The sequence below is a fragment of the Aliirhizobium wenxiniae genome (assembly GCF_019511445.1).
Classification (GTDB): domain Bacteria; phylum Pseudomonadota; class Alphaproteobacteria; order Rhizobiales; family Rhizobiaceae; genus Neorhizobium; species Neorhizobium wenxiniae_A.
This window is the reverse complement of sequence record NZ_JAEUAN010000001.1, coordinates 392,090-449,760: the sequence shown is the minus strand read 5'-3', so window position 1 is coordinate 449,760 and position 57,671 is coordinate 392,090. Positions and strand designations below refer to the sequence as shown.

Below are 57,671 nucleotides of genomic sequence, written 5' to 3'. Positions count from 1 at the left end.
GATGAAGTCGACGCCGTAATTGTTGTGCTCCTCGATACCGGTCGCGACAGCAAACACGTTCGGGTCGAATATGATGTCTTCCGGCGGGAACCCGGCCTGCTCGGTCAGGATCTTGTAGGCGCGGGTGCAGATCTCGACCTTGCGCTCATAGCTGTCCGCCTGCCCTGTCTCGTCGAAGGCCATGACGACGACGGCTGCACCGTAGTTGCGCACGATTTTGGCATGCGCCAAAAACTTCTCCTCGCCTTCCTTCAGCGAGATCGAGTTGACGATCGCCTTGCCCTGCACGCATTTGAGGCCCGCTTCGATGATCTCGAACTTCGAACTATCGATCATCACCGGTACGCGGGCGATATCCGGCTCCGCGGCGATCAGGTTGAGGAACTCGACCATCGCCTTTTCACTATCGATCAGGCCTTCATCCATATTGATGTCGATGACCTGAGCGCCGTTCTCCACCTGGTCGCGGGCGACAGCCAGCGCTGCCGTATAATCGGCATTGGTGATCAGCTTGCGGAATTTCGCTGAACCGGTGACGTTGGTGCGCTCGCCCACATTGACGAAGGGAATGTCTTTGGTCAGCACGAAAGGCTCAAGACCCGACAGCGACATGAACGGCACATGTTCGGGAAGCGCGCGTGGCGGATATTTGGCGACCACCTCCGCCAAAGCCCTGATATGCTCCGGCGTCGAGCCGCAGCAGCCGCCGACCACATTGACGAGGCCTTCGCGGGCAAACTCTTCCACCTGACGCGCCATCATCTCCGGCGTTTCGTCATACTGGCCGAATTCGTTCGGCAGGCCGGCATTCGGATAGGCGCAGATGAACGTATCGGAAACGGCAGACAGTTCCTGCAGATGCGGCCGCATCGCGTCAGCGCCGAGCGCGCAGTTCAGGCCGATGGTGAACGGATGGGCGTGGCTCACCGAATTCCAGAAGGCAGACGGCGTCTGGCCTGACAGCGTGCGGCCGGAAAGGTCGGTGATCGTGCCGGAAATCATCACTGGCAGCTGTACGCCCTTGGCCTCGAACCGCTCTTCGCAGGCGAAGATCGCCGCCTTGGCGTTCAGCGTATCGAAGATCGTTTCGATCAGGATGATATCGGCGCCGCCATCGATCAGCCCGTCGATCTGCTCGCCATAGGCAATGCGGAGGTCGTCGAAGGAAACGGCACGGTAACCGGGATTGTTGACGTCAGGCGAGATCGAAGCGGTACGGTTGGTCGGGCCGATTGCGCCGGCGACGAAACGGCGGCGGCCGTCTTCCTTTTCCGCCCGGATCGCGGCACGACGCGCAAGCCGAGCGCCGTCGCGGTTGAGATCGTAGACCGCAGCCTCCATCTCGTAATCCGCCTGCGCGATACGGGTGGAGGAAAACGTGTTGGTTTCGAGAATATCGGCACCGGCCATCGCATAACGATAGTGGATGTCCTCGATCGCCTGCGGCTGGGTCAGGATCAGAAGGTCGTTATTGCCCTGCTGGTGGCAGGCACAGCCGATGAAGCGTTCACCGCGAAAGTGATCCTCGTTGAAGCCAAGTCCCTGGATCTGCGTACCCATCGCACCGTCGATGACAAGAATGCGCTCACTGGCGGCTTTTTTCAGAGCTTCCAGAATTTCCGCGCCATCGCGGCGAGCACCTTCGGGACCGAACAGTTCATCGAACAAGGCAGACACTCCTGATAGAGATCAAGGCAATATTCATAATCATATAAAGATGCCTTTATGTGATGTCCAGCACATACGTCGCAATCGCTGTCGGATTTGTCGCAATGGCCAGCGGTGCGATTTATGCCAGATTCGCCGATGACAGCTATGACCACAATGACTATAGCCTTTAAGTAAAGTGTTGAGGCACAAGGGAGAAGAAGCATGAGCGATACAGGTCAGACGTCTAAATTCTGGAGCGATCTAACCTATCATCGCCGCTGGCTGCTCGATCAGGCAGAGGGCCTGATGGACTTCTTCCAGTATCGCGCCATCAACCCCAAGGGCGGCTTCTACGATCTTGACGACGAAGGCCGTCCGCTTCCAAACTCCAATCCGGTCCGTGGTATTCACGCCTCGGCGCGCATGGTCCATTGCTATTCGATCGCCTATATGCTCGGGCGTCCGGGTGCCGGCGACCTGATCGACCACGGCATGAATTTTCTCTGGAACGGCCACCGGGATCGACAAAACGGCGGCTACGTCTGGTCGATGAACGATGACGGCCCTGCCGACACCAACAAGCAGGGCTACGGCCACGCCTTCGTCCTGCTTGCCGCCTCTTCCGCCAAGGTTGTCGGACATCCTCTCGCCGACAGAATGCTGGCCGATATTACCGAAGTGCTCGAAACCCGCTTCTGGGAAAAGCAGCATGGCGCCATCGCCGAGGAATTCACCGCAGACTGGGGGGCCATCGACGGCGGCACCTATCGCGGCCAGAACTCCAACATGCACCTCACCGAAGCGCTGATGGCAGCCTATGAGGCGACCGGCGAACAGCATTATCTCGACAAGGCGGAGAGTATCGCCGACCTGATCATCCGCCGTCTTGCCGGTGCGACGGGCTTCCGTGTCGGCGAACATTTCGACACGAACTGGAACCTCAACAAGGACTATTACCACCCGGACGAAATGTTCCGCCCCGCCGGCACCACGCCCGGCCACGCGCTGGAATGGGCACGCCTCACACTGCAGCTCTGGGTGCTCGGTAACAAGAAGCACACTTGGATGCCGGATGCAGCCAAGAACCTCTTCATTCAGGCTATGTCACTGGGATGGGACAAGCAGAAGGGCGGCTTCTTCTATACGCTCGACTGGGATGACAAGCCGGCCAAGACCAACAAGCTTTGGTGGCCGATGTGCGAGGCAGCAGGCGCCTCTCACTTCATCAACCAGCATCTGCCGCACGACCCCTTCTTCGAGGACAGCTATCGGCTGATCTGGAGCACCATCGCCAACCGCTTCATCGATCACAGACACGGCGGCTGGCATGAAGAACTGACGGAAGATCTCGTCCCGGCTCACACACTCTTCCCCGGCAAGGGCGATATCTACCACGCCTTCCAGGCCTGCCTCATCCCACTCTATCCGGCAGACGGCAGCCTGACGAAGATGATCGGCGAAACGAGCGGCGGCATTTCCGCTTAAACAGTTTTTGGGCGGCGCGCGTTCAAAGCGCCGCCAGCGCCTCGCGCATCTCTCCCACCACGACCGAGCTGGTCCGGTATTGCTGCCGGGCCGCAAAACCGAAGCCGACAAGCGCCTCATCGACAAAAGTCACCGGCAGGCGACATGAGGCATGAACTTCCGCAACACCGGTTCCGGCGACGATATGCGCTGCGTTGGCAGGCGTAACCCCGCCCCCGGCCATGATCGAAATCCGCCCAGCCGCTCGATCACCGAGATGGCGAAGCACGCCCATCCCATCCGGTGCCTTGACCGCCAGCCCTGAAGTTAGAATGCGCTCGAAGCCCAGGCCGATTGCCTGCTCCAGCGCCTCATCCGCATCCGGCACCAGATCGAAAGCACGGTGCAACGTCCGCCCCATGCCGCGCGACCGCTCCGCAAGCAAAGCCAACAGATCCGCATCCAGCCGACCATCGGAAAGGCTTGCGCCGAGCACGACGCCAGCCAACCCGCATTCCCGCGCCGCATCGATATCCGCCAGCATCACATCCCGCGAGGCGGCGTCGAAGATGAAATCCCCTGCCCTCGGCCGGATCATCGCATAGACCGGCACCGGTGCCGTCGCCGCCAGCGCCATCAGCCCCTTTGAAGGCGTCAGCCCGCCGACATCAAGCGCCGAACACAGTTCGATCCGCTGCGCCCCGCCGGCAACGGCTGCTTCCAGCCCTTCAGCATTATCGACACAGACTTCAAGCAGCACGGACATCATCCACTCCCTGCCGTGCCAACACGGCCGCGCCCATAAGCCCGCCATCCTCGCGGCGGATCGCCGGCACCAGCAGCGGCCGATCCAACCGGTTCAGGATGCGTGCCCGAACCGCCTCGTCCAGCGCCGCAATCAATGTCCCGGCCGAGGCAAGCCCGCCGCCAACCGGCACGATCGACGGCCCGACCGTATTGATCGCAACGGCCAGTGGATCGGCAACGAGCTGAAGATAGGCGTCGATCGTCTCGCCGGCCTTTGCTTCTCCCACCTGCCAGTCGTCGATGATCCGATGACTGCTGCGCTCTTCGCCGTGAAACAGCGTGTGCAATTTCTCGATCCCCCGCGCCCCGCCGATCGTATCGACGCAACCAGATTGTCCGCAGCCGCAGGAAAACCGGGGTACGTGAACCAGCCGGCCGCCGATCTCGACGCTCGTATTCAGCGCCGGCCCATGCCCCCATTCGCCGGTCACACCGCCGGCACCGCGCAATATGCGGCCATCGACGGCAATCCCGCCACCGATCCCCGTGCCGATGATGATGCAGAACACGATCGAATGACCGCGCCCGACACCGTCATTCGCCTCGGCCAGCGTCAGGCAATCCGCATCATTCGCGGCAAAGACCGAACGCCCGGTCGCCCGAGAGATCGTCTCGGCAATCGGCAGGCCCGTCAGGCACGGGATATTCGCCGAAAGCCCCCTGCCCGTCACCGGATCGACAAGCCCTGCCGCCGATATCCCGATTGGCATGACGCCGCTGCCATCCGCATCATTCGACAGACCTCGCAACGCCTCTGCAAGCGCGCGCCAATCGGATTTCGGCACAGGCACGCGCGCAAACTCCTCCACCTCTCCCGGCTTGCGGGAGAGGCCGAACTTGATGAACGACCCACCGATATCGGCACAGAGCACTGCGGCACCCTGCATCACGCCGTCCGTTCCTGCAGCCAGTCGCGAACGATCACCTCGTCTTCCGCTCCAAGCCCGTGATTGGCATCCAGCACCTTCGCCGTCAGCTGCGCGCCGGCAGATTTCAGCCTGTCCTCCAGTTCACCCGCAAGCGGACCATAGAAATCGTCGGTGGCGCTGAGCGACAGAACCTGCGTTCCAGACAGATCGACCACCGGCCGCTCCTCCAGCACATTCATCGAGCGCAGCAGCACCGCATTGCGGATCGCGTCCGGCCGAAGCTGCATCGTCGCGCCGAGCATGTTGCCGCCATTGGAGTAACCGAGGAACGTCAGCCGCTCTGGATCGACACCATAAGCCGGCCCGATATCCTCAATGAAGGCGACAAAAGCCTCGACCTCAGATGCGATCTCTTTCTGGTCGAATGTCGTCTGATCAAACCGGCGGAAGAACCGCGGAGACCCCTCATCCGTCGAGCGACCGCGCAGACCGATCAGCATCGCATTCGGCGCAACCTTTCGGCCGAGCGGCAGCATCGCCGTCTCGTTGGCGCCACTGCCATGCAGCAGCACCAGCGTCGAACCATCCCAACTTTCCGGCATGTGGATGCGATGCACGAAAGGCAGGTCGCGATAGATCACCCGCTCCTCGCCCGGCAGGCCGAATTGCGGCAGCATCACCTTCAATGCCTCGTGGTCCGCCTTGTAGTGTTTGGGAATAAAGAATCCCGTCCCGAGCGCCTCTACCGTCTCATCCGCAGTGAAGCCCGGTTCGTCGGTCGCAACCTCGATCAGAGTACCGCCCGGCTCGCGCACATAGAGCGAATAGAAATAATGCCGGTCATGCACATTGATATCGCCCGCATTCTCGGCTTGCAGCGCCTTGTGCAGATCGTCGACGGCCTGCTGGCTTTTCGCCCTCACCGCCACATGATCGATCGTCCCCGTTCCCGGCGCCGCCGTCCAGAACCCGCCGGCATTGCGCACATCGATGATCTGCCCGCTTTCCGATACCAGCCGCTGGATCGATCCCTCGACCGCTCCTGAAACAAATCCCGTATGCCGTTCAAGAAACGCCGCCGTCTCATCTGCCTTTTCAGACAGGATGGTCGCCCCGCGAATGCCGCGGATGGCGTCCGCTTCGGAAATGCCGCCATCCTTCCACCAGACCCAGTCGCCATAGTCATCGACGCCGACGAGCTTGACGATGATCCCGTCCGGATCGGTCAGCCTGAGCACCGGTTCGCCGAACTCCTGCGTCGGCCCGGTCATCTTCACATTGCATTGCAGCGCCCGTGTCAGCCAGAAACCGATCGCCTCGCGATCGATGGCGAAGCTGATCTCGCTCGGTGCGCCATGCCCGACGCGCCCGAGCGAACCGTCTTCCCAGGCCAGAAACGTGACCAGCGATCCCGGCGTTGCAGCACCGTCTCCATAAAAAAGGTGAAGCTGCTGCGCATCCTCGAAACCGGCCGTGCGCTTGACGAGGCGCAGGCCCATAAAGCCGACGTAGAAATCCACATTGTCCTGGATTTTCCGGGTGATGGCCGTCAGGTGATGAATACCGCTGGTCATGATCTTTTAGCCTTGGGTGTCCGGGCTTGTGCCCGATCGTGTTTCGACTATGGCTCCCGGCGCGCTGGCGCCGAAGCGGCTCACTTGGGTTCGAGCGACATCATCAGGTTGGCAAGCAGCGCCGTGCGCGGCGCAAGGCTGCTGACGAAAATATGCTCGTCGAATGTATGCGCGCCTGCCCCATCAGCTCCGAGACCGTCGAGCGTCGGCACACCGAGCGCTGCGGTGAAATTGCCATCCGAGCCACCGCCCGTCGTCACCCCTTCGAGCGTGATACCGAGCTTTGCCGCAATCTCGGCTGCGGTATCAAACAGCTTCACGCCTTCTGCGGATTGCGCAAAGGGCGGCCGGTTCATCTGGCCGACAATCTCGAAAGTGATATCCGGATCGACCGGCGTCATCGCCTCGATCTTGCCCGTAATCTCGGCTGCAGCCTTGTCGTCCGGCACGCGCACATCCACCTGCATCCGGCATTCCGCCGGAATGGTATTGCGGCCCGTGCCGCCCTGGATCGTGCCAACCGACACGGTGATACCGCGCTCGGTGTCATTCAGCGCCTCAAGATCGAGCACCAGCCGCGCCGCGGCCCGGATTGCGCTACGTCCGTCCTGCGGCCTTGTGCCGGCATGCGAAGCACGTCCCCGCACGGTGATATCGTACATGGCGACGCCCTTGCGGGCGATAACGATCTTGCCGCCGTCACGCGCCGGTTCGACAACCAGCGTATAACCGGCGCTTGCCGCCAGCTTTTCCATATAGGCGCGCGACGAAAGGCTGCCGATCTCCTCGTCCGGCACGAAGACCAGATCGACCGGCATGCGGCTACCCCTGGCGACCGCGATCTGCAACGCTTCGAGCGCCATCAGCGCTCCGGATTTCATGTCGTAGATGCCGGGACCGTAAAGCTTGTCGCCGTCCCGCTTCAGAGGCAATTGCTTGGCGATCACCCCATGCGCATGCACGGTGTCGAAATGCGCCAGAACCAGAACGCTCTTTTCATTGCTGCCTTCGGCCCGCGGCGAGCGCACCGTCAGGATATCGCCAAGTCCCAGCGTTCCGGGCAGACGCTCCACATCCAGCGAAGCGGATTTCGCCAATCCCTCCACCCGATCGACCAGTCGGTTGACGGCATTCGCATCATGAGACGGCGTTTCGATCTCCACCCATGCCACGAGTTCCTGCAATAGAGCCTTGTCGTCAATATCGGCGGCTGAAACGGAATTGGTCATTAAAATCCCCTTGCTATGTTCTGCGAGCGTGGGGACTATAACCACGATCCCGTCACGGGCAACGCCCCATGACGATGATCGGACTGTTCACCATTTTGACAACAATAAAATCTATTCGTTCACCAATCTGAGGATGAGCTGGTGAACATTACCGCCATTGTTCATCTCGAGCTTGTCATAGTCCCGGTGTCGCTCGCGATTGCGTTTCGAAATCTCGCCGAGCCTTGCGGTCAGGTCCTGCCTTATCTTCTGGCATTTCGGATCATCCGCAGCAGCAAGCCCTACGCTCACCGCCTCGATCTCCTTGACCATCTCCACGATCATGTCGCCATGCACCCGCTCATGGCGGCGCACGCCTTCAGCAAATGCATCCCATTTCGCCTTCAGAGCACCCGGCATCTTGCCGGCTTTCGGCAGCGTGTAGATCAGCGTCAGGCTTGGCCGCGCCGAGACCAGCTTGCATGAACCATCCGGCTGGGGCTGGTAGTTTCGAGACCAGAGCAGTTTGAAATCCGTATGCGCAATCGTCCGCATCTGGCCACCGACAAGCGGCCCCTTTTCGCCGATCTGGGAATAAAGCTCGATGCCGGTGGAACCGCTGACCGTATATGTCTTCACCTGTTCGACCGGCGCCCACTGCGCCATGGCCAAAGACGGCATGGAAAACAAAAGCCCGGCGGCCAAAACTTTTAAAAGCATAACTCTCACGGCAACACTCCAGCATCTGTCCACACTCGTGGTAGAGCCCCACGACGCCGTTTTCAACATCAGGCACGGCCGAGACAATCGGCCAGCCAACCGCGTCATTCCGGCTTATGTCGCCCGCTCACAGCCTGTGCGATAAATCCGGACCAAGACGCATCTCTATGAATGGGTGACAAACAGCTCCACTTGTCATACATGTTGGATTAGACAGCGATAAGCGATCGAACCCGGAAAATTTCGGGAATTATAATTTTCCAGGAAGGAAACGCATCCATGAGCGACGAACTCAACACGGATCTGATCGCCTCCCCAAAAACACGCGCCACGCAATTGAGCGACACATTGCGTCAGGCAATCGCCGAAGGTCAGTTTCCGCCAGGTTCCAAGCTTCCAAGCGAAGCACAACTGACGTTGGCGCATGGGGTCAGCAGGACGGTAGTCCGGGAAGCGCTTGCCGCCTTGCGGTCCGATCGGCTTGTGGAGGCCCGCCAGGGCGCCGGCGTCTTCGTCCTTCAGGCCACCCCCACGCCGCCGCCATTCAACCTCTCCCTCGGCCATATCGATCTCGCACGCGTTTCCTCGATGATCGAACTGCTGGAACTGAGGACTGCCGTTGAGGTCGAATCAGCTGGAATGGCGGCCCTGCGGCGCTCCCCGGCACAGGAAGAAGTGATATTCGAGCGTCATTATGCCGTGCGTGCCTGCCTGGAAGCGCATCAGCCGACAAGCGAGGCCGACTTCGCGCTTCACCTCTCTATAGCAGATGCGACCAACAACCCACGCTTCCGCGAGTTTCTGACGATGATCGGCAAGAACGTCATTCCTCGCGCCGCCCTGCGTGGCGACGAAACGGCGGAAGAGCAGATGGATTACATCAACCTGCTTGTCGATGAGCACCATGCGATCGTCACCGCCATTTCCGAAGGAAACGAGGAAAAGGCCCGCGAAGCGATGCGCAAGCACCTGCGTGGAAGCCAGTTGCGCTACAGGAACCTGCTTCGCGCACAGCGAGAAGATGTCAGATAACTTATTGACATAAATTCCGCCAACCTGTACGACAATTTCTGTCTGGAGGAGACATTCAAGAGGAAATTCCATTATGACGCCTGAAGAAATCAAGGCGGCGCTCGGCGCCGGCCTATTGTCCTTTCCTGTTACCCATTTCGATGACGAGGGTGAGTTCAAACAGGATAGTTATCAGCGCCATATCGAGTGGCTGTCCGGCTTCGAAGCGCCGGTCCTGTTTGCCGCCGGCGGCACTGGCGAGTTCTTCTCGCTTTCTCCCGATGAAGTTCCCACCATCGTCAAATCCGCCAAGGAAGCGGCCGGCAACAGCAATACCGCGATCGTTTCCGGCTGCGGTTTCGGCACCCGCGTCGGTGTCGACATGGCAAAGGCGGTCGAAAAGGCCGGTGCCGATGGCATCCTGCTTCTGCCGCATTACCTGATCGATGCGCCGCAGGAAGGCCTCTATCAGCACGTCAAGAAGATCTGCCAGTCGGTCGGGATCGGCGTCATGGTCTATAACCGTGACAACTCCGTCCTGCAGGTCGATACGCTGAAGCGCCTTTGCGACGAATGCCCGAACCTGATCGGCTTCAAGGACGGCACCGGCGATATCGGCCTCGTCCGCCAGGTTACCGCCACGATGGGCGATCGCCTGATGTATCTCGGCGGCATGCCGACGGCGGAACTCTTTGCTGAAGCCTATCTCGGCGCCGGTTTCACCACCTATTCGTCCGCCGTCTTCAATTTCGTTCCCGGTCTTGCGGTCGAGTTTTACAAGGAACTTCGTGCAGGCAACCGCGCCCGTTGTGAAGAAATCCTGAGGGACTTCTTCTATCCCTTCATGGCCCTTCGCGCCCGTCGCAAGGGTTATGCCGTCGCCGCCATTAAGGCCGGTGTGCGCCTGCAGGGTTTTGATGCCGGCAAGGTCCGTCCGCCGCTCGATGACCTGACGGCGGAAGAGGAACAGATGCTCCTGAAGCTCATCGGCAGCCACAAGAGGTAAGCCGGATGAAGATAGCGTCGGTTCGCACTCACCTTCTTGAACACCGGCTCGATGTGGCTTTCGAAAGCGCCTCCATGCGCTTCGATCGCCGGGCTCACATATTGGTTGAGATCGAGTGCGACGACGGCACGGTGGGCTGGGGCGAATGCCTTGGCCCTGCCCGGCCCAATGCTGCGGTCGTTCAGGCCTATGCCAACTGGCTAATCGGCGAAAATCCGCTTGAGACGGAAAAGATCTGGGCCAAGCTCTACAATGCGCTTCGTGACCAGGGCCAGCGCGGTCTGACCGTCACCGCCCTTTCCGGCATCGACATAGCGCTCTGGGATATCAAGGGCAAACATTTCAACGCCCCCATTTCCATCCTTCTCGGCGGGCGTTTCCGCGAGAGCATCCGAGCTTACGCAACGGGCAGCTTCAAGCGTGACGGCGTCGATCGCGTCGAGGACAATGCCACCGACGTCGCTCGCTACCGGGCGGAAGGTTTTCACGCCACCAAGATCAAGATCGGCTTCGGCGTCGAGGAAGACCTGCGCGTCATCCGTGCCGTCCGCGAGGCCGCCGGCCCCGACATGCGACTGATGATCGACGCCAACCACGGTTACGACGCTGTCGAGGCTATCCGCCTCGGCAACGCTGCCGCTGAGTATGGCATAGACTGGTTCGAGGAGCCTGTCGTTCCCGAACAGCTTGCTGCATATCGCGAAGTCCGCGCCAAACAGCCGATCCCGGTCGCCGGCGGCGAGACATGGCATACCCGCTGGGGCATGAAGGAGCCGATCGAAACCCGCGCCATCGACATCGTCCAGCCGGATCTCGCGGGCGTCGGCGGCTTTACCGAAGCCAAGCGTGTTGCCGATCTTGCAGCCCTCCACGGCATCCGCGTCGTTCCTCACGTCTGGGGCACCGCCGTCCATATCGCAGCCGCCCTGCAGTTCATGGCGGCGATGGTCCCGAGCCCTGTCCGCGTCAACCCGATCGAACCGATCCTCGAATTCGATCGCACGCACAATCCCTTCCGTCAGGCGATCGTCAAGACGCCGATCGAGCATAAGGGCGGCGTGGTGCAGATCCCGAACGGCCCCGGCCTCGGCATCGAGATCGACCGCGACGCGCTGAAGGAATTCCGCATGCCAGACGAAAAGGCGACAGCCTGATGCTCGTTCGCACCCTCACCGGCAGTTCTCCGAAGATTAAGCTGCCGCAGGGTGCGGTCGATACGCAGATGCACATGTATCTGCCGGACTATCCGTCGCTGCCCGGTGGCCCAGGCCTGCCCGCAGGCGCCCTGCCCGATCCCGATCAGTATCGGCAACTCATGCAATGGCTCGGCATCGACCGTGTCATCATCACGCAAGGCAATGCGCATCAGCGGGACAATTCCAATCTCATCGCCTGTCTCGACATCATGGGCAATGTCGCCCGTGGCGTCGGCATCATCGACGCCACAACGAGCGATGCCGAAATGGCGCGCCTCACCGAAGCAGGCATTGTCGGCGCCCGTATCATGGATCTGCCGGGCGGTGCCGTCAGCCTCTCGGAACTCGAAACGGTCGATGCGAAAGCCGCCGCCCACGGCTGGATGCTTGCCGTCCAGTTCGACGGCAGCAACATCCTCGATCACGAAGCGCGCCTGGCAAAGCTGAAATCCCGCTGGGTCTTCGACCACCACGGAAAATTCTTCTCCGGCGTCACACCCGACAGCGAAGAGATCGCTGCCGTCAAACGCCTGATCGATCAAGGAAACTGCTGGTTCAAATTCGCCGGCGTCTATGAATCATCGAAAACGGGCGGACCCGACTATGCCGATGTCGCAGCCGTTGCCCGTGATATCGCAAACTATGCCCCGGAACGGATTGTCTGGGGCACCAACTGGCCGCACAATCTGGCCCGCGAACAGGCGGACTACCCGGATGACGCGGCATTGACCGATACCGTGCTTGGCTGGCTGCCGGACGATAAGGCCCGGCATCTAGCCCTGATAGAGAACCCGCAGACGCTTTTCGCTCTGCAGGCATGGAGTGCATCAACGAGTTGATATTTTGAACAACCGGTGCGTGGAGGCACCGGTTTCTTTGGAGGAGGAAAACATGAAAATCACGAAAGCTCTCGGGCTGGCGCTGACGCTCGCACTCGCTGCGACGACGGCCGTCTCGATGGTCCCGACTGGCGCCCACGCTCAGGAAATCACCCTGCGCTCGGCCGACATCCACCCGGATGGCTACCCGACCGTCGACGCGGTCAAATATATGGGCGATCTCGTCAAGGAACGCACCGGCGGTCGCATCGGCATTCAGGTGATGAATAACTCTGTTCTCGGCGGCGAAAAGGACACGATCGAACAGACCCGTTTCGGCGTCATCGACATGAACCGCGTCAATGCGGCGCCGTTCAACAACCTGATCCCGGAAACTGTCGTCCTCGGCCTGCCCTTCCTGTTCCGCTCGACCGACCATATGCACAAGGTCGTTGACGGCCCGATCGGCGACAAGATCCTGGCCGCCTTCGAACCCCACGGCCTGATCGGCCTAGCCTATTATGATAGTGGCGCCCGCTCCTTCTACACTACCAAGAAGCCGGTCGAGAAACTCGCCGACCTCAAGGGCCTGAAAATCCGCGTCCAGCAGTCCGACCTCTGGATCGCCATGATGCAGGCCTTCGGCGCAAACCCGACGCCGATGCCGATGGGCGAAGTCTATTCCTCGCTGGAAACCGGCGTGGTCGACGGCGCGGAAAACAACTGGCCGTCCTACGAGTCCGCCCGCCATTATGAAGTGGCGAAGAACTACACGCTGACCCAGCATTCGATGAACCCGGAAATCCTCGTCATGTCCAAGGTCTCCTGGGACAAGCTGACCCCGGACGACCAGAAGATCGTCCGCCAGGCAGCCAAGGACTCGGTCGTGAAGATGCGCGAACTCTGGAGCGCCCGCGAAAAGACCTCGGAAGAAAAGGTCCGCGCCGGTGGCGTCAACGTCATCAACGTCGACAAGGAAGAGTTCTCCGCCGCGATGAAGCCGGTCTACGACAAGTTCGTCACTGACGCTTCGATGAAGGCGCTCTTGGAAGAGATCCAGGCGGTGCAGTGAAATAGGTACTGAACCGGCCCCCTTGTGGGGCCGGTTCTTGTTTGGGTGCGGGCACACCCTCACCCGTCATCCTCGGGCTTGTCCCGAGGATCTAATCACGTCGAAAACTGCGAGACGGCAACAGATCCTCGGGACAGGCCCGAGGAAGACGCAAGGCATAAGTGGCGACGACATAAGACCCACCGGCGTCGGGGAAAGCGCCGGATCGAGGAGGAACAGAACAATGCGAAAATTCATGCAGGCGATAAAACCCGTGCTGGGTGTGGTCAGCCGCTTATCACTCTGGATCGCCGGCATCGGCATGGTCGCCATGACGCTGATCGTCGGCTGGCAGGTCTTCAGCCGTTACGTCCTGAACGACAGCCCGAGCTGGTCGGAGCCGCTGTCGCTCTACCTGATGTCGTGGTTCATCATGCTGGGCGCCGCCGTCGGCGTGCGCGAAAGCGTGCATCTCGGTCTCGATATCGTCCGCTACGTCATGCCGGCGAACATCCAGAAGGCGATGGACCTCTTGAGCCTCGGCCTGATCGTGCTCTTCGGCATCGGCATGGCCTATTATTCGACCCTGCTTGCCGCCGGCACATGGACCGCCCGCATTCCAGTCCTCGGCTGGCCGGGCGGCACCGATTTCTTCCCGATGATCGGCGGCGGCGCGATGATCGCGATCTTTGCCCTTGAACGTTTCATCGACGTCGCGATCGGCGAGGAAATCGCTGCCGACGTGCTCGTGCAGGAGGCCGCATAATGGCCTATACGATCCTTTTCGGCGCCTTCACCTTTTTGATGATCATCGGCATGCCGATCGCCTTCTGCCTCGGCATCGCCTCCTTCGCGACCGTGCTCTATCTCGGCCTGCCGCCGATCGTCGTTTTCCAGCAGATGAATTCCGGCATGAACGTCTTTGCCATGATGGCGATCCCGTTCTTCATCTTCGCCGGTGACCTGATGGTGCGCGGTGGCATCGCCGCAAGGCTGATCCGTTTTGCGGCAGGCCTCGTCGGCCATATGCGCGGCGGCCTCGGTCAGGTCAATGTCGTCGCCTCGACGCTTTTCGGCGGCATTTCCGGATCGGCAGTCGCCGACGCTTCGGCAGTCGGCGGCCTGATGATCCCGCAAATGGCCAAGCGCGGTTATGACCGGGATTATGCGGTCAATGTCACCGCAAACGCCGCCATCATCGCCCTGATGATCCCGCCGTCGCACAACATGATCCTCTATTCGATCGCAGCCGGCGGCAATGTCTCGGTCGCCGATCTCTTTACCGCCGGCATCATTCCGGGGATCCTGCTTGCTGCCGCCCTGATGGTCACGGCCTGGTGGGTTGCCGTCAAGCGCGGTTATCCGGCCGATCCGTTTCCGGGCTTCCGTCGCGTCGGTTATTACCTGCTCGCCTCGCTCCCCGGCATCCTGCTGATCGCCATCATCTTCGGCGGCGTGCGCTCGGGTGTTTTCACCGCAACGGAAAGCTCCTGCATTGCCGTCCTTTATGCCTTCCTTGTCGCCATGCTCGTCTATCGCGAACTGGATTGGGAAGGGTTCGTCGAGGCCGTCATGGGCGCTGTACGCACGACGGCCATGGTCCTTCTGGTCATCGGCACCGCCGCCTCCTTCGGCTGGCTGATGGCCTTCCTGCAGGTCCAGACGCTGATCATCGCCGCGATCAGCGCCATCTCGGATAACCCGATCATCGTACTCCTGATGATCAACATTATCCTGCTCATCCTCGGCACCTTCATGGACATGGCACCGATGGTCATCATCGCCACGCCGATCCTGCTTCCGGTGGTAAAAGCCTTCGGCATCGATCCGGTCCATTTCGGCGTCGTGATGATCCTCAATGCCGGTATCGGCTTGAACACGCCACCGGTCGGCACCGTGCTCTTCGTCAGTTGCGCGGTGGGCGGCATATCGATCCGAGAGGCGATGCGCACGATCTGGCCCTTCTTCGGCGCCAGCCTTCTTGTTCTCCTTGCGGTGACATACATCCCGTCTCTCTCACTCTGGCTGCCGGGCCTGTTCCGGTAAACCACGAAACATCTCGGATCCCGCTTCGGCGGGATCTGTCATTCTGGGCATCCCTATTGCAAGAAATTGCGGTTCACGGCGCAGGCACCAGGGTCTATGGTCAGCTGCATTCAAATCGTTTTCCCCACCCGGATTTCATCATGACCGATACCGTTACCAGCCGTTTCCTCCGTTACGTCGTCCTCGATACCCAGTCCGACGCCTCTTCGCTCACCCAGCCGTCGACGGCAAAACAGCTCGATCTCGGCCGGCTTCTGGTCAGCGAATTGCAGGCGATCGGCGTCAAGGATGCCGAACTCGATGAGCACGGTTACGTCTACGCGACGATCCCGTCCAACACCGGCAAGAACAATGTCCCAGTCATCTGTTTCTGTGCCCATATGGACACCGCACCGGACTTTTCCGGCACGGGCGTCAAGCCGCAGGTGATCCGCAACTATCAGGGCGGCGACATCACCCTTCCGGGCGACAAGAGCCGCATCATCAAGACGGCCGAACATCCGGAACTGAAGAACCAGATCGGCCATGACGTCATCACCTCAGACGGCACCACGCTGCTCGGCGCCGACGACAAGGCAGGCCTTGCCGAGATCATGACCGCCGCCGAGTTTCTCATCAACAATCCCGACATCAAGCACGGCACGATCCGCATCCTCTTCACCCCCGACGAGGAGATCGCCCGCGGCGTCGCCAAGGTCGATCTCAAGAAGCTCGGCGCCGATTTCGGCTATACGCTCGATGGCGAGACGGCCGGCACGATCGAGGACGAGACCTTCTCGGCCGACAGCGCCGAAATCCTCATTCAGGGCGTCGCCATCCATCCGGGCTTTGCCTATGGCAAGATGGAAAACGCCATCCGCATCGCCGGCAATATCATTGCCAAACTGCCGAAGGACATGACGCCGGAAACGACCAAGGGCCGCGACGGTTTCATCCATCCGACCTCTGTCTCCGGTACGATGGAAGGCGCGAGGATCAGCCTCATCCTGCGCGATTTCAGGACCGAGGGCCTGAAGGAAAAGGCGAAGCTGCTCGAGACCATCATCACTGACGTGATGGCCGCGTACCCCGGCTCGTCGCATACGCTAAAAATCACCGAGCAGTATCGCAACATGAAGGAAGTGCTCGACCACCACCCGGAGATCGTCGACAACGCCATCGAGGCCATCCGTCGGGCCGGCATGTCGCCGGTGCGCGGCAGCATCCGCGGCGGCACGGATGGTGCGCGCCTCTCCTTCATGGGCCTGCCCTGCCCCAACATCTTCGCCGGCGGCCACGCCTTCCACTCGCCGATCGAATGGGTCAGCAGCCAGGACATGGAAAAGGCAGTGAAAACGATCGTCGAACTGGCAAAGCTTTGGGAAGAGCGCGCCTGAAAACAGGACACGTTACCTGAGAAGCATCGTCGGGCGTCAATTCCAAAAAGGATTGGCGCCCTTTTCACGAGACGATCAGCTATAGGGTCCGAGCAGCCTGAAATATTCCCGCTCGCTCTCGCCATAGGCGTCGGCGGCAAATTCCTCGAGCGCCGGCCTGTCGCGCACGATCACCATGCCGCGTTCCGAATAGATCAGCTTGCGGCCTTCCAGCACATGCAGCGCCGTCGTCACGCTCGGGCGCCGGACCGCCAGCATGATCGACAGGAACTCGTGCGTCAGGCTGATCTCGTCACCATCGGTGCGGTCGTGGCACATCAAAATCCAGCGGGCCAACCGCTCATCGATATGATGAACGGCATTGGAGAGAGACGTGAATGCGCCTTGCACCGAAAGCGCCTGAACATAACGCCCGAGCAGGTTCTTCAGATCCGCATCCTGATCGAGCAGCGACTTCAAAAGCGCGGTCGAAATGCGAAAACCATCGCCCTGAACCTGCATGAAGATCGAAAACGGATCTGACCCGGCATCGAGTACGACGGCAGCGGGTGTCATCCCGTCACGACCGAAAATGCCGATCTCGGCATGCTGCCCCTGCGGTGAGCGGGCGACGATGGAAGCAATGCCGGTTTCGGGAAAATACGCGTATTCCGCCTCTTCATGCGGCTCCGAAAGCTCGAAGGCGCGCGGCAGGTCCACCACGTCCAGATGAGTAGAGATTGCGGAGAAGGTCGCAGGCGTCATCAGCCGAAGCAGATTGTTACGGACCGCCGTTTGCACAATGTCAGCCATCGCTCATCCTTGATAGGAGATCATGGCCTGTTCGGCTTCCTCTGGACGAGAAGTCTCCGCTTGATTTGAACGATTTCCATCTATGGCCATAAAATTCGCGACACAACCCGCAGGAGACCCTCGGTACGGTATCAGACAAAGGGGTACACGCGCGCAAAAACCGTTTATCTAATCAGTATGTTGTAGGGGAAGAGATTCGAATTGGCAGACAAGCTCATATTGTTGCTGGAAGACCAGCCGCTGATCTCCCTCGACATCGAAGAAGCGCTTGTCGATAAGGGCTTGAACAATTTCATCACGCTCCGCTCCCAGAAGGAAGCAATCGCCTGGTTGGATAGCGCGTCACCCGATTTCGTGCTCTTGGATCTCTACCTCGCCGATGGCGACAGCCAGCCGGTTCTCTCGCACCTGCGGCAAAACGGCATCCCGTTCATGATCTATACCGGCAGCGAGAAACCGCCGGAATGGGACGACAACCTTTTCGAAGGCAGCGAATGGATGAGCAAGCCGGGTGATCCGGACGCCTTGGCAGACCGCATCAGAACCCGGCTTGCAATCGCCTAAAGCAATTCCAGCAAAAGTGGGAACCGGTTTTGCGTCCGGAATTGCGTTAAACAAACAGATAGAGCGGTTACGCGTTTCGAAGAAAGGCGGAAATGCTCTAAGCAGATTTGCGGGTGATATCCTCGATATCACCGAACATCCGTTCATATTCCCGCTCGGACCCGCCATAGGAATCCGCCGCGAATTGCTCGAGCGCCTTGCGGTCGCGAACGATGATCGTGCCGCGATGCGAATAGATCAGTTGCTTGCCTTCCAGCACATGCAGCGCCACCGTCACGCTCGGGCGACGCACCGAAAGCATGATCGCCAGGAACTCGTGCGTCAGGTCGATCGCGTCGCCATCCACCCGGTCGTGGCACATCAGGATCCAGCGCGCCAGACGTTCGTCGACGGGATGAATCGCGTTCGACAGTGCCGTGAATGCCGCCTGGCTGAGCGCCACATGCGCCCAGCGTGTCAGGAGACGTTTCAGCGATGGCGACCTGTCCATGATCTTGCGCATCACCTCGATCGGCACGCGTGCGCCATGCCCCGGCACCTGCATCACCACGAGATAGGGCGCATCCGCTGCACCGAGCGCAATGGAGGACGGTGAAACGCCCTCACGGCCCAGAAGCCCGATCTCCGTACGCTTGCCGGACGGCGAGGTCACGACCGTCGAGATCACGCCGGAAAACGGGAAATAGCAATATTCGAGTGGTTCGCCGGGCGCAGACAAGACGAAGCCCTGAGGAAGGTCGATTGGTTCCAAGACAGGTTCGAGGGCCGCGTAATCATCGTGAGAAAGAAGCGCCAGGAGCTTGTTCTGGTTTCGCATGTCTATCCTTTCCATATCCTCTTTGTTGCCTACAGGTCATCCACCGTCTCGGGCCGATCGCGCGTCCTCTGTCTGAAAGCCTTCAGAGCGGTTCATCGCAGCGTCTCTCCCGTCCCGGCGGGCGCTCTGGTAACGGATACGCTCCCTTGAAGTTCCCATATCCAAACACCACCTCAAGGTTGCCGGTTGCCTTGATGGGATCGGCACGATGACTTCCGCAGCTTCTTGAGACCATGTTGCTTGACGAGGATATGGTGCGACGAAGGCTTGATCCCTGTAGTGCCTGCCGGATAAGGCGGAGCGCCGTCCATTACCCTTGTCCGACAACGGACCGCATCGCTGCAAAGCCGCCTCAAACCGTGACCGCCAGACTTCGCGATGGCGCCGGTTTCAACTCATGTTTTGCGTCTGGAGGTAGTGATGAGACAGGATCCTTATGAAATTTTGGGCGTGAAGCAGGATGCGTCGCAAAAGGACATCCAAAACGCCTTTAGAAAGCTCGCCAAGAAATATCACCCTGACCTCAATCCGGGAGATCGCAAGGCCGAGGACATCTTCAAGGAGATATCCGCTGCCAACGAAATCCTCGGTGACGAGGAAAAGCGAGCCCGCTTCGACCGTGGCGAGATCGACATCAATGGCGTCGAGCGCCCGACATTTCATGGGCACCGGCAATATGCCGGAGCTGGCGGCAGCGATGCTTTCTCCGATGACGGCGGCTTTTCGCAGTTCGGCGGCTTCGAGGATATTTTTGCGAGCTTCATGTCGCGACGCGGCGGTGCCGGTTCGAACTCATCCCATTTTGAAGGCGCGCAGTTTCGCACGAGGGGCGCAGACGTCCATTACACAATGGAAGTCACCTTCCTCGACGCGATCAACGGCACGACCGCACCCGTCTCCTTCGGCCCGAGTTCATCGCTCGACGTGAAAATCCCCGCCGGCACCCGTGACGGGCAGGTCTTGCGCCTGCGCGGCAAGGGAGGCAAAGGTGCTGCCAAGGGTCAGGATGGCGACGCCCTCATCGAGATCAAGGTCAAACCGCACACGTTCTTCAAGCGCGACGGCGATGATATCCGGGTGGAAATCCCGATCACCATTCGCGAGGCCGTGCTCGGCGGCAAGATCAAGGTCCCGACACCCGGCGGTTACCTGAACGTGACGCTGAAGCCGAACACGAATACCGGTACGACGCTGCGCCTCAAGGGCAAGGGCGCCCCGAAGACCGGCAGCGGATATGGCGACTTGCTGGCGACGGTGAAGATCGTCCTGTCGGAAAAGCCTGATGCTGACCTTGCGGCATTGTTGGAGACCTTGCCGGAAAAATCCAACGAAGATCCGCGAAAACATCTTAACCTTTAAGCAAGGTGGAACTTTATAAGTCATTCATGCGTCTGATATGACGAAAGCCATGCTTGAAATATCTGGACCAGGTGTCATCTTGCCCTGGTCCGCGTATGACACTGTAAAGGTAAAATGACGGAAGCCGAGTACCTGAACGACTGTCCGACTATCCTTCTTCTGGAGGACGATCTTCTACTAGCGATGGATATGGAAGATCATCTTCTGCAAACCGGCCATAAGATCATAGGCCCCTTCGGCAGGATCGTTGATGCGATGGATGCGATCCCGCGAAACGATCTGGCCGGCGCCATCGTCGACCTCAACCTCCACGGTGAACTGTCGGTGCCAGTCATCGAGATGCTGCAGGAACGGGACGTCCCGGTCATCATCTGCAGCAGCCACGCCGAACTGCCGGAACTCAAGAGCAGGCTTGATGGACTGCCCATGCTCTCCAAACCCTGGAATCCCGAAAAACTCAACCGACTGGTCAAAGAGACCTTTGGCGCAAACAGTCCGGCTTGATCACAACATCCAAGGCTGTTTGGCCACACCCAGGCAGGTCGTAAGCGCAGGCTCACATCACCACCTGGAGACGATCACAGGCCGCTGGAAAACCTCTGAGCTACCCAATAGCCGACGACCGCCGAAAACGAGGTGAGAGCCGTCCCCCAGGCCATATCAACGGCGCTGACGGTCGGTGACCAGTTCTTCAGCGTGGCAAGGTTCGTCATGTCATAGGTGCCGTAGGCGATGAAACCCAGAATGGCGCCTGAAATGGCCGCCGTCGTCCAGCTGCCGGACACAAGCGCCGGCTGAACGGCGAAATAGACGATGCCCGCGACATAGAAGAGATAAAATGCCCCGGCGGCGATAAAGTTAGGCTGGTCGAGAAGAAGGCCGCCGATCCGACTGCGATAAAACCCCGTGGCGACCGTGCCGAGCCAGAGAAAATCGAGACCGAGAAAGGCGACTACGGTTCCCAGATAGGCCAGCACATAGGTCATCTCGTTCTCCAGTCAGATCTTCAAAATCGGCTGCACCAGCCGAACAATCCAGCTCGAAAATTTCAGCGGCGCTTCCGTGACGGCGAGGCAGATGCAGTCCTCACCCTCGGTGGCGGTCGGCGTATGAAGGAGGTCGCCGTCTGCTTCCTCAATGTCACCGCGCGCAAAAAGGTCGTCGCCGTCGCGAAAACTGCCTGCCAGCACCAGCGTCAGCTCCCGGCCCTCATGTGTGTGCTCCGGCACCGGCTTTCCGGCCGGAATACGCAGCAGCCTTACCTGCGTCTCGGGATCCTTCGTATCGATCAGGATCTGGTAGGCCCCGCGCCCGAGCGCCCGCCATTTCAGCTCTCCAAGATCACCACCGAGATAGGATCGAAGCGGTTCGGGAAGCACCGCTTTAGACTTCGCAGTTGTGGCGGCAGCAGGCTTGATCTCCTCGACCTTGATATCGATCGTCCGAGCCTTGAAGCGCGCCCAGGCGTCGTCCTCGCTGGCGCTTTCGCCTGCCTTGTCCAGAAGCGCTCCCGCCGCCCCCTCCATGGTGTAAAGCCGCTGGCGACATTCGGGGCAAAGCGCCAGATGGCTTGCGACCGCCAGGCTCCACCCTTCCGAAAGGCTTCCAGATGCATAGTCGATCAGGAAGTCATCGCTGATATGATGCTTTACGCTCATAGCCGCCCCTCCAGTGAGGAACGCAGTTTTTCGAATGCAAGCCTTATGCGCGACTTCACGGTTCCGAGCGGAACGCCGAGATCACGGGCAATCGTGGAGTGTGACGCCTCGTCGAAAAACGCCCGACGCAACACATCAAGCTGCTCCTCAGGCAAGGTCGCCATCGCACCGCGCAACAATTGCGCTTCCTGGATCTGCTGGAACTCCTGATCCGCAGGGGCTACATCATCCGCGACGAAGGCCGGATCATTGGCGTCGAATTCCGGACGCTTGCGCCTGAAGGCATCGATGCGCACATTGCGTGCGATCGTGTAGATCCATGCCGAAACGTTGCCGCGCGCCGGATCGAACTGCCCGGCCTTGTTCCAGACCGCAGTCATGGTTTCCTGCATCAGCTCTTCGGCAGCCTGCCGGTCCTTGGTCTTGGCTGCCATGAAGCTGCGCACGCGCGGAGCATAAAAACGGAAGATCGCTTCGAACGCATCGGCACTGCGCTCTCGTCCGACGATGGAAAGGAGCCGCACCATCTCGGCTTTCGCGAGATCGTCGGCCGCCAAGCCACCGGAGTTTTTCTTGTTCATCCCGAGCCCATGCGCTGCGTGTCCCGTCCGCCTGGCAGGCGACGGTCGGCGTATTTGCCATTTATCAAGCGAGATAGGCGAGCTCAAGTTCATGGCAAGCTTTACGAAGGACTTACGAACGCGGATCACAGCCCTTGTGATTTTTTTAAAGAGATCCGATTGCCGTCCTGGTTCGTATTGAAGAGCAGAAAAGCGCGAGGATGCTGGGATGACGCCTTTGACTGGGAATTTCGGACGGGAAGCGAAAAGGATCGCAGTCATCGGATCAGGCATCAGTGGCCTATCCTGCGCATGGCTATTGTCCAGAAATAACGACGTCACTCTCTACGAAGCTTCCGACCGGCTGGGCGGCCACGCCAATACCGTGAATGTCGAGATGGATGGCCGCAGCATCGCGGTCGATACCGGCTTCATCGTCTATAACGAAACCAACTATCCAAACCTCGTCGCATTGTTCGACCAGCTGAACGTACCGACGATTGCTTCGGATATGTCATTTGCAGCATCCATGGATGGCGGCGGTTTCGAATATAGCGGCACCGGTCTCAAAGGCCTCCTCGGCCAGAAACGGAATATTCTTCGCCCAAGGTTCTGGGCCATGCTGCGCGACGTTTTCAAATTCTACAAACATTCCCCCGCCCTTCTGGATCAGCCGGATATGCGGGAGTTCACCCTTGGCGACTATCTTCGCCAGGCGGGCTACTCTGCGGCCTTCATCAATGATCACCTGATGCCGATGGGGGCCGCCATCTGGTCGGCGACGGCGAGCGAAATGCATGATTATCCCCTGCATGCTTTCCTTCGCTTCTTCGTCAACCACGGCCTGCTGCTTCTTTCCGGCAGGCCGCAATGGCGCACCGTCGAAGGTGGCAGTCGGGAGTATGTCACGCGCCTGGCCTCCGATTTCCGCGGAACGATCAGGCTTTCCGCTCCGGTCGCCTCGATCCGCCGCGCCGCAAACGGCGTAACGGTGACCGACGGGAACGGCCATTCGGACGAATTCGATGATGTGGTGATTGCAGCCCATGCGGATGAAGCCCTGAACATGCTGGCAGATGCCGACGACCGCGAACGGGATCTGCTTGGGGCGTTCGGGTACACCCGCAACAAGGCGGTCCTGCACAGCGATCCCGCCTTGATGCCGAAACACCGCAATGTCTGGTCAAGCTGGAACTATTTGAGCGGCACGCAAGGCAACGGCGATCAGCAGCTCTGCGTCACCTACTGGATGAACCGGCTCCAAAACCTACCCACAGACCGGTCTCTCTTCCTCACCCTCAACCCCAACCGAGAACCGCAGCCGACACTGATCCACGGTACCTATGACTACACCCACCCCCGCTTCGACACGCGCGCCCTGAAAGCCCAGAACGATCTTTGGCAACTTCAGGGTCGCAACCGCACATGGTTCTGCGGCGCCTATTTCGGCAGCGGCTTTCATGAGGATGGCCTGCAATCCGGGCTCGCCGTCGCCGAAGCGCTCGGGGCCAACCGCCGTCCGTGGAGCGTCGAAAACGAATCCGGCCGGATCAGCATCCGGGATTTTCGCGAGGCCGCCGAATGAGCCCGACCTCCAGCATCTATGCCGGCACTGTCGTCCACACGAGGCTGAGGCCGAAAAGGCATAACCTGCGCTACAGCGTCTTCTCCCTGTTGCTCGACCTCGACGAACTCCCGGTGCTAGACAGGTCGCTGGGCCTGTTCAGCGTAAACCGACGAGGCCTGTTCAGCTTCTGGCAAAAGGACCATGGCGATGGCACCCCGAATGGCCTCAAGCAATGGGTTGCGGGCCAGCTCTCGAATGCCGGCATAACCACCGATGGCCTGAATGTTAGGGTGCTCTGCTATCCCCGCATCTTCGGCTACGTCTTCAATCCCCTCACCGTCTATTTCTGCTACGGGCCTGAAAACGATTTGCGCGCCGTCATCTACGAAGTCTGCAACACCTTCCACGAACGGCATGCCTATATCATTCCAGCCGATGGCGAGGACGGCGGCCAGATAAGCCATTCCTGCAACAAGGATCTATACGTCTCGCCCTTCGTGCCGATGAATTGCCGCTACGATTTCTCGGTCAGGACACCCGCAGAGCAGGTGCGGATTGCCATCAAGGAATCCGACGCAGACGGCATGTTTCTCTATGCGATGTTCCAGGGCAGGCATTCGCCCCTCACCGACCGCGGTCTGGCGAAGGCCTTTCTCCGATATCCGCTGATGACGCTTAAGGTGACGGCTGCAATCCATTGGGAGGCGCTGCGCCTGTGGCTGAAGCGCGTACCCGTTCATCGTCATGCGCGCGCAGCCTCACCCAGAGCCTCGACCATCGTAGCCCATAGAACACGGACGGAGACCCGCTGATGTCGGATGTCGATCACAAGCTTGAACTGCCGTTGCCGTCCTTTTCGTTTCTCGAAAGAATTCTCTGCCGATGGGCCAATCGCCTGGCATTTGGCCAGTTGACGCTGCGTTTTCCGAGCGGCCGCGAAGCGCGTTTCGCCGGAGAGACAAGCGGCCCAACAGCCACAATCGAATTCAGGACGATGCGTCCGCTTCGCCGTCTGGCAGCAGGCGGCAGCCTCGGCTTTGCCACCTCCTATCTTGAAGGCGAATGGGAAACCCCGGATCTGGGCGCAGTGATGGATCTGGCCATCGCCAACGAGGCGCGCTGGCAGGGTATCATGAAGGCAAGTCCCGTTGCTGCCTTCATCGCCCGCATCCGCCACCGGCTGAACCGCAATTCGAAGGCCGGCAGCCGCCGCAACATCGCCTACCACTATGATCTCGGCAATGCGTTCTACGGCCAGTGGCTCGATGAAACCATGACCTACTCATCCGCCATTTTCTCCACCCCGCGCGAAAATCTCGCCGATGCGCAAAAAGCCAAATACCGACGCATCATCGAGGAACTGAAGATCGGCAGAGACGACCATGTGCTCGAAATCGGCTGCGGCTGGGGTGGTTTTGCCGAAGAGGCTATCCGGGCAACCGGATGCCGCGTCACCGGATTGACGCTCTCCAAGGAACAGGCCGCGTTTGCGCAAGCAAGGCTAAGGCAGGCAGGGTTTGAACACCGCGCCGATATCCGTCTGGAAGACTATCGCGACTGCGAAGGCACCTTCACCAAAATCGTTTCGATCGAGATGTTCGAGGCAGTCGGCGAAGAAAACTGGCAAACCTATTTCGATAGGGTCAGATCCCTGCTCTCCCCGAAAGGGCAGGCCCTCGTTCAGGTCATCACCATCGCCGAGGAACGGTTCGCCCATTACCGCAGCCATGCGGATTTCATCCAGGCCTACATTTTTCCGGGCGGCATGCTGCCCAGCATCACGGCTTTCGAAACCACGGCACGAGCCTCACAGTTTTCGGTCGAGGACCGCTTCTGCTTCGGCCGCGATTACGAGCGTACCCTGCTTTTGTGGGACAAGGCATTCAGGGAGAACTGGCAGAGGATAATGTCGCACGGCTTCGACGAACGCTTCTTCCGCATGTGGCACTATTACCTGCAATATTGCGCCGCCGGTTTCCGCACCGGTCGTCTCGATGTCGTACAGTTCAGGCTTGCTCGCTAGAGCGCCGTGCGTCCGAATGGACGCACAAAGGACGCTCTATCTTTTTGAATCTATGGCATCATCCTTGCGCAGCATCCTGCGCGTAACGGCCAGGCTGATCGCATAGGGCATGGCTGCGAGCAGCTTCATCGCCACCTTCATCTTCCACGGGAAGACGATCTCGAACCGTTTGCTGTCCAGCCCTTTGAGTATAGCCTCGGCCGCCTCGTCTTGCCCGATCAGGAAGGGCATCGGAAAATCGTTCGTCTTCGTCATCGGCGTATCGACAAAGCCGGGATTGATGACCTGCAGCACGATCCCTTCCCGCTCCAATTGCGGTCGCAATGCTTCGCATAGAGTAATCAGCGCCGATTTCGTCGCACCATAAATTCCGCCACCCGGCAGGCCGATATAGCCGGCAACCGAAGCAATCACGGCGATATGCCCGTAGCCTCGTGCGATCATCGGCGCCATCACCGCTTCAAGCGCGTGGGCGGTACCGACGACATTCAGGTTGAACAGATCGGCCAGTTTTTCGGCATCGAAGCGGCGCGCACTTTCACGCACGTAACCGCCGGCCGAAAACAGGGCGAGATCGATCGGCCCGAGCGATTGCTCGATATCTTTCACCGCATTCCTCAGCGCCTCACCATCGGTAATGTCGAGAGGATAGGCATGGATCAGACCGGGCCGCTCTCTCGCAAGTGCCTCAAGCTTCTCCAGAGAACGAGCACTTACGGCAACCCTCCAGCCCCGATCCGCCAGCCTCAGCGCAACCGCGCGGCCTATGCCCGAACTCGCCCCGGTAATCCATGCGAGCTTGTTTGCTGTTGCTGCTTCCGCCACGATATCCTCCATCATCTGGTCTCTGATACGTAAAGCAGCGACAATCGGATCTTCGCGATCCAGACCGGAATGTCACCTCACGGAGACAGCATCCTTAGGCCTACGTTCGATGAAGCGACGCGCGAGCAGCCAGCACCCCGCTGCCCACACGGCACCGGCGCACCAGCCGCCCAACACGTCGGTCGGGTAATGGACGCCGAGATAGAGACGGGACAGACCGATGATGAGCGTCAGAAAAATACCGGCGGCCATCAGAAACATCCGCGTCGCACGATATTGCTCGGCCCGCGAAAGCAGTGCCGCCAGCGTCAGATAGGTGACGGCAGAAAGCATCGCATGGCCGCTTGGAAAGCTCATGTCATGAACCTCCACCAGATGCGGTACGATATCCGGACGAGGCCGTGCAACGCCGAGCTTGAGCGCACTGCTCACCAGCCAGCCGCCGGCGATCGACAGAAACATGAAGACGGCAATTGCCGTCTGCCGGGCCAGGAGAAGATAGACGACAGCGAAAATGGTCATCAGCGACAGAACCGTGACCCCACCGAGCGCCGTTATATCGCCGACCGCATGCGTCACCCAGGATGGCGCAATCGGCACGGCAAGGTCCGTCGCCTGCCTCAGCGCCAAGAGAATTTCCTCGTCGAAGGCATGCGTGTCTCCCTCCATCACCTCTCCGGTCAGAGTGAGAAACGCGAAGATACCACCAGCCATCAAGGCAAACACGATGAGGCCGATGGGTTCGAACGTCATGAACCGGTCGATGAACCTCTGACGAATACGCTGATTGAATGGCATGCTCTCTCGCTGGTTTATGAAGTGTCCAGTCTAGATAGGACAAAGGCGCCGCCACACAAGAATTCGACGCGCCATCCCGTTCATATTGACGTGTGGCGCATCCTGACGATCATCTGCGCCTGCGCCAACCCGCTTGCGCTGATTCTGAGGAAGGTCGACCTGAAATCCGGGTGCAGCCCCATGCATTGCGTGAAACGAGGTCGGCGAAAAAGATGATCGGACGGACAGAAGGAGGATTTTATGCCGCAAACCATGCTTTCCGTCTCCACCCAAGGCCAAGGGCTTTACGAATTCACCGATCAGGCCGATGCATTCGTGCGCAATCACCATGTCGGCCAGGGGCTGTTGACGGTCTTTGTCCGCCACACATCCTGCTCACTGCTCATTCAGGAAAATGCCGATCCCGATGTGCAAAGGGATCTCAGAACCTTTTTCGGCCGACTGGTTCCTCCATCAATCCACCCCGACATGAGCTGGGTGGTTCACACGGCCGAAGGCCCGGATGACATGCCGGCACATATCAAGGCAGCACTGACGGCCGTCTCTATCGGCATTCCTGTCAATGCAGGCCGCCTCATGCTCGGTACATGGCAGGGCATCTATTTGTTCGAACACCGCGACCAGCCGCATCGCCGGGAGATCGTTCTTCACCTCTCAACCTGACCTGACGAGCCCTTCACCGCGCTGAACAGAACCTGAATGCCCCCTTGGGGATATGTTCAGGCTGCCAATCCTAATCTCCGGACATCGCCTGATATGGCGAAAAGAAAAACTGCTGCAACCGGAGGATCACCCATGACCAGTTTGCTCACCAGGATCGGCCTTGCCGCGATCGTCGCTCTGAGCGGCATCTCCGCCACCGCGTCCACCGCAGCCGCCTCGGATCGCGGCTTTGGCATCAATGGCAATGGCATCTACGTGCAATATTACGACCGCCATCATGATCGTGACCGCGACTGGCGCCGCCACCATGGCCGTCCGGGCTGCTCTCCGGCACGCGCGCTCGACAAGGCCGAGCGCATGGGCCTGAGGCGTGTCCGTGTCGTTGACGCCTCCCGCCGCGCCATCGTCGTTGTCGGTCGCGACCGCCATGGCCGGGATCGCGTGGTCTTCGCCAACGAGCGTGGCTGCCCGGTCATCCGGCGCTAAGCCACGAACCTCCGGCTAGACACGATGCATGATATGAAAGAAGCCGGCCAGAGAACTGGCCGGCTTCTTTATTTGGATCTTGAGCAAGAAAAATTCTATTGCTGCAGGGAAAACGTCACGTTGACGGTCACCGAATAGGTGCTCTCGCCAGCCGCAACTGGAACGGAATCCGCTGCCATTTCCTTCGCCATCGCCATGCGCACCATCGGCTGGGCCATCGGACGAACAGAGTTTTCACTCATCTCGATGATCCGGCCGAGCTTGACGCCGGCTGCTTCCGTCAGCGTATTCGCCTTGGAAAGCGCCTGGGCAACGGCTTTTTTGCGGGCTTCCGTCAGAGCAGCTTCCGGATTGTCGTTGGAAAAGCTGATCTGGCCGCCTTCATTGACGCCGAGCTTGACCGATTGGTCGAGAAGCGCGCCGAGCTTGGAAAGATCGCGCACCCGCACGGTCAATGCATTGCTGACTTGGTAACCGACGATCTTGCCGGGCTCAGCATTGCCATCCTTGTTTTCCACCTGCTCATGACGCGGAAAGATCTGGAACTGGCTCGTCTGGATATCCCGTTCCTCGACGCCGCGCTCACGAAGCGCGCCGACGACATTGCGCATGGCCGCATTATTGGCCGTCAGTGCAGCCTCTGCCGTTTCCGCCTGCTGCAGCACCGTCAGGGACAGGATCGCCATATCCGGCACGACAGACACTTCCCCCTCCCCCGATACGTTGATCTGGGCTTCCCGCGGCGGCTGGTTTTCCTGAGCCAGAACGCTGCTGGACAAGGGACCGGCAAGCACCATCGGCATCAGGAGTGCTGCGTAGGCGAAATGGGTGATAGGCTTCATCGGTTTTTCCTTGTTCACAATATTTAGGGCCACCTTTCCCGCCAGATTGCCACTAGGACAGTACGACGGGAAAGCGGTTTTCTGGCAATACCGAACCCTACCTGCAGCTTCATTGTGAAGCTATTGCGGCAACAGCTTGTTACGCGTGTAGAATTGGGTTAGAGCGGGCATCAAGGTGCGACGAACCATTGCGTCACACCGCTGCCGTAACCGGCAGGGCCTGTAGCTCAATGGTTAGAGCCGGCGGCTCATAACCGCTTGGTTGGGGGTTCGAGTCCCTCCGGGCCCACCATTTTCCATATTCTACAGCGCCTTAATTTGCGCACGATTAGCACCGCAGCCATTGACTTGGTCACCATGCATGACACCTTCCTCAGGTCCTAATCTTTAGACAGAGGGTTCGGCATGGCAGCAGACGCAACGGCACTCAGCACCGACATCGTAGCGAAGCTTACCGATGCGATTGAAAATCTCGACTCGATCCCCTCGGACGAAATGCTGGTCGTGCTCAGCGAGGCGCTGGATGTGATTCGCGAGCTGGTTCATATGCTCGATGAGACGCAGACGCTGTAAGTCGCCGGTCAGAACTCTGGAAACCGCCTGGCCTTCCATTGGCTGCGCGGCACCGCGCCACCCACTTCGAGGCCGAAGGACACCACTTTCGTCGCACCGTCGTCAATCTCGCAACGAAACCGCACGTCATACCATTGCGCGCCGGCACGGAAGGCCGCGCTGCGGATATCGAGAATATTTCCCTTCGGCAGCGAATAGGATGGCAGGATTTCCGGCTGGTAGGCGGGAGAACCATGCCGCAGCTGCTCTCTCAGTTCCGTGGTGCAGAGCTGGCTCGCCCGCACGCCGCGCGGAATATTGCCCATTGCCGTCGTCGCCGAGGCATCGGACGTATCCGTCTGCGAAAACAGCCGCTTGGCCTCCGTCATAGGCTTATCCTTCGAGGCTTTGTCCTCGACAGGCTCCTCCTCTGGAGGTTTTTCCACCGGCTCGGCGGCGATATCGGCAAGAATGCCCTCGATCGTGCCGTCATCGCTTGTTGCCAGCGGATTGGCATTGGCCGTTTCGAGAGACGGTGGAGCAACATCCTGCGGCAAGGCCGGCGCAGCTGCCCCGGTCTCAACGGCCTCGGTTTCGCTCGGCTCTGCTTCGCTCGTCTCTTCGGCCTCTTCTGACGGGATTTCAGGATCACGATCCTTGGCTTTCGCCACCTCCCCCTCCTCGGCTGCGTTGCCATCAGGAGAGATGCCCGATCCCTTGCTGTCTTCTCCGAACTCAAACACCGGACGAAGAACCGGCAGCGGACGGCCGTTCGCCTCCTGCTGCTCGTTGTTTTGGGCAGCACTTTCGGTGGCAGGCTCCGGCTGCTGCTGTGGTGGCGGTTCCGCTGCCTGCTCTTCCGGTGGCGGCTCTTCTGCCGGTGGCGGCTCTTCTGCTGGCGCTGGCTGTTCCGCTTCCGCCTTTTCTTCCGGTGCCGGAGGTGGCGGGGGTGGCTCGACCTTGGCCTCTTCCACGGGCTGTTGCGCCGGCTCAGGCGGCGGCGGTGCCTGCTCTTGCGGCTTCTCTTCTTCCGGCTCCTGCTCCGGCATGGTCAGGTTCAGGGCCTGTTCCTGTTCCGCAGGTTTTTCCTCGGCCGGCTGCTCTTCCGGCGGCGGTACGATTTCGACGGAAACGCTTTCCTCCTGAGGTGGCTGCATCTCGGCGGCAGGAAGGCGCACGAAAAGCGCCACCGCAATGATCACATGCAGGGCGACAGAGGCGGCAATGCCTCCATAAAGCTTGTGACGTGGCTTCTGCGATCCTTCCTGCATGCCAACCGATGTAGGACGAAAGAACGGCGGTATGAAGTCCTCAGGCCCCATGGCGAACAACAAAAAACCCGGCAGACTTTCATCTGCCGGGCGATATGCCGATAATTTGAAGACCGTTCCGAAAGCCTTAGCTGTCGAGGAACGACCGGAGCTTCCTGGAGCGGCTCGGATGCTTGAGTTTCCGCAGCGCCTTGGCTTCGATCTGGCGGATACGTTCGCGGGTAACCGAGAACTGCTGGCCGACTTCTTCCAGCGTATGGTCGGTGTTCATGCCGATGCCGAAGCGCATGCGCAGCACGCGTTCTTCACGCGGGGTAAGCGAAGCCAGAACACGGGTCGTCGTTTCGCGCAGGTTCGCCTGAATGGCGGCGTCGATCGGCAGAAGCGCGTTCTTGTCCTCGATGAAGTCACCGAGGTGGCTATCTTCTTCGTCACCCACCGGGGTTTCGAGCGAAATCGGCTCCTTGGCGATCTTCAGGACCTTGCGGACCTTTTCGAGCGGCATCGCCAGCTTTTCAGCCAGCTCTTCCGGGGTCGGCTCGCGACCGATCTCGTGCAGCATCTGGCGCGAGGTACGAACGATCTTGTTGATCGTTTCGATCATGTGCACCGGAATACGGATCGTGCGGGCCTGGTCGGCGATCGAACGAGTGATCGCCTGACGGATCCACCATGTCGCATAGGTCGAGAACTTGTAACCACGGCGGTATTCGAACTTGTCGACCGCCTTCATCAGGCCGATATTGCCTTCCTGAATGAGGTCGAGGAACTGCAGGCCGCGGTTCGTGTACTTCTTGGCGATGGAAATGACGAGGCGAAGATTGGCTTCGACCATTTCCTTCTTGGCGATACGCGCTTCGCGCTCGCCCTTCTGCACCATCGACACGATACGACGGAACTCGGCAACGGAAATGCCGGTTTCGGTCGCAAGGTTCTGGATTTCTGAGCGAATATCCGTGATCGTCCGGGTCTCGGCCTTGGCGAATTCCTTCCAGCCCTTGGCTGCAAGATTGCCGATCGCTTCCATCCAGTTCGGATCGAGTTCGGCACCCTGATACTGCTCGAGGAACGAGTCACGCTTGACGCCATAGGATTCGGCGAGGCGCAGCAGGCGGCCTTCGTTCTGCATCAGGCGCTTGGAAATGTCGTAGAGCTGCTCGACAAGGCTGTCGACGCGGTTCTGGTTGAGCGACAGTGACTTCACCGCCGTTACCAGCTCGTCCTTCAGTTCCTTGTAGCGCTTCTCCTGCCCCGAAGACAGCGTGCCCGAACAGGAGAGATGCGCCTCAACCTGCTGGTCCTGGATCTTGCGCAGCTTCTTGTAGGTATCGGCGATCAGGTCGAGCGTTTCCATGACCTGCGGACGCAGTTCCGCTTCCATGGCGGCAAGAGACAGGCTCGACTCGTCGTCGTCCTCTTCCTCTTCTTCCATGGGCATTTCGCCGCCGACCGACGTGATGTCGTCGTCATTGGCAGCAGACATGCGGGCCTTGCGGCTCTTTTCCTTCTCTTCGGCAGCCTTGCGGTCGGCCTCGATCTTTTCCGGGCTCTGGAACTGCGGCGCAGCCTTGGCTTCCGGGCCAGAATAGGTGGTTTCGAGATCGATGATCTCGCGCAGCAGCGTCGTGCCCTCGTTGAGTTCGTCGCGCCAGATGATCAATGCCTGGAAGGTCAGCGGGCTTTCGCAGAGGCCACCGATCATCGTCTCGCGGCCGGCCTCGATGCGCTTGGCAATCGCGATTTCGCCTTCACGCGACAGCAGCTCGACCGATCCCATTTCGCGCAGATACATGCGCACCGGATCGTCCGTGCGGTCAGTCGGCTCTTTCTTCTTGACGGTCGCAACGGCCGTGCCGCCGGAGGTCGCCAGTTCGCCGCCTTCGCTTTCGTTGTCGTCGCCGTCGGAGCTGTCATCGTCGTCGCGAGCGGCGCCTTCTTCGGCTTCCTCGTCCTCGACGACATTGATACCCATGTCGGACAGCATCGCCATCGTGTCTTCGATCTGCTCCGAGGTCACTTCCTCAGAGGGCAGAACCGAATTCAGCTCGTCCATGGTCACATAGCCGCGCTTCTTCGCGGCCTTGATCATCTTCTTGACCGCGTCATCAGAAAGATCGAGAAGCGGACCGTCATGCGAGGCTTCGCGTTCGTTCTCGGCTTCTTCGTTTTCTTTGACTTTTGTTGCCATGTATTTCGTCACTTTCCCTGAACGCCACTGCGCCGCACCAGATGGGCCACGTTTATGGCTGGCGGTTTAAGGCTTCATACCCTAACCGCGAATCACTTGCCCACTCGTAACGGAATGACCTTTAATTCCGAATTACCACAGACGACGGTTCTGCACAGAACATACGCCTCGGATTGCCGGTAGTACCGACACAATTGACCCAATCCGCCTAACTTGCCTTGAAATGGTGATTCCCACAAATTAACGATCCGTCAAGCTTTTCCCCGAGATTTACACCGGAAAATTGGAAAAAGACGCGTTACACCTGCCCGTGGCAGGCATGTTCACCAGTTTCGTCGAATATGTAGGCAGGCTTTCCCATAAGACAAGGGTTAACCAAAACGCAAGAGGGCTAAACCGCGCTTAAGCAAAAAACAGAATGAAACGGCAAAACTTCGGCAGTTTCGCCTCACATTCTCTAAGCCTCCACAGCATCCTGACAATCAATGGCTGACCGCCGCACCTTTTACCCGCCCGGAAAGAACACCAAAGCCATCGATGATGGCTTCCTGCGCCTCAAGCCGGGTAATTTCGTTCTGGATCTCCAGAAGCGCCCTCATGAGAATGTCCCCGCGCTCCTCCTCGTCACCGGTAAGCTCCTCGATTTCGCGTCGCAGTTCCATCTTCTGCAGGCGAAGCTCCTTGTTGCGCGAATGCAGCGCGCGCGTCTGGCGATAGGCGTGCAAAGCATCCTGCGGATCCGCCTCCTCCGTCGCCGTCCAGAGCCGGGCGTTGCGGACCTGCTGGGTCATGCCCGCCAGAAGATCGGAAAAACCTTCGGCAACCAATCCCTCGCGAACGGCTTCAACAGAAAGCTTCATTCCGAGTTGACCAACGATCGACAGCAACGATGACCAGAACCGCTGCAGGTCCTTGTTCTCGAAATCGACAGAGGAAATCTCGTCATATTCGTCGAGCAGCAATTGCGGATGGTTTGCGATCGTCAGCGCCAGCACGGTTTCGCGCAAAGGCGGCCGCGCCTGGGACGAAAGCTTCAGCATCTGGTTCAGCCTGGCGCTGCCGGCCGTGCCGCTTTCGATCATCGCACCGGCCACGACCGATCCGCCCTGCGGCGCTCCGCCACGCCCGCCCTTGCGCCCCGGTCCGGCACTATTATTGTTGCGCTGGAAATTCTGGCGGCGGTCGCCACCTGCCCCACCCGACTGATTGAAGAAGGCGCCGAGCCGGCCGCGGATATCCTGCTGGTAGTGATAACGCACGCTTTCGTCGCCGATCACCGAGACGATCTGCTTCAGCCGGGCATCTAGCTCCGCCCGCCGTTCCGGCGTATCGAAGACGGAGCCGGTGGTTTCCCGCTGCCAGATCATGTCGACGAGCGGTCGCGCCTCCGACAGAACCCGGTCGAATGGCTCCCTGCCCTCGTTTTTGACCAGATCGTCCGGATCCTTGCCATCGGGAAGAAGCGCGAAACTGACGGACTTTCCGGGCTTGATCGCCGGCAAGGCAAGATCGGCGGCACGATTGGCCGCGCGGATACCGGCGCCGTCACCATCGAAGCAGAGCACCGGCTGCGGCGTCACCTTCCAGAGAAGATCGAGTTGGTTTTCCGTCAGCGCCGTGCCGAGCGGTGCAACGGCATTTTCGACGCCCGCCTGATAAAGCGCGATGACGTCCATATAGCCTTCGACGGCAATCAGCGCGCCGCTTTGCTTCCGGTCGCCTGCCGCCTGCGCCGCCCGCCTTGCGCGGGCAAAATTGTAGAGCACCTGCCCCTTGTGGAAGAGTTCGGTATCCGGCGAATTCATGTATTTCGCCATCGCGTCCGCAGCCATCGCACGGCCACCGAAGGCGATTACCTTTTCGCGCGACGACAGGATCGGGAACATGATGCGATCACGGAAATAATCGTAGGAGACCGGAATATCCGACCCGTGGCGCACGAGACCGCAAGCCTCGATCTGCTCCTTCGGCACGCCCTTTCCTGCAAGATACTCTTTAAGAGCATTGCGGCTTTCGGGCGCATAGCCCAGACGAAACGTCTCGATCGTCCGACCGGTCAATCCGCGATCGCGAAGATAGGCCCGCGCCTTGGCGCCATTGGCGCTCTGCAACTGATCCTGAAAATAGAGTGTCGCCATTTCCATGACGTCCTGCAGCGAGGTGCGCTCCTTCTCGCGCTTCTCCATCTGCGGATCGGGCCGCGGCATGGCCACGCCGGCAAGATCGGCGATCTGCTGCACGGCTTCCGGGAAATTCAGTCCTTCGAGATCCGTCAGGAAACGGAAATGGTCACCCGAAACACCGCAACCGAAGCAGTGGTAACGCCCCTTTCGGTCCTCGCAGTGAAAGCTCGGGCTTTTCTCGCCATGAAACGGGCAGCAGGCCCAATAATCCCCGCGCGACACATTCGTCTTGCGCCGATCCCACGTCACACGCCTGCCGATCACGGTGGAGATCAGCACGCGGTCGCGTATCTCGTCTAGGAACGTGTTTGAAAAGCGCATGTCTACTCATATAGGCGGAAGTCACGGCCTGCACCACGGCCAAGATGTTTCTTGCCCGGTATTCACAGCCCTTTATAAAAACGATTGCGGCGCCCACAGGCGCCGCGATACTTCAATACGGCAGCGCTCGCCTTAGCTCAGCTTCGCCTTGATGACACCCGAAGCCTTGGCGAAATCCATCTGGCCGGCATAACGCTCGCGTAAGGTTGCCATGACCTTGCCCATGTCCTTCATTCCGGCAGCGCCGATTTCGGCGACGACGGCGGCAACGATCTCGTCGACCTTCTCATCGGAAAGCTGCTCCGGCATGAAAGCCTTCAGGACCGCGATCTCTTCGCGCTCCTGGGTGGCAAGCTCTGCGCGTCCCGCATCCTCGTAGATCTTCGCCGACTCTTCGCGCTGCTTCACCATCTTCTGCAGGATCTGCAGGATCTCGTCATCGGTGGCGGCATCCTTGCCGACGCCGCGATTGGCGATGTCGCGATCCTTGACCGCGCTCTGGATCAGACGAACGGTGGAAAGCCGGCGGCTGTCCTTCGCCTTCATGGCTTCCTTCATGGATTCGGTGAGCTTTTCGCGCATCATCTGAAGTATTCTCCGTCATGGCGGGCCGACACGTCCCGCAGCGCCCAAACGAGGGCCGTTGAAGCCGGTGATAGATCAGGCGACGGGACCGATCAATCTTTTCCCGCCAAACTGCGGCGATTGAGGGTGATTCTTTAACGGATGACATTGACCGCGCCTTGGCCTTTGTTTATTTTCCCACACCTGCACGACATTTGGATTTGAAGAGCCGCCGGCGATGACGCTTGCGCACTTTTCTGCGACAACATGAACCCCTGCAGCCTGTCTTCGCCGAGACGGGAACGATGGGTCAGAAGGATAGACATGACCGGCTCCGCTCCCTGGACACCTAAGAAGCCCACCGCCCTCCTCGTTCTCGCGGACGGCACCGTCATCGAAGGCACCGGCATCGGCGCGACCGGCAAGGTCCCGGCAGAAGTCGTGTTCAACACGGCGCTCACCGGCTACGAGGAAATCCTCACCGACCCTTCCTATCTCGGTCAGATCGTCACCTTCACCTTTCCCCATATCGGCAATATCGGCACCAATGACGAAGATATCGAAGACCTGACGCCTGCGGCACGCCGCGGCGCCGTCGGCACGATCTTCAAGGCCGACATCACCGATCCATCGAACTATCGTGCAGCAAAACATCTCGACGACTGGCTGAAGAGCCGCGGCATCATCGGCCTGTCCGGCATCGACACCCGCGCGTTGACCGCCTGGATCCGTGAGCATGGCGCACCCAACGCCGTCATCGCCCACGACCCGAATGGCGTCTTCGATATCGAGGCGCTCAAGGCCGAAGCCCGAGGCTGGAGCGGCCTTGAAGGTCTCGACCTCGCCAAGGAAGCCACATCCGGCCAGTCCTCGCAGTGGAGCGAAAAGCCGTGGGTCTGGAACGAAGGTTTCTCCGAGCTCAAGCCGGAAGACGCAAAGTACCACGTTGTCTGCATCGATTACGGCGTCAAGCGCAACATCCTGCGCCTGTTCACCGGCCTCGACTGCAAGGTCACGATCGTCCCGGCACAGACCTCCGCCGAAGACATTCTGGCGCTGAAGCCCGACGGCATCTTCCTGTCGAACGGCCCGGGTGACCCGGCCGCAACCGGCGAATACGCCGTTCCGGTGATCCAGGAGATCATCAAGACCGACATCCCGACCTTCGGCATCTGCCTAGGTCACCAGATGCTGGGCCTCGCACTCGGCGCCAAGACCGAAAAGATGCATCAGGGCCATCATGGCGCCAACCATCCGGTCAAGGACCACACGACGGGCAAGGTTGAGATCGTTTCGATGAACCATGGCTTCGCGGTCGACTCGAAGTCGCTGCCGCAAGGCGTTGAAGAGACTCACATCTCGCTGTTCGACGGCACGAATTGCGGCCTGCGCCTTTCCGGCAAGCCGGTCTTCTCCGTCCAGCATCACCCGGAAGCGTCTCCCGGCCCGCAGGACAGCCACTATCTCTTCCGTCGCTTCATCAATCTGGTGCGCGAAAAGAAGGGCGAACCGGCTCTCGCCGAACGCTGAGGCGGAGAGGATATTTCCCCTCACTTGCGATTTCTAACACTTAGCTAAAGCTAAGATGTTGAAATCGCTTTCTCTCCCACAAGGGGGAGAGATAGGAGAGAGCGCCGCAATCTCGGCGCCCTACCTCTCCCCTTTGTGGGAGAGGATACAAAATCAAGATCTTAGCCAAAGGCTAAGTCTTAGATTTTGTTGGTGAGGGGACGCCCCCATCCACCACTTCACCTCTTCACCAGCATCCAGAAACGGACGCACAGGAAGATCGCCGCAGCGGCAAGTCCCAGCACGAAGCCGAACCAGACGCCCTTGCCGCCGAGACCGAGCGGGAAGGCCAGGACATAGGCGCAGACGAAACCGATCGGCCAGTAGGCGATCAGCGCCAGGATCATCGGGACCTTCGTGTCCTTCAATCCGCGCAGCAGTCCCGCGCCGACAGCCTGCAGGCCATCGACCAGCTGGAATGCCCCGGCGATCACGATCAGCGGCGCGGCCAGCGCCAGCACTGCGGCGGCATCGGGCTGCGTCGTATCCAGAAACAGCCCACCCCAGAAGAACGGGAACGCCGCATAAAGCATGCTGCCGACGATCGCGAAGACGACGCTGACGACAAGGACCGCGATCCCTGCCCGCTTCACCCCGAGATCATCACCGCGACCATTTGCAAGCCCGACACGAACGGTCGCAACCTGCGCCAGTCCGAGCGGGATCATGAAGGCGATCGACGCCAATTGAAGTGCTATGCCGTGCGCCGCAAGCTCCAGCTTGCCGATCATTCCCATCAGCAGCGATGCAGCAGCAAAAAGGCTGGTTTCGGCCAGAATGGTGAAGCTGATCGGCAGGCCAAGATGAAAGACCTCACGAATGATCGGCCAGTCCGGACGCCAGAAGCGCACGAAAATCTCGTAGGATCGCGTCGTCTCGTGCATCTGCACATAGGCAACGATGATGACGAAACCAGTGACATTGGCGCAAACTGCGGCCAGCGCCGCGCCGTAAAGGCCGAGTTGCGGCGCGCCGAAATGACCGAAGATCGTCAGATAGGCGACCACGAAGTTCATCGCGAACATGCCGAGCGTGACATAGAGAACGATGCTGCCCTTCTCGAGCCCGGTTACGAAACTGCGGATGGCGAACAGGCCGAGCGCCGGGAACATGCCCCATTGCGCGATGCGCAGATACCCTTGAGCATTCGCCGCCACATCCGGCGCCTGGCCGAGCGCAAGCAGGATCGGCTCGGAAAACCAGAGGATCGGCGCCATCAGGGCGCAATAGGCGATGACGACCCAGAGCCCCATGCGAACCGCACGCCGCACACCCACCTTGTCATGATGGCCAAGCGCCTGCGCAACCAGCGGAATGACGGCGCTGGTAAAGCCCGTGCCGAAAATGAAGACGATGAAGAATACCTGCGTGGCAATGACCACGGAGGCAAGCTCGGTCGTGCCGAGCCAACCGACGAGGATGACGTCGGTCGTGTGGATCGCCATTTGCGCCAGCTGCGCGCCGACAAGCGGGATCCCCAGAGCAAACGTGGCGCGCAGATGCCCGGCCCAGGAGCTTTCCCGGCTTTCGATTGCGACCGTGTTGAGCGAACTCGACATTTCAAACCTCGATAAAAGAAAAGGCCGCTTCCAGAAAATGGTCAGCGGCGCAGCACTTTGCCTATAAAGGCGGCAGGTTTTTCGGGCAAGGCTGGTGGCCCATCCAGCAGTTTTTGTGCGGCTTACTTCACGAAACCTGATGGGTCGGGGTCACGGCTGCGGTATCTCGCGATATCCGCGCAACGAACACGATTGCCGCGAAAGCCATGAAGATAGCCGCCATCAGGTAAGGCGCTCCGGCAAATTCAACGATAGCGCGCTCTCCCGTAAAACCGCTGAAAAGCTGTGTAAACAGGGCCGGTCCGATGATTGTCGTCAAGCTGAAGAGGCTGGTCAGCGCACCCGACAATTCCCCTTGCGCAGATGCCCCCACCTTGGCCGAAGCAATACTGCGAAGCGCAGGTTCCGCAACGTTTTCCACCGTGGTCAGCAGGATCACCACGTATACCATCCAGCCTTGCCAGGAAAGAGCGTAACCGATCAGTCCGAGGCAGGAAAAAGAAACCCCAAGCACCGTCGTGCGCCACTCCCCCAGGACCGGTATCAGTCGCGGCAGGACAAACGCCGTGACCAAAGCCGCGCAGATACCGAACACGCCGAGCGACATGCCGATTTCCGCTTCGCCCCAACCATAACGATAGGTGGCGACGAAAGACCAAACGGACGGATAAACGGCATGGGCCAGCCAATAGAGAAACATCACCAGCAATATCCAGCCGATGCCGGGGTAATGGCGCATTTGACGCAGCGCCCCGAACGGGTTCGCTCGCCGCCAGTCGAAGGCTCGGCGATTGTGCCGCTCCAGTGTTTCCGGCAGCAGAAACCATGCCGCGACAAAGTTGGCGAGTGACAGCAGACCGGCCCCGAGAAACGGTACGCGCGGCCCGAATTCGCCCAGCAGTCCGCCGATCACGGGCCCGATCGTGAAGCCGACACCGAAAGCGATGCCGATAAGGCCGAAATTGCGTGCCCGCGTCCGGTCGTCGCTGATATCGGCGATATAGGCGGAACAGGTCGCAAAACTGCCGCCCGAAAATCCGGCCAGGGCACGGCCGATAAAAAGCATCCAGAAACTGGTTGCGGCGGCGCAGATAAGATTGTCGATGGCGAAGGTCAACACCGAAATGAGCAGGATCGGTCGGCGCCCAAACCGATCGGACAAATTGCCGATCAGCGGGGCAAACAGGAACTGCATTGCCGAATAAATGAGGAGAAGCCAGCCTCCGTCGATCGCCGCGTCGCTGACGTTATCTCCCGTCAATTCCTGCAGGAAGGCAGGCAGGACGGGCATGATGATCGCGATACCGATCACATCCAGGAACAGGATCATGAAGACGAGGAACAGACCACGTCGAACGGATTTTGCTTCGAGCATCGAATGCATCTCTCAACTTCTCGCGCTGACAAGGCGCTCGGATCGCCACTCATCCTGCATAGCGAAAAAAGAAACCAGGAACAATGAGGGAACATTTGAAAGTTTTTGATGCGATTGATCACGGAATCGCGGCTATATCATTCGGCAACCATGGGGCGAATTTGATGATTGAATTGATCTTTCAGGGCATATTGATCGGCATTGGGGCAACGGTGCTGATGGATGTCTGGGCGCTTATCCTGCATTTCGTTTACCAGCAGCCGAAGCCGAACTGGGCGCCTGCAGGCCGTTGGTTCCGACATCTGGCCAACGGCAAGGTCTTTCACGACAGCATTTCGGCCGCAGAGCCCTATCGCCACGAATTGGCGCTCGGCTGGATCGGCCACTACGCCGTGGGCATCCTTTATGGCGTCATTCTTGTCCTGATCATGGGGCCGGAATGGATGCGCTCCCCGACCTTTCTTCCCGCCTGGATCCTCGGCATCGTCACGATCGGCGCCGGCTGGTTCCTGATGCAGCCTGGCATGGGCCTCGGCTGGGCGGCATCGAAGACGCCCAACCCGAAGAAAGTTCGGCTTCTGAATTTTGCCGCTCACACGGTTTTCGCGCTCGGACTTTACGGAACAGCGCTACTGATCCGCTGATATCCGACTGAACGCCATCGTCTGAACCGCATAAGACGACGGCAACCTGGGCCCGATCCGCCGTACCATCTCAAGCAGACCTGTCGTCGTTGACTTCCCGTTTATCACGACGACTTAACATGGGCGCGCAATACCCTTGCCCGACGTTGAAGAACATTCTGCGTCGGCGAACAGATGGCGGTTCAGGATGCGACTGAGTACGATCACTCATCTTGCCTACGCGGTAACTCTCGTTCTCACGGCCATATCGGCCTCCACCTTCATATTGTCCGCAAGAAGCGCGTCGCAGGAGCGCACGGCGATCCAGCAACATCTTGAGCTGGATGATCTGGCTGAAGAACTGGCCATTGTCGCCGAGAGCCGCACGGACGAGGCACGACTTTACGTCATGCGCGGCGATGAACAGCATCTGGCGCGGTTCTACGTCGACGACGATCAGGAAGGACATCTTGAAGACGGTATCGCAAAGCTGTCCAACCTCGGCATCTCGCCGGAAGAAAAGGCGATGTTCGACCGCATTCGAAATGCGGCAGATGCGATCGACAAGATAGAGAAGGAAGCCATCAGCGCCTATCGCGCCGGCCGGCAGAGTGACGCGCAACAGGCCCTTTTCGGCGACGAACATTACCGCCTGCAGACCGACCTCCTGAAGCAGGTAGAACAGGTAAGAGCCAGCGTTACCGCACGTTCGCAGGTCGCAGTGGACGCGGCCAAGGCCCGAAGCGATTTCTTCGGCAACATCGCGAAATCCATGCTGGTTCTGACGGCCCTGATGTTTCTCGCCGTCCTCTACTTCGTCCTGAGCCGGCGCGTGGCGCTGCCGCTGATCCGGATGAGCAATGTCGTTACCCGGCTGGCACGCCAGGAGTATGACGTCGAGGTACTGGACGATGGGAGGCGCGATGAGATCGGCGAAATGAACCACGCCATCCAGATTTTTCGCAACAATGGCCTGGAAAGGGAGCGCCTCGACGCCGAGCGTCGCAAGGACCAGCGCATGAAGGACCTGATGCTGCAGATGATGCATCGGGTGCAGGCCTGTCAGAACCAGGAGGAACTCTCGGACGTCGTCTCGCGCTTCATGCCGCAGATTTTTCCGGACGCTGCCGGTCACCTGTTCATCCTGAGGGAACAGGGCTCGAACCTTCAATCGCTGGGGCAGTGGCTGAACCCGGAGGCATCCGAACTGAATTTCTCGATCGACGATTGCTGGGCGCTGAGGCGCGGACGCCCGCATGTGAGCGAACCCGATGGCGATGATGTCATCTGCCATCACGTTCACATGGCGAAAAACAGCAATCTCTGCATTCCGCTGACCGCACTCGGAGAGATTGTCGGGCTTCTCCACCTTGAGACAGCAGTCGGCAATCACACGTCACAGGCAGATCGCCTCTATCTCGAACTTCTGGCCGAAAACGTCGGCCTCGCCGTTGCCAACCTCCAGCTTCGGCATCGCCTTGTCGGCATGGCCAAACGCGACGCGCTGACTGGCCTGATGAACCGTCGCTCTCTCGACGAGACACTCAATCGGCTTGTCGACGAACCTGCAGCCCCGCTTGCATGTTTGATGATCGATATCGACCACTTCAAGCGCTTCAACGACCAGTTCGGCCATGATGCCGGGGACGCCGTCATGCAGTATGTCGCACGTATCCTGTCGGAGGTTGTGACCGGCAGGGGCGACGTGTTCCGCTTCGGCGGCGAGGAATTCACCGTTCTCCTGCCGGGCTTGAGTGCGGCGGATGCCGAGAAGATCGCCGAGCAGCTGAGGCAGTCCGTCGAAAGCTCTCCCCTGTCCTATCGTGGACGCCTGCTCGATCCCGTCACCATTTCCCTTGGCATTTCGACATCCCCACAAGACGGCACCGTATCGAGCGTATTGGAACGGGCAGATCGCGCCCTGCTTTCGGCCAAGAGAAACGGTCGCAACCGATGGGTCAAGGACGGCGCTCCTGATCAGCAATGAGCCCGGACGGCAGCCAAAACCGGGAAGCATAACCCCGCCAGTTTCACTCGAGGATGATTTCGGCCGCGACGAAAAAACACGCCTGCAATTTCAGACTTTTGCAGGAATGCTGCGCGATTTTCATCCTCGCCCCGCAAGCTTCCGCCACAATCAGTACGTCATCGGGCGGGAAACCGGGTTCGCGAACCGGAAGTCCTCAACGGGTTAAAAACCTGGTTTTCGATGATGGCCGCGAATGCCGGAATGACGGGAATTGACAAGTCTCGTGAGGAAAGCAGCAAACGGCCGGGGCAGGCAAATGCCTACCACCAAACCATTATATAAGACGCCTGCCCCACTCCCGCATATATGAAACCCCGCCGGCCAACCCGGCAGGGTGCAATCTGCTGCGTGAAAATGCGTGGTCGCAGCCTCTTAGACATCCCCGGAGAACGTATCGCAGGCATTCATGTTGCCGCTGTCGAAACCGCGCTTGAACCAGCGCATCCGCTGAGCCGACGTCCCGTGGTTGAAGCTTTCCGGCACGACATAGCCTTGCGTCCGTTTCTGCAGCGTATCGTCGCCGATCTGCTGCGCGGCGTTGAGCGCCTCCTCGAGGTCACCCTGGCTGAGAAACCCCTTCTGGTCCGTTCGCTTGCCCCACACACCGGCAAAGCAATCCGCCTGCAGCTCCACCCGCACCGACATCTGGTTCGCCTCGGCCTCGCTCATCCGCTGGCGCATCTGGTTGAATTTCGGCAGCACGCCGATCAGGTTCTGCACATGATGACCGACCTCGTGAGCAATCACATAGGCTTCGGCGAAATCGCCGGATGCACCGAAACGCTGCGAGAGTTCGTTGAAGAAAGTCGTATCGAGATAAAGCTTTCGGTCACCCGGGCAATAGAATGGTCCGGAAGCCGAGGACGCAAAGCCGCAGGCCGAGCGAACCTGTCCGGAAAACAGCACCAGCGTCGGATCCTGATAGGTCTGGCCTGCAGATTGGAAGATTTCGCTCCATGTGTCTTCCGTGTCGGCGAGAACCGTGCGCACGAAGGCGGTCATCTCGTCATTGGCAGGGGTTCCGGGCTGCGATTGCTGCTGTGTGCTGCCGCCGCCATCGAACCCGATATCGCCACCCGAAAGCAGCGTCAGCGGGTTGATGCCGGTGATCCAGCAGATGATCAGCACGACGACGATGCCGCCGATGCTCAGGCCACCGCCACCCCGGCGCCCGCCGCCGATCGGAATACGCATGCCTCCACGGCCGAAAGGGCTTCCTCCCATGGAGGCCCCGCGCTGATCCTCGACATTATCCGACTGCCGGCGACCCTTCCACTCCATCGTGCCCACTCCTCGGCGGCTCTATGTATTAACAACGGACAATATAGCGCAACGGCGAGGAAAGGCGATGAGGGATTGGTGAAATGCCCTCACGCCACCCGCAGCTGTTTCTTGCTGGGGAGAAACACCGTCAGCAGGCCGATTGCCGGCAGGAAAGAGCAGACGCCATAGACGAAGATGATCCCGTGGCTATCGGCAAGCACGCCGAGCACTGCGGCCGCGATACCACCGACACCGAAAGCGATACCGAAGAAGATACCGGCAATCATGCCCACACGTCCCGGTACCAGTTCCTGCGCCATGACGATGATCGCCGGGAAGGACGAGGCCATGATGAAGCCGATGATCGCCGAAAGCACGATCGTGACCGGAAGGTTGGCATAGGGCATGGCGAGCGTGAAAGGCAGCACGCCGAGGATCGACACCCAGATCACCACTTTCGAGCCGAACCGATCACCGATCGGACCACCAACGACGGTGCCGAGCGCGACGGCACCGAGGAACACGAACAACATGATCTGCGACATCTGCACCGAAACGCCGAAACGCTCGATGGCGAAGAAGGTGTAATAGCTGCTGATAGAAGCCATATAGGCGTTCTTCGAGAATGTCAGGATCGTCAGCACGATCAGCGCCATGACGACCGTGTTCTTCGACAGGTTATGGGCACCGAGAACCTTCTTCTTTCCCTTGTTGGCGGCCATATGCGCCTTGTACCAGCGCGCGATCCAGGTGAGCACGATGATGCCGAGAAGGGCCATGCCGGAAAACCAGCCGACGCTGCCCTGCCCCATCGGCACGATGATAAAGGCGGCGAGCAGCGGCCCGATCGACTGGCCAAAATTGCCGCCGACCTGGAACGTCGCCTGCGCGAAACCGTAACGACCACCAGCGGCAAGCCGCGCGACACGCGAGGCTTCCGGGTGGAATACGGCCGACCCGATGCCGACGAGACCTGCGGCAATCACCAGTATGGCGTAGGTCGGCGCCCAGGCAAGCAGGATCAGCCCGAAGAAAGTCGATGCCATGCCGATCGGCAGCGAATAGGGATAGGGCCTCTTGTCGGTGACGATGCCGATCACCGGCTGCAAAAGCGAGGCCGTGCACTGGAAAGCCAGCGTCAGGATGCCGATCTGCCAGAAGTCCAGATGGAAGTCTGCCTTCAGCATCGGATAGATCGCCGAAATCATCGATTGCATGATGTCGTTGAGCATATGGCAGAAACTTGCCGCCAGAATGATCGGCAGAACGGTTTTTTCTGCGACGGCACTCGCCGCCGGCGTTGCCGCGGTTTTGGATATTGCATCGGCCATGAGTATTCCTCCGCGCAAGCGGATGCCGTCTCAGATGCCACCGCCGCAAATATTCTTGATGAACGGCAGGAATAGTACCGCTCGGTTCGATTGTCCATGACAGCTTTGGCGCAAGCGGTACGGTTAAGCGTCACGCTCCATCGGATCGCGGCCTCTTTCTATGAAGAGGCCGGCACCGACACGGTAATTGGCTCGGCACGTGTCCGCTGCGACCAATATCGCGAGACTGCCGCCGTTCCATAAAAGGCGGCCACAACCACAGCCATAGAGACATAGCCATCGATGGCGTAATGCCAGCCGAGATAGACCGAACTGATCTGGATACACGCGACATAAGCGAAGGCCGCAGCGCCCAGACGTCGAGAATATTCATTCAGAAACAGGGCATTGAGCGTGATCAACCCGACATGGATGCTGGGAAAGGCGGATATGCCGCTACCGAAACCGGTGTCGCCGCTTTCATGAAGATCCCATAGATAGGCCTGATAAGCCGCCGCCGAATTCGCCCCTTGGCTACGGTTCAGGAATGCGACCAGATCAGCAAAGCGCGCATGATCTCCGACGACTTCGCCATAGAAGACCGGTCCCGCCGAAAGAAACAGTCCTGCCAGGATATTGCCGCAGCCGATCCAGACGAAGGCAAACATCAACAGATAGCGCTTGCGGATACCATCGGCAGACGGCGATGTCGCGACGAAGAAAAGCGCCCCGAAACACAGGATAAACCAAACAATACCATAGTTGAAATCGATGACGAGACGGACCCAGTCGCGCGCCATGAACGAGTGGAGCCAGATCCAGGGATCGGTACCGAAGTGCAGCCAGGCATCGAAATCGGCCTGCTCACGATCGACCAGAAAACCGCCGCGCAGGACCGGCAGCATGTTTTTGATGGACGTAAAGCTGCCCTGGAAGAACATCAGCACTCCCAGCAACAATACTCCGGAAACAAGGCCGGCGATCCGCTTGGGCGAAAAGACGCGCCGGAGCGCCAAAAGGCGGCGGCGATCAAAGCGGTGGATCACCAGCGTAAAATCGAAAATGATCGCAGCCATCGGCATGATGAAAAGAAAAAGCTTCGTCCATTGGTCGAAGTATAGAGCGTGCGACAGCATGGGAAACGAGCTATCACTCCATGCAAGACATATTGCAATCAACGTATACAAGAATGTTATCATATAGAAATAACAGTCCGATCGCATACGAAAAAACACCCTTTTGGCGATAGCCAAAAGAATTGAACCAGGATTTCTACTAAACATGACTCAGCCCCCAGCCAAGAATAACTCATAGAAACTGAAAACACCCCGACAATCCAAGTATTCCCCAGCAGTTAACGATTAATTATACGCCTGCAGACAATCCGCCATGTTTCCTGTCGATTTGCCGATTTATGGGGTTCTCATAGGCTCCACATTTGCCTATAAGCCGCGTCTAGCCAGAAAAATGATGCGCACGTGACCCGACCGGAGCTTCTATGCCCCGTGCCGGTTTTTCGCGCAGACTAAAGAGCGGATAGAGACCATGCCAAAGCGCCAAGACCTGAAATCGATCCTCATCATCGGCGCGGGTCCGATCGTTATCGGCCAGGCATGTGAATTCGACTATTCCGGCACTCAGGCCTGCAAGGCGCTGAAGGAAGAGGGTTACCGGGTCATTCTGGTCAACTCCAACCCGGCAACGATCATGACCGATCCGGGCCTTGCCGACGCAACCTACGTTGAGCCGATCACCCCGGAAGTCGTGGCAAAGATCATCGCCAAGGAACGCCCGGACGCGCTTCTGCCGACCATGGGCGGCCAGACGGCGCTCAACACCGCGCTTTCCCTGAAGCGCATGGGCGTTCTCGACCGCTACAATGTCGAAATGATCGGCGCCAAGCCGGAGGCCATCGACAAGGCCGAAGACCGCGCACTGTTCCGCGAGGCGATGGCCAAGATCGGCCTTGAAACGCCGAAGTCGATGCTTGCCAACGCCACCGAGATCAAGGACGCCGATCGCAAGAAGCACGAAGCCGCCCGCGCAGAACTGAAGGGCAAGCTGTCCGGCGCCGAACTCGACAAGGCACTCGACACACTGGAAAACCAGTGGAACCTCGGTGAAAGCGACCGCAAGCAGCGCTACATGGCGCATGCCATGGCAATCGGCGCACAGGCGCTCGATGTCGTCGGCCTGCCCGCCATCATCCGCCCGTCGTTCACGCTCGGCGGCACCGGCGGCGGCATTGCCTATAACCGCTCGGAATTCTTCGAGATCGTCGGCTCCGGCCTCGACGCCTCCCCGACCACCGAAGTGCTGATCGAAGAATCGGTTCTCGGCTGGAAGGAATACGAGATGGAAGTCATCCGCGATAAGGCGGATAACTGCATCATCATCTGCTCGATCGAAAACATCGATCCGATGGGCGTCCATACGGGCGATTCGATCACCGTCGCGCCGGCCCTGACGCTGACCGACAAGGAATACCAGATCATGCGTAACGCCTCGATCGCGGTCCTGCGCGAGATCGGCGTTGAAACCGGCGGCTCGAACGTCCAGTTCGCTGTCAACCCCGCTGACGGCCGCCTCGTCGTCATCGAAATGAACCCGCGCGTCTCGCGCTCGTCGGCACTGGCTTCGAAGGCCACCGGCTTCCCGATCGCCAAGGTCGCGGCCAAGCTTGCCATCGGCTACACGCTGGACGAATTGGACAACGACATCACCGGTGGCGCAACGCCTGCCTCGTTCGAACCGTCGATCGACTACGTCGTCACCAAGATTCCGCGCTTCGCCTTCGAAAAGTTCCCGGGCGCCTCGCCGGTCCTGACCACCGCGATGAAGTCGGTCGGTGAAGTCATGGCGATCGGCCGCACCTTTGCTGAATCGCTGCAGAAGGCTCTGCGCGGCATGGAAACGGGCCTGACCGGCCTCGACGAGATCGAAATCCCCGGTTACGACGACGGCGAAGACAAGCACAACGCCATCCGCGCTGCGATCGGCACACCGACGCCGGACCGCCTGCGTCAGGTTGCCCAGGCGCTGCGCCTCGGCATGTCGGAAGCCGACGTTCACGAAAGCTGCAAGATCGATCCGTGGTTCATCGCCCAGTTCAAGGCGATCGTCGACATGGAAGAGCGCGTGCGCGAACACGGCCTGCCGACCGATGCGGAAAACCTGCGCATGCTGAAGGCCATGGGCTTCTCCGACGCCCGCCTCGCCTCGCTGACCCACAAGCGCCCGAAGGAAGTTGCCGAACTGCGCAACTCCTTGAACGTCAAGCCGGTCTTCAAGCGCATCGACACCTGCGCTGCCGAATTCGCTTCGCCCACCGCCTACATGTACTCGACCTATGAGACGCCTTTCGTCGGCGAACTGCGCTCGGAAGCCGAAGTCTCTGCCGCCAAGAAGGTCGTCATCCTCGGCGGTGGCCCGAACCGTATCGGCCAGGGCATCGAGTTCGACTATTGCTGCTGCCACGCCGCCTTCGCGCTGAAGGATGCAGGCTATGAAGCGATCATGATCAACTGCAACCCGGAAACGGTTTCCACCGACTACGACACCTCTGACCGCCTCTATTTCGAGCCGCTGACGGCCGAAGACGTCATCGAAATCCTCCGCGCAGAGCAGGAAAAGGGCGAAGTTGTCGGCGTCATCGTCCAGTTCGGCGGCCAGACCCCGCTGAAGCTTGCCGAAGCGCTGGAAAAGAACGGTATCCCGATCCTAGGCACGGCGCCGGACATGATCGACCTTGCCGAAGACCGCGACCGGTTCCAGAAGCTTCTGATGAAGCTCGACCTGACGCAGCCGAACAACGGCATCGCCTACTCGGTCGAACAGGCACGCACCGTGGCTTCCGAAATCGGTTTCCCGCTGGTCGTGCGTCCTTCCTACGTTCTGGGTGGCCGCGCCATGCAGATCATCCATCAGGAAAGCCAGCTGCAGACCTACCTGCTCGACACGGTTCCGGAACTGGTGCCGGAAGACATCAAGCAGCGTTACCCGAACGACAAGACCGGCCAGATCAACACCCTGCTCGGCAAGAACCCGCTCCTCTTCGATAGCTATCTGTCGAACGCCATCGAAGTGGACGTCGATTGCCTCTGCGATGGTACCGATGTCTTCGTTGCCGGCATCATGGAACATATTGAGGAAGCCGGTATCCATTCGGGTGACAGTGCCTGCTCGCTGCCGCCGCGCACGCTGTCGTCCGAGATGATCGACGAGCTGGAACGCCAGTCCAAGGCCATGGCCAAGGCATTGAACGTTGTCGGCCTGATGAACGTCCAGTTCGCCATCAAGGACGGCACGGTCTACGTTCTCGAAGTCAACCCGCGCGCCTCGCGTACGGTACCCTTCGTGGCCAAGACGATCGGTGCGCCGATCGCCAAGATCGCCGCCCGCGCCATGGCCGGAGAAAAGCTCGATCCGGTCTTCAAGGCCTACGGCACGAAGCCCGACCCGCGCAACCTGAAGCATATCGCGGTCAAGGAAGCCGTCTTCCCGTTCGCCCGCTTCCCCGGCGTCGATACGCTGCTTGGGCCCGAAATGCGCTCGACCGGCGAAGTCATCGGCCTCGATACCGATTTCGCGCTGGCCTTCGCCAAGAGCCAGCTCGGCGCCGGCGTCGAATTGCCGCGTGAAGGCACGGTCTTCGTCTCCGTCCGCGATAGCGACAAGACCCGCGTTCTTCCGGCAATCAAGATCCTCACCGAGATTGGCTTCAAGGTTCTCGCCACCGGCGGCACCCAGCGCTTCCTTGCCGACAATGGCATCGAGGCCGTGAAGATCAACAAGGTGCTCGAAGGCCGCCCGCATATCGAGGACGCCATCCGCAACCGCCAGGTTCAGATCGTCATCAACACGACGGACGGCAACAAGGCGGTCTCGGACAGCAAGTCTCTGCGCCGCGCCACGCTGATGCAGAAGGTGCCTTACTACACCACAATGGCTGGCGCCGAAGCCGCTGCCATGGCGATCAAGGCGCTCAAGGCCGGCAGCCTCGAAGTCCGCCCGCTGCAGGCCTATTTCTAAGCGATATCGGAGTCGGTCAGCATCCAGTTGACCGGCTCTTTTTCCCTCCGCTATTTACCCGGTTGAGAGATATACCGGACGCCGAAACGGAGGCCGACCATGACCGATGCTGTGAACCGCTCGCTGATCATCGAGAACGAGCGCATCTTCGCCACTGACCGCGCCACGCTTTTCAGGGCGTTTTCCGATCCCCGCCTACTCGAAAAATGGTGGGGACCGCACGGCTTCACCAATCGCGTGGAGCGCTTCGATTTCGTCAACGGCGGCACATGGGTGATCGTCATGACCTCCTCCAGCGACACGGACTTCAAAAATCACTGGACCTTCGAGGAGATCCGCCAGGACGAGCGGATCGCCGCCTTCCACCACGGCCCGAAGCACGCCTTCGGGCTGGAGATCGGCTACCATGATGACGCAGAAGGCACCCGCCTCACCTGGCGCATGAGCTTCGAAGACACGGAGCAAAATCGCGAGATCGAAAAATTCCTCTCAGCCGCCAACGAACAGAATTTCGATCGGCTGGAGGCAGTCCTGACTTCGGTCGCGACCACCTTCAGGTCGCCACGTTAATCCTGCTTGTTGCCAGCATGTAAGTGGTGCCCTGCGGTGCTTACTCCGAGCGGATGAACGCACGCGCAGACATAGATAGACGTAATATTTCCCGCCGTTATCGTGCCGAAATGGGACAATCTCCAACCCCGACGATACAAAATCATTTTACGTAAAGCGAACGATCGAAGAACAGATGCACCAAATGAGAGCGATTAAATTGACTTTCATCCAATAGTAGTATTGGCATTTAAGCTTATACGGATGGAGGGCATCATGAATTCCGAACCTTCGTGGCTAGCGACCAATTATCATGTGATCCTTGGCCTTACTCCAGTGGTTATCGGCGCGCTGCTCCTCCTCGCCGCGGTCGTGGCGATCGTGCGAAATCAGCTTACGGTGCCATTGCTTGGAGCTGTCTTCTTCGGCGCCGCGCTATGCGGTTCGGCGGTCTTTTCCAGTATTTCTTGGAGCAAAGATGAAGGCAAGATCGAAACGATTGCCGGAGCGCTATCGAAGGCCGGCAATGCTGTTGATGACAACAAGAGGGCAATAAAAGAGGTCCGCGACGCACTCGACATCCTCAAGACACAGGTCAACGAGATTGCGCTTGCACTGCCGGCTACCGGATCATCGAACGATCCATCCAGCGCACCCGCACTTGATCTGAGCATCATCCAAGAGAATTTTCAGAAATTTGACGGGAAGATCAAAACCATCGACCAAGCCATCATCTCAAGTGGAGGACAATTGAAGGGGCTGAATGATACGCTCCAGACAATTGCACCGCCCAGATAGTTTGGAAGTATTTGCCTTCAGCCGCACCGTCGCCATTCTAACGTTTTTCATCTCGTCGGAGCAGGTTCATGTCGAAGAACATCGTCATCCTGTTCGACGGCACGTCGAACGAAATTTCGGCCGACCGCACCAATATCCTGAGGCTGTTCGGTGCGCTGGAACGGTCGGACAAGCAGATCGTCTATTACGATCCCGGTGTCGGCACATTCGGCGCCAACAATGCCTGGTCAAAGCTCTATCGCGATACGGTCGAGGTCTGGGGACTGGCGACCGGCTGGGGCATGGATGAGAACGTCAAGGAGGCCTACCGTTTCCTGATCGAAAACTACGACCCCGGCACCAAGGACGATAGCGGCAGCTACAAGGATCGCGACCGCATCTACATCTTCGGCTTCAGCCGTGGCGCCTATACCGCCCGTGTGCTCGCCGGCTTCATCCACGCGCTGGGTTTCATGAGCCGCACGCATCTGAACCTCTTGGATTACGCCTACAACACCTACAAGGGCATTCCCGCACAAGAAGAGATCGACCGCGACATGGTACAGGAGGGCGAGAACCGCTCCGCCTTCGCTTCCATGCGCCTTTACGAGCGAACCCTGCGCACCGGCCGCCCGCCGATAAAACTGCTCGGCCTGTTCGACACGGTCGCCTCGGTGATCGAACCCGGCAAACACTGGCTGCAGATGAAGACACATCCCTTCACGGCGAAAAACCCGAGCGTCGAATATGTACGCCATGCCGTCGCCATCGACGAACGCCGCACCATGTTCCAGCCGGAGCTCTGGGTGCCCGATCAGGATTATCGCGGCAGCCCGTTCAAGAAGGTCAAGGCCAGGCAGAATTTCCGCGAAGTCTGGTTTTCCGGCGTCCACGGCGATGTCGGCGGCGGCTATCCGGAAGCGGAAAGCGGACAGGTGAAAATCCCGCTAGACTGGATGATCTGCGAGACAAAAGAGACCGGCCTCCTCTACCGCACACAAACGGTCAACGACATCGTGCTCGGAGAGCGTAACAACAAATATGTGAAACTGAACCCGACGACTGCCCTGCACAATTCCATGAATATCGGCTGGAAGCTTCTCGAATATCTGCCGCGACGTGTGCCGGAAAACTCCTGGCGCAAGCGCGGCGACCGCAGGTCGGTCTATATTCCGCTGAAGGATTACCGACTGGTGCCGAATGGCGCACTGCTGCATGAAACGGTGAAAACACGTGTCGAGGCAGGCAGCTACATTCCTGCCAACCTGCCGCAGGATCCCGTTTACGTCAATTGACAGCTTGCCTTCTGGATGAGCCGGTGATCGGCCGCCTCCACTTGCGTAAAGGCGGCCATGGCCCATCATGGACCACATTCATCCGGAAACATCCCGGAGGAATTTCCACATCAGAAGTGACGCCAAGGCCAAGCTGGTCCACATCGCCAATGCGACGTAGACGGACATGATCAGACTTGCGACGCGCCTCGTCATGCGACGGCACCTCCAAGGGTTGGTCCTGCAGCGAAACTAGGCAGGAAACTTCCGATTGTCTCGCGACATGCCCTGCAAACGTTAAGGTTATAGGGCGACAGCAGAAGGATTTTGTTCCCGTTGTCTCGCATCGCACCATCTACGCTCCGAAATGATACTGCAGCGCAGCATTGCCCTGTGCATAACCGTTTGGCACTCACATCAGCCGCTGCACAGCCGCCAGATCCTCGCGGAAACGCATAAGCTCATCGCGCCTTTGCCCCTCGTCTGGAATGCGTAGCAGATAGGACGGGTGAACGGTCACGAACAGCGTCTTGCCCCCCTCCATCGCGATCGGTTCACTTCTGACATCGTCGAGCTTCTGTCGCATGTCGGTCAGCGCAAACAATGCCGACGCCCCCATCGCCACGATCAACCTGGGCTTCACCAGTTCTATTTCCTGGGTCAACCACCAACGACATTGTCGGATCTCCCCCATATTCGGCTTCTGGTGGATGCGCCGCTTGCCGCGCGGCTGGTATTTGAAGTGCTTCACCGCATTGGTGATGTAGAGCTGGTCGCGCTCGATACCGACCGCCTTCAGCGTGTCGTTGAACAATTGCCCCGCCGGCCCGACGAATGGCCGTCCTGCCAGATCTTCCTGATCCCCCGGCTGCTCGCCGATCACCATCACTTGAGCATCCGCCGGCCCCTCGCCAAACACCGTCTGGGTGGCAAGGCAATGGATATCGCAGCGGGTGCAATGGCGCGCTTCCTCCCGCACGCCAGCGAGCGTACCTGCTGCGGGACGCGGTGCCACAGGAACCTTGGAAGCCGCCTCCTGGATGCGGTGGTGATAAGGCAGTGGCTCGCTTGCCTGCCGTGCCGCCATTTCCAGAACGCTCGCCTCGGCCTTGGCGATCATGCCCGGAATGAGCTCCGCCTCCGGCAGGTTTTTCCAGTATTTCTTCGGCATCTCGGTCGTCATCATCTTCACCTTCAGCCGCGCCGGATTGAAGATGGAAGAGTAATAAGTGCGCCAGAGATCGTCGGTGTCGTCGCGAAGATCTGGCTTTGGGGCCGGATCGTCGCTTGTCCTCAGCGTCTCGCCATCCCAGGACGCAGACCCTTTCGGCGTGACGATCAGCCAGTCCATATCGGTAAATCGCCGCTGAAAAAATGGCGCCACGCGGGCAACGATGAAATGATCGGGCTCGAACCACGACACGAAACGCCGTCGCCCGACGTCCCCCTCCGGCAGCGGCAACTCCTTGAACCGCACGAAGGCCGTCATCTTGTGATAGTCGCGCCCGACCGATTTCGCCAACCGCCGGGCCGCTGTCACATCAGGGTCGGACGCCATGTTCAGCAGGCCACGCGAATGGAAGAGCCTGAACAGCAGCCGGTAGAGAAGCGCAAACCGCGTCGGATCGGAATGACAGACAACCGCCTCCGCCAGCTTGATGAACGAGGGCTGCACAGAGATTTTCGGTGGAGGATCTGCCGGCTGCGGCAGCCGGTTGTCGTCGAAGCCGAACAGGCCGTCGGCATCATCCATCGTCCGCCATTCAATATATTCCGGAGCGATACCGGCCATCATGAAACCACGGGCGGCCTCCCGCCACTCGTTGACATCGCCCCGCCCCCGCAAGGAATAGCGAAACATCATAATAGCGACAGTTGCTCCGGCTTGGGTTGAAACATGGCCCGAAGATCCGATCGATCGACCAGTCGGTGCGGCGTCCAGCCATCACAGACGATAAACGGCTGTACCTTCCTGAGCGACACGCCAAGCCGCTTCAGATCATCGAGCCTCAGCCTGCGAAAACGCCGCGATGAGACAATACCCTTGACTGTCTTGGTGCCGAAACCCGGCACTCTGAGCAGTATCTCCCGATCAGCCCGATTGATGTCGACAGGAAACCGCTCGCGGTGGGACAACGCCCATGCAAGCTTTGGGTCGAGATCAAGATCCAGCATGCCGCCTTCCCGCCCCGACGTTATTTCGCCGATATCGAAACCATAAAAGCGATAAAGCCAGTCGGCCTGATAGAGGCGATGCTCGCGCATCAAGGGCGGCTTGATCAGCGGCAGATTCTTCGACGAATCGGGAATGGGACTGAAAGCCGAATAATACACGCGCTTGAGGCCGTAGCTTCCATAGAGCCGCGCACTCGTGCCGAGGATGGTTGTATCACTGGCGCCATCTGCGCCGACGATCATCTGGGTGCTCTGCCCCGCCGGCGCGAATTTTTTCCGTCTTTTCGTCTGCAGCGTCGGCTCCGCCATCTCCTCGATCTTCAGCCGCAAATTGCCCATCGAACGGCGAATATTGTCCGGCTGTTTTTCCGGTGCAAATCGTCCGATCCCGGCATCGGTGGGCAACTCGATATTGATCGACAACCGGTCTGCATAAAGCCCGGCTTCCTCGATCAGATGCGCCGAGGCTTCAGGGATAGACTTGAGATGGATATAGCCACGAAAATTATGGACTGTGCGAAGCTCACGGGCAATCCGCACCATTTCCTCCATCGTATGATCCGACGAGCGAATAATTCCCGACGATAAAAACAGCCCCTCGATGTAGTTGCGGCGGTAAAATTCCAGCGTCAGCCAGATCACCTCTTCCGGCGTAAAACGGGCGCGTTCCACATTGCTGGAAGACCGGTTGATGCAATAGGCGCAATCATAGATGCAGAAGTTGGTGAGCAGGATTTTCAGAAGCGAGATGCATCGCCCATCCGGCGCATAGGCATGGCAAATGCCCGATCCCTCGGTCGAACCCAGCCCGCCGCTTGCAGACGAATCACGCTTCACCGTCCCGCTTGAGGCGCAGGAAGCATCATATTTCGCGGCGTCCGAAAGGATCGCCAACCGTTCTTTCAGCGACTTCTTCATAGCATTTGTTCTGTATATGTTCTTTTCCTCATGGTCAAGAGATTGACAAACGGGCGCGGTTCACATCACATGGCAGAAGCGGGAGATATGGCATGATTTCGAAATTCCTCGTGAGAGACATCGAAATTCTGATATAGTGACCCTACATTTTGACGCTGCGATGGTTCCGAAGTTCACGCTCCGGAACCTGTTTCTTTTTGTGTTCGCGGCATCCGCGGATACACCCCTGAAGGACAAGAAAATGGTTGAAAAGGTACCGATGACGCAGAACGGCTTCGTCCAGCTGCAGGAAGAGCTGCGCTGGAGACAGCAGGAGGAGCGTCCCCGTATCATCGAAGCGATTGCGGAAGCGCGCGCCCATGGCGACCTTTCGGAAAACGCCGAGTATCA

At 59.4% G+C, this 57,671-nt stretch carries 51 protein-coding genes and 1 tRNA gene (2 of these 52 running past the window's edge); 27 read left to right on the top strand and 25 right to left on the bottom strand.

Annotation, left to right across the window (positions count from 1 at the left end; genetic code table 11):
* Positions 1-1,668: the 5' portion of a methionine synthase gene (gene metH, locus JNB91_RS02265; RefSeq protein WP_220323876.1), read on the bottom strand. 2,109 nt of this gene lie to the left of the window's left edge; the window shows 1,668 of its 3,777 coding nt (coding positions 1-1,668); its start codon is at positions 1,666-1,668; its stop codon lies off the left edge, out of view.
* A gap of 204 nt (positions 1,669-1,872) precedes the next feature.
* Here metH and JNB91_RS02260 point away from each other — a divergent pair, with 204 nt between their 5' ends.
* Positions 1,873-3,135 (top strand): AGE family epimerase/isomerase, encoded by a 1,263-nt coding sequence (locus tag JNB91_RS02260; protein WP_220323875.1) that lies wholly within the window; start codon positions 1,873-1,875, stop codon positions 3,133-3,135.
* 22 nt (positions 3,136-3,157) lie between these two features.
* Here the strand turns inward: JNB91_RS02260 and JNB91_RS02255 are convergent, their stop codons facing one another.
* The 5 genes from JNB91_RS02255 to JNB91_RS02235 all read right to left on the bottom strand — a co-directional run bounded on the left by JNB91_RS02255 (position 3,158) and on the right by JNB91_RS02235 (position 8,292).
* Positions 3,158-3,880, bottom strand: a complete 723-nt coding sequence (locus JNB91_RS02255) for a copper homeostasis protein CutC (RefSeq protein WP_220323874.1) — start codon at positions 3,878-3,880, stop codon at positions 3,158-3,160.
* Positions 3,864-4,808, bottom strand: a complete 945-nt coding sequence (locus JNB91_RS02250) for an ROK family protein (protein ID WP_220323873.1) — start codon at positions 4,806-4,808, stop codon at positions 3,864-3,866. The genes JNB91_RS02255 and JNB91_RS02250 overlap by 17 nt, the downstream gene beginning before the upstream one ends.
* Positions 4,808-6,364 carry a VOC family protein gene (locus JNB91_RS02245; protein WP_220323872.1) on the bottom strand — a complete coding sequence of 519 codons (1,557 nt, stop codon included), beginning with the start codon at positions 6,362-6,364 and terminating at the stop codon, positions 4,808-4,810. The genes JNB91_RS02250 and JNB91_RS02245 overlap by 1 nt, the downstream gene beginning before the upstream one ends.
* 80 nt (positions 6,365-6,444) lie before the next feature.
* On the bottom strand, positions 6,445-7,593 hold the full coding sequence (locus JNB91_RS02240) for a M20 family metallopeptidase (protein ID WP_220323871.1): 1,149 nt from the start codon (positions 7,591-7,593) through the stop codon (positions 6,445-6,447).
* Between the two features lie 111 nt (positions 7,594-7,704).
* A complete protein-coding gene (locus JNB91_RS02235) occupies positions 7,705-8,292 on the bottom strand; it encodes a DUF922 domain-containing Zn-dependent protease (protein ID WP_220323913.1) in 588 nt (195 codons plus the stop codon).
* 279 nt (positions 8,293-8,571) lie between these two features.
* Here JNB91_RS02235 and JNB91_RS02230 point away from each other — a divergent pair, with 279 nt between their 5' ends.
* From JNB91_RS02230 to pepT, 8 genes are all read left to right on the top strand, one after another.
* Entirely contained in the window at positions 8,572-9,324 is a 753-nt protein-coding gene (locus tag JNB91_RS02230) for a FadR/GntR family transcriptional regulator (RefSeq protein ID WP_220323870.1), read from the top strand.
* 73 nt (positions 9,325-9,397) lie between these two features.
* Positions 9,398-10,309: a 5-dehydro-4-deoxyglucarate dehydratase gene (gene kdgD, locus JNB91_RS02225; RefSeq protein ID WP_220323869.1), complete on the top strand. Its 912-nt coding sequence runs from the start codon at positions 9,398-9,400 to the stop codon at positions 10,307-10,309.
* A gap of 5 nt (positions 10,310-10,314) precedes the next feature.
* Entirely contained in the window at positions 10,315-11,463 is a 1,149-nt protein-coding gene (locus JNB91_RS02220) for a mandelate racemase/muconate lactonizing enzyme family protein (protein WP_220323868.1), read from the top strand.
* Entirely contained in the window at positions 11,463-12,344 is an 882-nt protein-coding gene (locus JNB91_RS02215) for an amidohydrolase family protein (protein WP_220323867.1), read from the top strand. Before JNB91_RS02220 ends, JNB91_RS02215 begins: the two co-directional genes overlap by 1 nt.
* Positions 12,345-12,462: 118 nt before the next feature.
* Entirely contained in the window at positions 12,463-13,395 is a 933-nt protein-coding gene (locus JNB91_RS02210) for a TRAP transporter substrate-binding protein (RefSeq protein WP_223218021.1), read from the top strand.
* 223 nt (positions 13,396-13,618) lie between these two features.
* Positions 13,619-14,140, top strand: a complete 522-nt coding sequence (locus JNB91_RS02205) for a TRAP transporter small permease (RefSeq protein WP_220323865.1) — start codon at positions 13,619-13,621, stop codon at positions 14,138-14,140.
* Complete coding sequence (locus tag JNB91_RS02200) at positions 14,140-15,420, top strand: TRAP transporter large permease (RefSeq protein ID WP_220323864.1); 1,281 nt, start codon at positions 14,140-14,142, stop codon at positions 15,418-15,420. The genes JNB91_RS02205 and JNB91_RS02200 overlap by 1 nt, the downstream gene beginning before the upstream one ends.
* A gap of 140 nt (positions 15,421-15,560) precedes the next feature.
* Complete coding sequence (pepT, locus tag JNB91_RS02195; protein WP_220323863.1) at positions 15,561-16,796, top strand: peptidase T; 1,236 nt, start codon at positions 15,561-15,563, stop codon at positions 16,794-16,796.
* Between the two features lie 75 nt (positions 16,797-16,871).
* Here pepT and JNB91_RS02190 read toward each other — a convergent pair whose 3' ends face one another.
* Positions 16,872-17,588 (bottom strand): Crp/Fnr family transcriptional regulator, encoded by a 717-nt coding sequence (locus tag JNB91_RS02190; RefSeq protein WP_220323862.1) that lies wholly within the window; start codon positions 17,586-17,588, stop codon positions 16,872-16,874.
* Between the two features lie 201 nt (positions 17,589-17,789).
* On the opposite strand from JNB91_RS02190, the gene JNB91_RS02185 reads away from it, so the two are divergent.
* Complete coding sequence (locus tag JNB91_RS02185; protein ID WP_220323861.1) at positions 17,790-18,152, top strand: response regulator; 363 nt, start codon at positions 17,790-17,792, stop codon at positions 18,150-18,152.
* A 97-nt stretch (positions 18,153-18,249) separates the two neighbouring features.
* Here JNB91_RS02185 and JNB91_RS02180 read toward each other — a convergent pair whose 3' ends face one another.
* Entirely contained in the window at positions 18,250-18,969 is a 720-nt protein-coding gene (locus tag JNB91_RS02180) for a Crp/Fnr family transcriptional regulator (protein WP_220323860.1), read from the bottom strand.
* 420 nt (positions 18,970-19,389) lie between these two features.
* Between JNB91_RS02180 and JNB91_RS02175 the strand changes: the two genes are divergently transcribed.
* Both JNB91_RS02175 and JNB91_RS02170 read left to right on the top strand, forming a co-directional pair.
* Complete coding sequence (locus tag JNB91_RS02175; RefSeq protein ID WP_220323859.1) at positions 19,390-20,328, top strand: DnaJ C-terminal domain-containing protein; 939 nt, start codon at positions 19,390-19,392, stop codon at positions 20,326-20,328.
* A gap of 114 nt (positions 20,329-20,442) precedes the next feature.
* Complete coding sequence (locus JNB91_RS02170) at positions 20,443-20,832, top strand: response regulator (RefSeq protein ID WP_220323858.1); 390 nt, start codon at positions 20,443-20,445, stop codon at positions 20,830-20,832.
* 74 nt (positions 20,833-20,906) lie between these two features.
* Here the strand turns inward: JNB91_RS02170 and JNB91_RS02165 are convergent, their stop codons facing one another.
* Genes JNB91_RS02165 through JNB91_RS02155 form a run of 3 tightly spaced genes read right to left on the bottom strand, consistent with a single transcriptional unit; the run spans position 20,907 to position 22,567 of the window.
* Positions 20,907-21,314 (bottom strand): DUF2177 family protein, encoded by a 408-nt coding sequence (locus JNB91_RS02165; protein WP_220323857.1) that lies wholly within the window; start codon positions 21,312-21,314, stop codon positions 20,907-20,909.
* A gap of 12 nt (positions 21,315-21,326) precedes the next feature.
* Complete coding sequence (locus JNB91_RS02160) at positions 21,327-21,986, bottom strand: ChrR family anti-sigma-E factor (RefSeq protein WP_220323856.1); 660 nt, start codon at positions 21,984-21,986, stop codon at positions 21,327-21,329.
* Entirely contained in the window at positions 21,983-22,567 is a 585-nt protein-coding gene (locus JNB91_RS02155; RefSeq protein WP_223218011.1) for a sigma-70 family RNA polymerase sigma factor, read from the bottom strand. The genes JNB91_RS02160 and JNB91_RS02155 overlap by 4 nt, the downstream gene beginning before the upstream one ends.
* A 208-nt stretch (positions 22,568-22,775) precedes the next feature.
* On the opposite strand from JNB91_RS02155, the gene JNB91_RS02150 reads away from it, so the two are divergent.
* Genes JNB91_RS02150 through JNB91_RS02140 form a run of 3 tightly spaced genes read left to right on the top strand, consistent with a single transcriptional unit; the run spans position 22,776 to position 26,136 of the window.
* Positions 22,776-24,131: an NAD(P)/FAD-dependent oxidoreductase gene (locus JNB91_RS02150; protein WP_220323855.1), complete on the top strand. Its 1,356-nt coding sequence runs from the start codon at positions 22,776-22,778 to the stop codon at positions 24,129-24,131.
* Entirely contained in the window at positions 24,128-24,925 is a 798-nt protein-coding gene (locus JNB91_RS02145) for a DUF1365 domain-containing protein (protein ID WP_220323854.1), read from the top strand. Before JNB91_RS02150 ends, JNB91_RS02145 begins: the two co-directional genes overlap by 4 nt.
* Complete coding sequence (locus JNB91_RS02140) at positions 24,925-26,136, top strand: SAM-dependent methyltransferase (protein WP_220323853.1); 1,212 nt, start codon at positions 24,925-24,927, stop codon at positions 26,134-26,136. Before JNB91_RS02145 ends, JNB91_RS02140 begins: the two co-directional genes overlap by 1 nt.
* Positions 26,137-26,172: 36 nt before the next feature.
* Here the strand turns inward: JNB91_RS02140 and JNB91_RS02135 are convergent, their stop codons facing one another.
* Together JNB91_RS02135 and JNB91_RS02130 are read right to left on the bottom strand one after the other, a co-directional pair.
* Complete coding sequence (locus JNB91_RS02135) at positions 26,173-26,976, bottom strand: SDR family NAD(P)-dependent oxidoreductase (protein ID WP_223218010.1); 804 nt, start codon at positions 26,974-26,976, stop codon at positions 26,173-26,175.
* A 57-nt stretch (positions 26,977-27,033) separates the two neighbouring features.
* A complete protein-coding gene (locus JNB91_RS02130) occupies positions 27,034-27,714 on the bottom strand; it encodes a phosphatase PAP2 family protein (RefSeq protein WP_223218009.1) in 681 nt (226 codons plus the stop codon).
* A gap of 285 nt (positions 27,715-27,999) precedes the next feature.
* Here JNB91_RS02130 and JNB91_RS02125 point away from each other — a divergent pair, with 285 nt between their 5' ends.
* Positions 28,000-28,422 (top strand): secondary thiamine-phosphate synthase enzyme YjbQ, encoded by a 423-nt coding sequence (locus JNB91_RS02125; RefSeq protein WP_220323851.1) that lies wholly within the window; start codon positions 28,000-28,002, stop codon positions 28,420-28,422.
* A gap of 132 nt (positions 28,423-28,554) precedes the next feature.
* Entirely contained in the window at positions 28,555-28,908 is a 354-nt protein-coding gene (locus JNB91_RS02120; RefSeq protein WP_220323850.1) for a hypothetical protein, read from the top strand.
* Positions 28,909-29,003: 95 nt separating this feature from the next.
* Here JNB91_RS02120 and JNB91_RS02115 read toward each other — a convergent pair whose 3' ends face one another.
* On the bottom strand, positions 29,004-29,750 hold the full coding sequence (locus JNB91_RS02115) for an SIMPL domain-containing protein (RefSeq protein WP_220323849.1): 747 nt from the start codon (positions 29,748-29,750) through the stop codon (positions 29,004-29,006).
* Positions 29,751-29,966: 216 nt separating this feature from the next.
* Between JNB91_RS02115 and JNB91_RS02110 the strand changes: the two genes are divergently transcribed.
* Together JNB91_RS02110 and JNB91_RS02105 are read left to right on the top strand one after the other, a co-directional pair.
* Positions 29,967-30,042 (top strand) — tRNA-Ile (locus JNB91_RS02110).
* A gap of 113 nt (positions 30,043-30,155) precedes the next feature.
* Positions 30,156-30,323, top strand: coding sequence for a hypothetical protein (locus JNB91_RS02105; RefSeq protein WP_220323848.1), 168 nt, complete (start codon positions 30,156-30,158; stop codon positions 30,321-30,323).
* An 8-nt stretch (positions 30,324-30,331) separates the two neighbouring features.
* On the opposite strand, the gene JNB91_RS02100 is transcribed toward JNB91_RS02105, so the two are convergent.
* From JNB91_RS02100 to JNB91_RS02085, 4 genes are all read right to left on the bottom strand, one after another.
* Positions 30,332-31,573: a DUF930 domain-containing protein gene (locus tag JNB91_RS02100; protein WP_220323847.1), complete on the bottom strand. Its 1,242-nt coding sequence runs from the start codon at positions 31,571-31,573 to the stop codon at positions 30,332-30,334.
* A gap of 127 nt (positions 31,574-31,700) precedes the next feature.
* The gene (rpoD, locus tag JNB91_RS02095; RefSeq protein WP_220323846.1) at positions 31,701-33,761 is read right to left on the bottom strand and encodes an RNA polymerase sigma factor RpoD; all 2,061 of its coding nucleotides are present in this window, start codon (positions 33,759-33,761) and stop codon (positions 31,701-31,703) included.
* A 482-nt stretch (positions 33,762-34,243) separates the two neighbouring features.
* Positions 34,244-36,265 carry a DNA primase gene (dnaG, locus tag JNB91_RS02090; protein ID WP_220323845.1) on the bottom strand — a complete coding sequence of 674 codons (2,022 nt, stop codon included), beginning with the start codon at positions 36,263-36,265 and terminating at the stop codon, positions 34,244-34,246.
* 132 nt (positions 36,266-36,397) lie between these two features.
* The gene (locus JNB91_RS02085) at positions 36,398-36,850 is read right to left on the bottom strand and encodes a GatB/YqeY domain-containing protein (RefSeq protein ID WP_220323844.1); all 453 of its coding nucleotides are present in this window, start codon (positions 36,848-36,850) and stop codon (positions 36,398-36,400) included.
* Between the two features lie 303 nt (positions 36,851-37,153).
* Here JNB91_RS02085 and carA point away from each other — a divergent pair, with 303 nt between their 5' ends.
* Entirely contained in the window at positions 37,154-38,359 is a 1,206-nt protein-coding gene (gene carA, locus JNB91_RS02080) for a glutamine-hydrolyzing carbamoyl-phosphate synthase small subunit (protein WP_220323843.1), read from the top strand.
* A gap of 218 nt (positions 38,360-38,577) precedes the next feature.
* Here the strand turns inward: carA and JNB91_RS02075 are convergent, their stop codons facing one another.
* Both JNB91_RS02075 and JNB91_RS02070 read right to left on the bottom strand, forming a co-directional pair.
* Positions 38,578-39,957, bottom strand: coding sequence for an MATE family efflux transporter (locus JNB91_RS02075; RefSeq protein WP_220323842.1), 1,380 nt, complete (start codon positions 39,955-39,957; stop codon positions 38,578-38,580).
* Between the two features lie 127 nt (positions 39,958-40,084).
* Complete coding sequence (locus tag JNB91_RS02070) at positions 40,085-41,332, bottom strand: TCR/Tet family MFS transporter (RefSeq protein ID WP_220323841.1); 1,248 nt, start codon at positions 41,330-41,332, stop codon at positions 40,085-40,087.
* A 164-nt stretch (positions 41,333-41,496) separates the two neighbouring features.
* Here JNB91_RS02070 and JNB91_RS02065 point away from each other — a divergent pair, with 164 nt between their 5' ends.
* Together JNB91_RS02065 and JNB91_RS02060 are read left to right on the top strand one after the other, a co-directional pair.
* Positions 41,497-41,976, top strand: a complete 480-nt coding sequence (locus JNB91_RS02065) for a DUF2938 domain-containing protein (protein ID WP_220323840.1) — start codon at positions 41,497-41,499, stop codon at positions 41,974-41,976.
* Positions 41,977-42,163: 187 nt separating this feature from the next.
* Positions 42,164-43,942 (top strand): diguanylate cyclase, encoded by a 1,779-nt coding sequence (locus JNB91_RS02060; RefSeq protein WP_220323839.1) that lies wholly within the window; start codon positions 42,164-42,166, stop codon positions 43,940-43,942.
* Positions 43,943-44,356: 414 nt separating this feature from the next.
* On the opposite strand, the gene ypfJ is transcribed toward JNB91_RS02060, so the two are convergent.
* The 3 genes from ypfJ to JNB91_RS02045 form a co-directional block, all read right to left on the bottom strand.
* Positions 44,357-45,265: a KPN_02809 family neutral zinc metallopeptidase gene (gene ypfJ / locus JNB91_RS02055; RefSeq protein WP_220323838.1), complete on the bottom strand. Its 909-nt coding sequence runs from the start codon at positions 45,263-45,265 to the stop codon at positions 44,357-44,359.
* 89 nt (positions 45,266-45,354) lie between these two features.
* Complete coding sequence (locus tag JNB91_RS02050) at positions 45,355-46,578, bottom strand: MFS transporter (RefSeq protein ID WP_220323837.1); 1,224 nt, start codon at positions 46,576-46,578, stop codon at positions 45,355-45,357.
* Between the two features lie 158 nt (positions 46,579-46,736).
* Complete coding sequence (locus JNB91_RS02045; protein WP_220323836.1) at positions 46,737-47,840, bottom strand: phosphatase PAP2 family protein; 1,104 nt, start codon at positions 47,838-47,840, stop codon at positions 46,737-46,739.
* A gap of 262 nt (positions 47,841-48,102) precedes the next feature.
* On the opposite strand from JNB91_RS02045, the gene carB reads away from it, so the two are divergent.
* The 4 genes from carB to JNB91_RS02025 all read left to right on the top strand — a co-directional run bounded on the left by carB (position 48,103) and on the right by JNB91_RS02025 (position 54,209).
* Positions 48,103-51,588 carry a carbamoyl-phosphate synthase large subunit gene (carB, locus tag JNB91_RS02040; protein WP_220323835.1) on the top strand — a complete coding sequence of 1,162 codons (3,486 nt, stop codon included), beginning with the start codon at positions 48,103-48,105 and terminating at the stop codon, positions 51,586-51,588.
* 99 nt (positions 51,589-51,687) lie between these two features.
* Positions 51,688-52,158, top strand: coding sequence for an SRPBCC domain-containing protein (locus tag JNB91_RS02035; RefSeq protein ID WP_220323834.1), 471 nt, complete (start codon positions 51,688-51,690; stop codon positions 52,156-52,158).
* Positions 52,159-52,413: 255 nt separating this feature from the next.
* Positions 52,414-52,935, top strand: a complete 522-nt coding sequence (locus tag JNB91_RS02030; RefSeq protein WP_220323833.1) for a hypothetical protein — start codon at positions 52,414-52,416, stop codon at positions 52,933-52,935.
* A gap of 68 nt (positions 52,936-53,003) precedes the next feature.
* Complete coding sequence (locus JNB91_RS02025) at positions 53,004-54,209, top strand: T6SS phospholipase effector Tle1-like catalytic domain-containing protein (protein ID WP_220323832.1); 1,206 nt, start codon at positions 53,004-53,006, stop codon at positions 54,207-54,209.
* 391 nt (positions 54,210-54,600) lie between these two features.
* Here JNB91_RS02025 and JNB91_RS02020 read toward each other — a convergent pair whose 3' ends face one another.
* Complete coding sequence (locus JNB91_RS02020) at positions 54,601-56,049, bottom strand: UdgX family uracil-DNA binding protein (RefSeq protein WP_220323831.1); 1,449 nt, start codon at positions 56,047-56,049, stop codon at positions 54,601-54,603.
* Positions 56,049-57,281: a putative DNA modification/repair radical SAM protein gene (locus JNB91_RS02015; RefSeq protein WP_220323830.1), complete on the bottom strand. Its 1,233-nt coding sequence runs from the start codon at positions 57,279-57,281 to the stop codon at positions 56,049-56,051. Before JNB91_RS02015 ends, JNB91_RS02020 begins: the two co-directional genes overlap by 1 nt.
* 241 nt (positions 57,282-57,522) lie before the next feature.
* On the opposite strand from JNB91_RS02015, the gene greA reads away from it, so the two are divergent.
* Positions 57,523-57,671, top strand: the beginning of a protein-coding gene (gene greA, locus JNB91_RS02010; RefSeq protein WP_220323829.1) for a transcription elongation factor GreA. It continues 328 nt past the right edge of the window; the window shows 149 of its 477 coding nt (coding positions 1-149); the start codon lies at positions 57,523-57,525; its stop codon lies beyond the right edge, outside the window.

Coding starts and splice junctions, on each gene's coding strand:
- JNB91_RS02260 (WP_220323875.1), top strand. CDS start 1,873: ATGAGCGATACAGGTCAGACGTCTAAATTCTGGAGCGATCTAACCTAT.
- JNB91_RS02255 (WP_220323874.1), bottom strand. CDS start 3,880: ATGTCCGTGCTGCTTGAAGTCTGTGTCGATAATGCTGAAGGGCTGGAA.
- JNB91_RS02250 (WP_220323873.1), bottom strand. CDS start 4,808: ATGCAGGGTGCCGCAGTGCTCTGTGCCGATATCGGTGGGTCGTTCATC.
- JNB91_RS02245 (WP_220323872.1), bottom strand. CDS start 6,364: ATGACCAGCGGTATTCATCACCTGACGGCCATCACCCGGAAAATCCAG.
- JNB91_RS02240 (WP_220323871.1), bottom strand. CDS start 7,593: ATGACCAATTCCGTTTCAGCCGCCGATATTGACGACAAGGCTCTATTG.
- JNB91_RS02235 (WP_220323913.1), bottom strand. CDS start 8,292: ATGCTTTTAAAAGTTTTGGCCGCCGGGCTTTTGTTTTCCATGCCGTCT.
- JNB91_RS02230 (WP_220323870.1), top strand. CDS start 8,572: ATGAGCGACGAACTCAACACGGATCTGATCGCCTCCCCAAAAACACGC.
- kdgD (WP_220323869.1), top strand. CDS start 9,398: ATGACGCCTGAAGAAATCAAGGCGGCGCTCGGCGCCGGCCTATTGTCC.
- JNB91_RS02220 (WP_220323868.1), top strand. CDS start 10,315: ATGAAGATAGCGTCGGTTCGCACTCACCTTCTTGAACACCGGCTCGAT.
- JNB91_RS02215 (WP_220323867.1), top strand. CDS start 11,463: ATGCTCGTTCGCACCCTCACCGGCAGTTCTCCGAAGATTAAGCTGCCG.
- JNB91_RS02210 (WP_223218021.1), top strand. CDS start 12,463: ATGGTCCCGACTGGCGCCCACGCTCAGGAAATCACCCTGCGCTCGGCC.
- JNB91_RS02205 (WP_220323865.1), top strand. CDS start 13,619: ATGCGAAAATTCATGCAGGCGATAAAACCCGTGCTGGGTGTGGTCAGC.
- JNB91_RS02200 (WP_220323864.1), top strand. CDS start 14,140: ATGGCCTATACGATCCTTTTCGGCGCCTTCACCTTTTTGATGATCATC.
- pepT (WP_220323863.1), top strand. CDS start 15,561: ATGACCGATACCGTTACCAGCCGTTTCCTCCGTTACGTCGTCCTCGAT.
- JNB91_RS02190 (WP_220323862.1), bottom strand. CDS start 17,588: ATGGCTGACATTGTGCAAACGGCGGTCCGTAACAATCTGCTTCGGCTG.
- JNB91_RS02180 (WP_220323860.1), bottom strand. CDS start 18,969: ATGCGAAACCAGAACAAGCTCCTGGCGCTTCTTTCTCACGATGATTAC.
- JNB91_RS02175 (WP_220323859.1), top strand. CDS start 19,390: ATGAGACAGGATCCTTATGAAATTTTGGGCGTGAAGCAGGATGCGTCG.
- JNB91_RS02170 (WP_220323858.1), top strand. CDS start 20,443: ATGACGGAAGCCGAGTACCTGAACGACTGTCCGACTATCCTTCTTCTG.
- JNB91_RS02165 (WP_220323857.1), bottom strand. CDS start 21,314: ATGACCTATGTGCTGGCCTATCTGGGAACCGTAGTCGCCTTTCTCGGT.
- JNB91_RS02160 (WP_220323856.1), bottom strand. CDS start 21,986: ATGAGCGTAAAGCATCATATCAGCGATGACTTCCTGATCGACTATGCA.
- JNB91_RS02155 (WP_223218011.1), bottom strand. CDS start 22,567: ATGAACAAGAAAAACTCCGGTGGCTTGGCGGCCGACGATCTCGCGAAA.
- JNB91_RS02150 (WP_220323855.1), top strand. CDS start 22,776: ATGACGCCTTTGACTGGGAATTTCGGACGGGAAGCGAAAAGGATCGCA.
- JNB91_RS02145 (WP_220323854.1), top strand. CDS start 24,128: ATGAGCCCGACCTCCAGCATCTATGCCGGCACTGTCGTCCACACGAGG.
- JNB91_RS02140 (WP_220323853.1), top strand. CDS start 24,925: ATGTCGGATGTCGATCACAAGCTTGAACTGCCGTTGCCGTCCTTTTCG.
- JNB91_RS02135 (WP_223218010.1), bottom strand. CDS start 26,976: ATGATGGAGGATATCGTGGCGGAAGCAGCAACAGCAAACAAGCTCGCA.
- JNB91_RS02130 (WP_223218009.1), bottom strand. CDS start 27,714: ATGACGTTCGAACCCATCGGCCTCATCGTGTTTGCCTTGATGGCTGGT.
- JNB91_RS02125 (WP_220323851.1), top strand. CDS start 28,000: ATGCCGCAAACCATGCTTTCCGTCTCCACCCAAGGCCAAGGGCTTTAC.
- JNB91_RS02120 (WP_220323850.1), top strand. CDS start 28,555: ATGACCAGTTTGCTCACCAGGATCGGCCTTGCCGCGATCGTCGCTCTG.
- JNB91_RS02115 (WP_220323849.1), bottom strand. CDS start 29,750: ATGAAGCCTATCACCCATTTCGCCTACGCAGCACTCCTGATGCCGATG.
- JNB91_RS02105 (WP_220323848.1), top strand. CDS start 30,156: ATGGCAGCAGACGCAACGGCACTCAGCACCGACATCGTAGCGAAGCTT.
- JNB91_RS02100 (WP_220323847.1), bottom strand. CDS start 31,573: ATGCAGGAAGGATCGCAGAAGCCACGTCACAAGCTTTATGGAGGCATT.
- rpoD (WP_220323846.1), bottom strand. CDS start 33,761: ATGGCAACAAAAGTCAAAGAAAACGAAGAAGCCGAGAACGAACGCGAA.
- dnaG (WP_220323845.1), bottom strand. CDS start 36,265: ATGCGCTTTTCAAACACGTTCCTAGACGAGATACGCGACCGCGTGCTG.
- JNB91_RS02085 (WP_220323844.1), bottom strand. CDS start 36,850: ATGATGCGCGAAAAGCTCACCGAATCCATGAAGGAAGCCATGAAGGCG.
- carA (WP_220323843.1), top strand. CDS start 37,154: ATGACCGGCTCCGCTCCCTGGACACCTAAGAAGCCCACCGCCCTCCTC.
- JNB91_RS02075 (WP_220323842.1), bottom strand. CDS start 39,957: ATGTCGAGTTCGCTCAACACGGTCGCAATCGAAAGCCGGGAAAGCTCC.
- JNB91_RS02070 (WP_220323841.1), bottom strand. CDS start 41,332: ATGCTCGAAGCAAAATCCGTTCGACGTGGTCTGTTCCTCGTCTTCATG.
- JNB91_RS02065 (WP_220323840.1), top strand. CDS start 41,497: ATGATTGAATTGATCTTTCAGGGCATATTGATCGGCATTGGGGCAACG.
- JNB91_RS02060 (WP_220323839.1), top strand. CDS start 42,164: ATGCGACTGAGTACGATCACTCATCTTGCCTACGCGGTAACTCTCGTT.
- ypfJ (WP_220323838.1), bottom strand. CDS start 45,265: ATGGAGTGGAAGGGTCGCCGGCAGTCGGATAATGTCGAGGATCAGCGC.
- JNB91_RS02050 (WP_220323837.1), bottom strand. CDS start 46,578: ATGGCCGATGCAATATCCAAAACCGCGGCAACGCCGGCGGCGAGTGCC.
- JNB91_RS02045 (WP_220323836.1), bottom strand. CDS start 47,840: ATGTTTAGTAGAAATCCTGGTTCAATTCTTTTGGCTATCGCCAAAAGG.
- carB (WP_220323835.1), top strand. CDS start 48,103: ATGCCAAAGCGCCAAGACCTGAAATCGATCCTCATCATCGGCGCGGGT.
- JNB91_RS02035 (WP_220323834.1), top strand. CDS start 51,688: ATGACCGATGCTGTGAACCGCTCGCTGATCATCGAGAACGAGCGCATC.
- JNB91_RS02030 (WP_220323833.1), top strand. CDS start 52,414: ATGAATTCCGAACCTTCGTGGCTAGCGACCAATTATCATGTGATCCTT.
- JNB91_RS02025 (WP_220323832.1), top strand. CDS start 53,004: ATGTCGAAGAACATCGTCATCCTGTTCGACGGCACGTCGAACGAAATT.
- JNB91_RS02020 (WP_220323831.1), bottom strand. CDS start 56,049: ATGTTTCGCTATTCCTTGCGGGGGCGGGGCGATGTCAACGAGTGGCGG.
- JNB91_RS02015 (WP_220323830.1), bottom strand. CDS start 57,281: ATGAAGAAGTCGCTGAAAGAACGGTTGGCGATCCTTTCGGACGCCGCG.